Raw genomic sequence first — 57,671 nt, 5'->3', positions numbered from 1 at the left:
GCTTTATGTTCTTTAAGAACGCGGAGATATTTAAAATCAAAATCTTCTGGTCCTTGTACAGGAAGTCCAGCTTCCATATTTGTTTTAATGTATTTTAAATTGTCTTCTGTAATAATTTCGCCAGGAATAAAAATAGGTATTCCAGGTGGATAGACCATAATAAATTCAGCAATAATTCGACCATTTGATTGATTAAATGGAACTAGTTCTGTTTCTGTATAAAAAGCATCTCGAGGAGGCAACGCAAGCACAGGTATATTCGGCAGCATCACTTGAACATGAACTTTCTCTGCTAGAGTATGATATTCCTTTGACAGATCCTCAAGGGCATGAATAAGCAAATCAGCTTCTCTTTCACTATCGCCAGGTGTGATAATGCAAAGAATATTGTATAAGTCCGAAAGCTCAACTTCGATATTATAATGCTTTCGCAGCCACTTCTCTACATCAAAACCAGATAAACCAAGGTCCTTTACAGAAATAATTAACTTCGTTGGGTCATAATCATAGGCAGCCTTCGTTTTTAATACTTCTTCTCCAATACAATACAAATGCTCAATACGGTTAATTCTCTCGCGTATAGATTGTGCTAAAGATATGGTTCGATCTAATAATGCTTTCCCTTCAGTCGCTAATCGTTTTCTAGCTACATCTAATGAAGCTAATAATAAATAAGATGTAGAGGTTGTAGTAAGCATACTAAGGATAGTCTGAACTCGTTTATAGGAAACAAGATTTCCTTTTACATTTAATATGGAGCTTTGAGTCAAGGATCCACCTAGCTTATGGACACTTGTAGCTGCCATATCTGCACCTGCCTGCATTGCGGATAATGGCAGATTATCATGGAAATGAATGTGAACTCCATGAGCTTCGTCCACGAGTACAGGAACATGATAAGAATGTGCGATTTCAACAATTCTCTGTAAATCAGCTGATATCCCAAAATAAGTAGGGTTGATAACAAGTACACCTTTTGCATCTGGATTTTGATCAAGCGCTTTTGCAACTGACTCTGGTGTTATCCCATGTGATATCCCAAGTTCTTTGTCGATCTCAGGATGAATGAAAATTGGAACAGCTCCAGAGAACACAATAGCAGACGTAATGGATTTATGAACATTTCGAGGAACAATAATTTTATCCCCTGGTCCACAAACGGTCATAATCATTGCCATAATCGCACCACTTGTTCCTTGAACAGAGAAGAATGTATGATCAGCTCCGAACGCTTTAGCAGCTAGATCCTGTGCTTCTTTTATTATTCCTTTAGGCTGATGAAGATCGTCTAATGGACCAATATTTATTAAATCAATGGATAAAGCGTTCGCGCCAATAAATTCTTTAAATTCAGGATCAATACCAGTACCTTTTTTATGACCAGGAATATGGAATTGAACAGGATTTTTCTTTGCGTGTTCGAGTAAACCATGAAATAATGGAGTTTGATATTGGGACAACTTTAACTAACACCTCTTTATCTATTGTAATAATTTTTAAAAAATAGGAATGAAGTTCATTTTTTTATAAAAATAGAGACTAAATTTTGGGAAAAAACAAACGCTATTTGCATCGTGAAAATAAAAAAAGTCATAAAACAAAAGAATTATAGCATTAATGAAATTCTTTGAAAAGAAATATTTTTTCGATCAAATATTGTGATATTTGTTGCTCCGATATATCTTTTTCTCATAATTTTTTCATGATTTTTGTATTAGTTTCTGAAATAGAAAGGATATTAACCGTTAAAGATCGAAATAAGTTAACAAGTTAGGAAGGCAAGGATATACGACAATAATAAGGTATCTTATTCCTTGGAATTTATTTCTTGGTGGACTAGTAAGATACTTTAAGTACATTGGATATAAAATAACAACAAGATTGTATAAAACAAAAGGGTGAAGGTAATGGAATATCAATATCCAATTGATCCAGATTGGACAACAGAAGAAATTATTGATGTTATTAAATTTTTTGAGTTTATTGAAAAAGCCTATGAGAAAGGGGTTGAAAGAGAACCATTTTTAAAAACTTATAGGCGTTTTAAAGAAATTGTCCCTGGTAAAGCTGACGAAAAGAAAATATGTGGGGAATTTGAAGAGATTAGTGGGTACTCTTCCTATCGCGCAGTCAAAAAGCTTAAAGAAGATTCAGGCATAAATATTATAAAAATGCCCTAAAAGTAACGTTAGGTCTCCTTTTTTACATGGAGGAGACCTAATCATTAAAATTCAAGGAATTGTTTGTACAAAATTATGATATACATGTATTAATAAACTAGTTTATATAATGGAATTAAAGTTTTAAAAACATAATCAATTTTTTCATAAAAATCTTGTTTAGACATATTTATTGCTTCTTCTCTAGGAATTTGATATCCGCATAAAATTTCCGCTTTTTTTACATCTTGTAATCGAAGAAACATGCTGGATAAGTCATTTTTTGAAAGTTTGTCATGCTTTACTGCATCTGGCTTCATATGATCAATTGACCAATCAAATTCATTTGGAATTTGCTTATACACACGATTTAAGTTAGAATGTAGTTTTTTTCCATAATCACTTTTATTTGTTACTTCATAAATAATAGCAAACCAAATGAAAACATGGCTTCCCCATAACCCAATTTGAAAATGGGGTAGCATTTTGTAACCTCTGGGATTACTTGCAAAAGAAACCCAAGTATCCTTAGGCGGGTTGATCGTTCTACGTGCATGCCTTGCAACATGAGCATACATCTCGTTTCCTGTGAGTGAAGATAGGCTTGGAGAAAAATGTCTTCCTAACTCTTCAAGCTTAGGTCGTATGGTTGTTTTCAACGCTTCCATACGTGCTTCTAACCCATCTATTTGAAAAACATTAAAATCATTTTCAGTGAAAAAAGAATTTGTCATACTGTCCTCCTTAAGTCTTTGTCGAATATTTTAACATATTTCGACATAATCCAAAAACGACTTGCACGAAGAGTGGAAAAAATTGAATAATAGGTTAAAGCACAAATTAGTTGCATCGAAAGGAAATTCCTCATAATATAAAAGTAAAAATAATCAGAAAATTATTTAGACTAATGGAAGGGGTGTACTGTCAATGAAACAACTAATGAATTCAATTAAAAAGAATGCAGTTGAAAGAGAGAGAACAGCTGTACTTCGCTTGGAGATGGATTATGAGTTAGCTACATTATTTGAAGCTATGGGAGAAAATAATGAGGATAAGAAGATGGCGAGTAAACAAAAATTAGAAAAGATACGACAGGAGCTTCTTAGACTGAAAGCACTCTAAACCAACCGTAAAAAAGGAGATTTTTAGGTATTATGTTTTTATGCAGCTTGAATAATAATTAGTTAAAACGAACTTCTGTTGAATAAAGGGGTTCGTTTATTATTTTGGTAGCAATTATAAATTGTATTATTGAAAAAAATATACGATCTACCTTTTCAAAAAATCTCCATTTGGGAATGCTAAAACTTGATCGCACTTTCTATTTCCATTAAGCTAAGATTAATGAAAAAATAAATAGGGATCATAATGTATGTATGCATATACATCCTTAAATAAGCTGGAGAGGATGATACGTTTGTCTGACTGGAAAAATATTGATACATATGCGAAAAAGTGGATTCGTGAAGCAGGGGAAGAAATTAAAAAATCTTTTTCTAAAACTTTACATATTCAAACGAAATCTAATCGTAATGACCTTGTAACAGAAATTGATAAAGAAACTGAGCAATTTTTTATAAAAAAAATAAAAGAACATTTTCCAACACATAAAATCTTAGGCGAAGAAGGCTTTGGCGATGAGGTTCATGATCTTTCGGGTATTGTGTGGATTGTTGATCCTATTGATGGAACAATGAATTTTATTCATCAGCAAAGAAATTTTGCTATCTCGATAGGCATTTATGAAGAAGGAGTTGGGAAAATAGGGTTGATTTATGACGTTGTTCATAATGAGCTTTATCATGCTATTAAAGGATACGGCGCTTATATGAATGATCAAGCATTTTCTCCTCTTGAGGAAGTAAAATTAAGTGAAGCCATTATTAGTTTAAATGCGACATGGGTGACGGAAAACAGGAGAATTGATTCGAATATTTTAGCTCCTTTGGTTAAGGAAGCACGCGGGACAAGATCATTTGGCTCAGCGGCGCTCGAGCTTGCTTATATTGCTGCTGGTCGATTAGATGCTTATATCACTATGAGATTATCGCCTTGGGATTTTGCTGCTGGAAAAATATTAGTTGAGGAGCTTGGTGGCGTTGTAACAACATTAAAAGGAGAGCCATTAAACTTACTTAGCCAAAACTCAATATTTATTTCAAAGCCAGGTCTTCATCAAGAAATTATGGATCAATATTTAAAGAATGCAAAATTTTAAAAAGTATAGCATCTAGATAAACTATACGGGAAAACTAGATGATGCCACAAATCAAGCACCCTGATAAGACAGTAAGAAGTATTTACCTCTTTATTGTCATACCAAGGGTGCCTTGTGCTTTTCTTATTTTCCTTGTTCTCTCATTTTCTTTTTTGTTTTAAAGCCATATCCCATTATAAAAACGGTTGCGAAAATACAAAAAAGAATTCCTAATACACTTTTTTCGCTAATCGCGATTCCAATTCCCATAATACATACGGTCGTCAATAATGCAAATAATAAAAAAACCCATTTAATCTGCTTCATGTCAAACCCTCATTTTCTGTTATTTTTATCCATCATTATAAGTGATCTTAGTCTTAATATTAATTTTACATAAAATGATTTTATGTTTCTACTCTCAATGTGCTATAATAAATCAGTTATAATCGTTATTTAATCAATAAGGTGATAAATTAGGTAGGAGTGAACTTTTTTGAAATTAAGAGAAGATATCCGTAATATTGCGATCATTGCTCACGTTGATCATGGGAAAACGACGCTGGTTGATCAATTGTTAAAACAATCTGGTACTTTTCGTTCTAATGAACATGTTGAAGAACGAGCGATGGATTCGAATGATTTAGAAAGAGAACGTGGTATTACCATTTTAGCGAAAAATACAGCCATTCAATATAAAGATAAGCGAATCAATATTCTTGATACACCAGGACATGCGGATTTTGGTGGAGAAGTAGAACGTATTATGAAAATGGTTGATGGTGTTTTATTAGTTGTTGATGCATATGAAGGGTGTATGCCGCAAACTCGTTTTGTATTAAAAAAAGCATTAGAACAAAATCTTACACCAATTGTTGTCGTTAATAAAATTGACCGTGACTTTGCACGTCCTGAGGAAGTTATTGATGAAGTATTGGATTTATTTATTGAATTAGATGCAAATGAAGAGCAATTAGATTTCCCGGTTATCTATGCATCTGCCATCAATGGAACTGCAAGTGTAGACCCGCATAAACAAGATGAAAACATGCAATCACTTTATGATGCAATCGTTGAACACATACCCGCACCAGTTGATAATCGAGAAGAGCCGTTACAATTCCAAATTGCTCTATTAGATTATAATGACTATGTTGGAAGAATCGGGATTGGCCGAGTGTTTCGAGGGAAAATTCATGTAGGTCAACAAGTTGCACTAATGAAGCTAGATGGTACGGTTAAGTCTTTTAGAGTAACGAAAATTTTTGGCTTTTTCGGCTTAAAACGTGAAGAAATTCAAGAAGCAAATGCTGGTGATTTAATTGCTGTTTCAGGAATGGAAGATATCAATGTCGGAGAAACAGTATGTCCAATTGATCATCAGGATGCTTTGCCTGTATTAAGAATTGACGAGCCAACGCTACAAATGACTTTTCTTGTTAATAATAGTCCATTTGCTGGACGTGAAGGGAAGTACCTTACTTCAAGAAAAATTGAAGAAAGGCTTCGAGCGCAATTAGAAACAGATGTAAGTTTAAGAGTAGAAAATACTGACTCCCCAGATGCATGGACTGTTTCAGGTCGTGGAGAGCTTCATTTGTCTATTTTAATTGAAAATATGCGTCGTGAAGGCTACGAGCTTCAAGTTTCTAAGCCAGAAGTTATTGTAAGAGAAGTTGATGGTGTTCGTTGTGAACCAGTTGAGCGTGTGCAAATTGATGTACCAGAAGAGCATACTGGTGCTGTAATGGAATCGATTGGAGCACGAAAAGGTGAAATGCTTGATATGATCAATAATGGTAATGGTCAGGTTCGATTAATTTTTAATGTACCTGCTAGAGGCCTTATTGGTTATACAACAGAGTTTTTAACTTTAACACGCGGTTACGGCATTATTAATCATACATTTGATAGCTACCAGCCAATGCAACAAGGTCAAGTTGGGGGAAGGCGTCAAGGTGTGCTTGTTTCAATGGAAACTGGTAAAGCGTCTACTTATGGTATTATGCAAGTCGAAGATCGTGGGGTAATATTTGTAGAATCTGGTACTGAAATATATGAAGGTATGATTGTTGGTGAGCATAATCGTGATAATGACATTACCGTTAATATTACAAAAGTAAAGCAAGCTACCAACGTACGTTCTGCAACAAAGGATCAAACTACTACAATGAAAAAGCCTAGAATCATGACATTAGAGGAGTCTTTAGAATATTTAAATGAAGATGAATATTGCGAGGTTACTCCTGAGTCAATTCGATTACGTAAAAAAATTCTAGATAAGAATGAACGTGAAAGAGTAGCAAAGAAAAAGAAATATGCAGAACAAAACTAAGTTCTAATCAGATTACCCAATAATGCTTTGCATGATTGGGTAATTTTGTTTTTTGATAGGGGAGTTTTAGCTTTTTTATAAAGTACGCAGGTTTATAGCTTCAGGCGCCATTGGCTCTATGGTCTAGCAAACTGTCCGAGAAGGTAAAGAACATTTTTCCTAGCAAGTTGACTTTACTCTTGCTGTTGATAGTCGATGCTTTGCACGAAGATTCTTATTGATGAAATTCTTATGGAGAGGATTGGAGGATCGAAGAAGAATGGATGTTAATGACCGCCTTTCTTTTTTTGCTTCTTTATACGAAGTACACGAACATCCTTTACTTGGGATGTGGCTCCTTTATTTCACCATCATTCTGTTGTGCATTATCGTTTTCAAATTAGGCTTTGCTCGAAAGCTACCTGTTATAAAATCAGCAGTCATATATGTATTTCTTATATTAGGATGTACGGTATTAACCTTTTTTGGCGTTTTCCTACCGATTGCAGAAGGATTAGTAGTTGCAGCAATCATATTAATCATCTATAAAATACGGCTGCATGCTGAAAGAAAACGAAATCATTCTGCTTAGGTTTTTTGTTTAAATTCAATAGAAAAAATATGAAAAAGAGACCACCCATGAATTGTTGTGAAACATCTCATTAGGGTTTGGTCTCTTTTTTTTTTTGACTGTAAATAAAATATAAAATTTTAGAAGGCAGACTGCTGTCTAGCTATAGCGCCTAACCCTAGTGAAAAATAACCGTTTGTCTCTAAAAGTAAAAAGCACTTTTCGAGTCAAATGAACATTTTTCTTCAGAGCTGATCAAGGCGCTTCCGCTTTCTTATTTTTAGTTCATTTCATTATTACTAATTTTGACTATATTAGAATGCTTTTGGTTATCTTTCTTTTTTGTTTTTTCTGTAATCCTATTATCACATTCCTTACACATATATGTGTGAATTGGTCGATTTCGAAGTCGCTTTGCTTGGAAGGAATGGTCATCGATCGATTCAATTTTATCACATAACACACATTTTACTTTCATCATTTGCACCTCATTCCTTCATATACTTGAAGTATAGATGGGTATTAGTTTTATTATAATATAATTTTTCAAAAGGATCGAATTTGATTTCTTATAGTGATTGTTTCCTTTTTGAGTTGGATATGTAGGGAATTCAATCTTAAAACATCATACATTCAGGATGTATGTGTGAAATAGTTGAAAGAAGTGGAGGGAAATAATATGATAATAAAATAAGGAGGGTTGTATATGGCAAATCTTGTTGAACCAAAATTAGTAAAACCTTTATTTGATGTATTACAAAGCGAACGTTTTGTAACGATTGCGACAATTGATCATGAAACAGGAGGACCCAATGTTAGTTCCATTTCATGGGTGTTAGCTAAAGATGAATCAACAATTTATTTTGCAGTTGATAACCGTTCAAGAATATTGCAGAACTTGTTACAAAATAAACAAATGGTTATAAATGTTATTGCAAATGAGTCTACATATTCAATTAGTGGAAAGGCTTCTATAAAAATAAACAAAATGGAGAATATTCCATTAAAGCTTGCGTTAATTGAACTCGTAATAAATGAGGTTCGTGATGTAATGTTCTATGGATCAAAAATTATTATAGAACCTCAATATGATAAAACATACGATAAGGTGGCCGCAGCCCGATTAGATAAACAAGTGATGGATGAAATGAGAAATGCGTAATCAATTTTTTATTCAAAAGCTTCGTTAAATAGTACTGTTGATAATAGCTATTCTTAAAATAAAAACAGGCACCTTTTAAGATGCCTAGCGAATTTTAGTATTCATTTCTAATTCAATAGCAGTTAATCTTTATAATGGTTTGATTGTTTTTCTTGTTTTTCTTCTAATGATTGTTTTTCAGAACCTTCAAGCTTATTTTTTGGTTTTTCAACAGCATTCTTTGGTTTTGGGTCGATCATATCTGCTGGAATTTCTGGCATCAATCGACCAGTAATGTCAGACAGTTCATTAACGATCCCTTGAATAGGCTTACCGTTTTGAATATCCTCTGATATTTCTTTTAGCCTTGCATTTACATCTGGATCAGCAATTACGACGGCACGAGCGCCGTGAGGATCTTTTTTTAAGCTTTCTGCAACCGAATACTTAATAGATCCAACTTCGGATCGATCAATATTTCGATCTACATCGATTCCAACAATAGCAAATTTCCCTAGTACAACTGCTGTAGCATCGTTTACATTAGGAATACTAGTGGCTAAATTAACTAAATGTTTTGAAATTTTTTGGCCGGTTTCTCTATCAACTTCCTGAATGGAACTATTTTTAACAGTTATTAAATTTTCTTTTTTTGGTTCTGTTGCTTTATTATTTGCTACACAGCCTGTGATAATCATAAGTACGCTTGTAAGTACAAATATTGTTTTCATTTTTTACCACCTCGAAGGATCTATTGTTCTTATTTGTAATATTTTGGTTCTTTTTATGGATAATTATTTTTAATGAAAATTGCACGAAACGTTATTCAATCACTGAACATATACTAGTATTAGCTAAATGGTGAAATGTATTGATGTTTGTTATTATGCAATTGTTCTTCTATCTTTATTCGAAAAAACATATATTTTACCAAAGTTCTATCCGCATAAGTAGGATGGCAGCAAAATATTACGACGCAAGAGGAGCAGGGGGCATCTGATTGAGTAAAATATACGTGTTAGATACCAATGTCTTGTTACAAGATCCATATTCAATCTTTTCTTTCGAAGACAATGAAGTTGTTATTCCAGCTGTAGTATTAGAAGAAGTGGATTCCAAAAAGCGATATATGGACGAGATCGGAAGAAATGCAAGACAAGTATCAAGATTAATCGACAATCTAAGAGAGGCGGGAAAATTGCATGAAAAAATCCCTCTTGAAAATGGCGGTACAATTCGAATTGAATTAAACCATCGATCATTCTTGCAGCTTCAAGATATTTTTGTCGAAAAAACAAATGATAATCGAATACTTGCAGTTGCAAAGAATCTTTCCATAGAGGAAGCTGCGAAAGAATATGGAAAACCAGTAATTTTAGTAAGTAAGGACACACTTGTTAGGGTAAAAGCAGATGCGATTGGGTTAATTTCAGAAGACTTTTTAAGTGATCGAGTTGTTGAAGATGAACTTTTATATACAGGTTTTATGGAGATACATGTAAGCCTTGATATACTTGATCAATTTTATGAAAAGGGTCAATTAATGATATCTGAAATTGCGCAAAAAACTTTTTATCCAAATCAATTTATTATATTAAAGGATGTTTTAGGCTCATCTTCTTCCGCTATTGGTATGATTGATCAAAGTGGATTGAAAATAAAAAAAATGGTTTTTGATCATGAACATATATGGGGGATTCGTCCGAGAAATGTTCAGCAAACGATGGCTATTGAATTATTGCTCCGTAAAGACTTACCTTTAGTAACGTTAGTCGGGAAAGCAGGAACAGGAAAAACATTGCTGGCCTTAGCTTCTGGACTTATGCAAACAGAGGATTATGGAGATTATAAAAAATTACTTGTAGCTAGACCTATTGTACCAGTTGGAAAGGATCTTGGTTTCCTGCCTGGTGAAAAGGAAGAAAAGCTGCGTCCTTGGATGCAACCGATTTTTGATAATTTAGAATATTTATTCAATACAAAAAAACCAGGCGAGATCGAAGCTATTTTAGCGGGAATGGGCTCCATTGAGGTTGAAGCATTGTCTTATATAAGAGGGAGAAGTATCCCTGATCAATTTATTATTATTGACGAAGCACAAAACTTAACAAAACATGAAGTAAAAACGATTTTAACTCGTGTTGGGGAAGGCAGTAAAATTGTATTAATGGGAGATCCAGAACAAATTGATCACCCATATTTAGATGCTTATAACAATGGACTTTCTTATGTTGTTGAACGTTTTAAAGATCAAATGATAGCAGGTCATGTAAAGCTGGTAAAAGGAGAAAGATCTGGGCTTGCACAATTAGCAGCTGACCTATTGTAAAATTAAATTAGTAAAGGAAGGGGTCATGGATTTTTTTCACATGGCCCCTCTTTTTTTGCTTTAAGAACAAAATTGGATTCTATTAGATTAATCCTAAACATATTCATAGTACTAACTAAAAAAAGAGCTTTCATAAAAAAAGGTGTTTATTGGGAAATAAACGAACTTTTTGATAGTTCTTGCTTTTTTGCAAGCTTGAGTTTACAATTTATGAATAGGGACAATCGCTCGGAAACGGGGGGAGATCAATTTTGAATTTTGAAGTGATCATTGATCATAAAGAAAAGGCATATGCTCTTTTAAAAGCTGATGCAAAAAAAATCCTAAAATTAATAAAGGTTCAAATGGACAACTTAACTATGCCTCAATGTCCTTTATATGAAGAAGTATTAGATACCCAAATGTTCGGATTATCAAGAGAAATAGATTTTGCTGTACGACTTGGTTTAATTGAAGAAAAAGACGGTAAGGCTATTTTAGATGAACTTGAGATAGAGCTTTCAATCCTACATGAGGCTTCGATAAGAAAATAGAAGTGAAAACTCAAACAACTTCTTAATTGTTTGAGTTTTTTTTGCAAAAAAACTTATATTTGTCCTAGTGTTTCAAATTATTCGTCCTAAATAATGTGTATATTTATAAGTTTTATTACATATTTGAGCGGAACTTTTTTTATAAATATGCTATATTAAAAAGAGTTTTTCTTCTTATTCAAATGCAGGAGATTCTTCACTATAGTAGAATAAGTAATACAACTTCGAAATATAGGAGAAGAGGATGGATGTTAAAAAAAATCTTAAAATCATATGACTACTCATTAATTATTGTTACCGTATTATTGGTTATTTTTGGACTCATTATGATCTATAGTGCAAGTATGGTTACAGCCGTTCAGCGATATGATAAAGCTAGTAATTTTTTTTATGAGAAACAAAAAATCAATATTATTCTTGCTGGCTTCACTTTTATTCTAACAGCATTATTCCCATATAAAGCATTTCAAAGCAATAAGTTTTTAATTCCTATGGTTTTTATTTCAATCGTTGGTCTTGGAAGTATTTTTTTGTTTGGTCATGAAGCAGGGAATGCACAAAGCTGGTTTAAATTAGGTTTAAGGAATATTCAGCCATCGGAATTTGTGAAACTCTGTGTTATTATTTATCTTGCAGCTGTTTATGCCAAAAAGCAATCTTACATTAATGAATTTAATAAAGGAGTAGCACCGCCTCTTGTTTACTTGGGGTTGGTTTGCTTGCTTATCGTTATTCAACCTGACTTTGGGACAGCAGCGATAATTTTTGCCATAGCTGTTTCCATCATCTTTTCCTCTGGTATGAGCTATAGAAATATTGGAAAGCTATGTTTAATTGGCTTAGTATTTCTCCTTCTGCTAATGGTTGGTTTGAAGGGTAAAATATTTTCAGATAATCAAATGGATCGTATTGAAGCATTTAAAGACCCTTTTCAATATGAACAAACAATTGGGTATCACATGTCTAACTCCTATATCGCTCTCGGTGCTGGCGGCATAAAAGGTTTAGGTCTAGGTCAAAGTATTCAAAAGTTAGGTTACTTACCTGAATCTCATACTGATTTTATTATGGCGGTTGTCGCAGAAGAGTTAGGTGTTTTTGGAGTTTGCTTTGTTCTGCTTGGATTAGGATATATTGTCTTAAGAGGGCTTTATGTAGGAATGAGATGTAAAGATCCTTTTGGAAGCTTATTAGCCATAGGGATCTCAAGTATGATTGGGATTCAATCCTTTATAAATTTAGGAGGAGTTTCAGGGGTCATTCCTTTAACAGGGGTTCCGCTGCCTTTTATTAGCTATGGGGGGTCTTCCTTACTTCAGCTGGCCATTTCAATGGGGATATTAGTAAATGTATCAATGTTTGTTCAGTATGAGGAAAAGTACAAAGCAAAAGAGGAACAGCAAAATCCAGTTCAAAAACAAAAGGTTTATCATAATGTTTTTCAACATCGTAATTAGGGTAAATCAGTAAGAGAATAAATAAACAGTTCTTTTTAACAAAGATTTTTATGAGCTCTTGATCTATTTATGGTGAAGTTTATTTCATTATTTTAGGTTAATTACACATAATAAAATACATAATAGACGAGGTGTTTCTTTTGAGTAGACGCATCAATAAAGTATTAGTAGCAAATAGAGGAGAAATAGCAATTCGTGTGTTTCGAGCATGTACTGAATTGGACATTAAAACAGTAGCTATTTATTCAAAAGAGGATTCTGGATCCTATCATCGATACAAAGCTGATGAAGCTTACATTGTTGGGAAAGGAAAAAAACCGATTGACGCCTATTTAGATATTGATGGAATTATCGATATTGCAAAAGCAAGCGGTGTGGATGCGATCCATCCAGGGTATGGATTTTTATCTGAAAATATTTTATTTGCTAAACGTTGTGAAGATGAAGGAATTATCTTTATTGGACCTAAATCTGAGCACTTAAATATGTTTGGAGATAAAGTAAAAGCAAGAACTCAAGCAGAACTTGCAAAAATCCCAGTCATTCCAGGCAGTGATGGGCCAATAGATAGCGTAGAAGATGTAATTCAATTTGGAACAACTCATGGTTTCCCGATTATCATTAAAGCTTCTCTTGGCGGTGGCGGTAGAGGAATGAGGATTGTCCGCAGCCTTGAGGAAGTAAATGAGGCATATGATCGTGCTAAGTCAGAAGCGAAGGCTGCTTTTGGAAATGATGAGGTTTATGTTGAAAAATTTATTGAAAATCCAAAGCATATCGAAGTTCAAATTCTTGCTGACCAACATGGGAACGTTGTTCATCTATATGAGAGAGACTGTTCCGTTCAGCGTCGTCATCAAAAGGTTGTAGAAGTTGCACCTTGTGTTTCAATCACTGATGAATTACGTGAGCGTATCTGTGCTGCAGCAGTTCATTTAATGAAAAACGTAGATTATATTAATGCTGGTACAGTTGAATTCTTATTATCTGGGAATGAATTTTATTTCATTGAAGTAAACCCAAGGGTACAGGTTGAGCATACGATCACTGAAATGGTAACAGGAATTGATATCGTACAAACGCAAATTCTTGTTGCTGAAGGTCACAATCTTCATGGCGATGAGATTTTGATTCCTGAGCAAAAGGATATTCAATTAAATGGATATGCGATTCAGTCAAGGGTAACAACAGAGGATCCATTAAATAACTTTATGCCGGATACAGGAAAAATCATGGCGTATCGTTCTGGTGGAGGATTTGGGGTCCGTCTAGATGCAGGAAATGGTTTCCAAGGATCTGTTATTACACCATATTATGACTCTTTGCTTGTTAAGCTTTCTACTTGGGCGTTAACTTTTGAGCATGCAGCAGCTAAAATGAGTCGGAATTTAAAAGAATTTCGTATTCGTGGTATAAAAACGAACATTCCGTTCCTTGAAAATGTTGTTAAACATAAAAGCTTCTTAAATGGTGAATATAACACAGCCTTTATTGATACTACACCTGAACTATTTATTTTTCCTGTAAGTAAGGACAGAGGAACAAAAATGTTAAATTATATTGGGAATGTTACAGTTAATGGATTCCCAGGAATAGATAAAAAGAAAAGACCTGTCTTTTCAAATCCAAGAATTCCAAAAATCAGCAGTGATTTAGAATATAAAGATGGAACAAAACAAATTCTAGATCAGTTTGGAGCAGATGGGCTTGTTGATTGGGTAAAGTACAAAAAAGAAGTTTTATTAACAGATACAACTTTCCGCGATGCCCATCAATCCTTACTAGCAACAAGAATTAGAACAAATGATTTGACACATATTGCTGAGCCTTCAGCTAAGCTATTGCCGGATCTATTTTCTTTTGAGATGTGGGGAGGAGCTACCTTTGATGTAGCCTATCGTTTCCTAAAAGAAGATCCATGGGATCGTTTAATTACCTTAAGAAAACAAATTCCTAATGTTCTATTCCAGATGCTGCTTCGAGCATCAAATGCGGTAGGTTATAAAAACTATCCAGACAATGTGATTCGTGAATTTGTAGAGAAATCTGCACATGCAGGGATTGATGTATTCAGAATTTTTGACAGTTTGAACTGGGTTAAAGGAATGGAAGTAGCGATTGATGCTGTAAGACAATCAGGGAAAATTGCAGAAGCTTCTATTTGTTATACAGGAGATTTTACAAATCCAAGCAGATCAAAGTATGATCTTGCCTATTATAAAAATATTGCCAAGGAATTAGAGCAGCAAGGTGCCCACATTCTTGGTATTAAAGATATGGCCGGTTTGTTAAAACCACAAGCAGCCTATCAATTAATTTCAGAATTGAAAGAAACAGTTAATATCCCAATTCATCTCCATACTCATGATACAAGCGGCAATGGTGTAATTACGTATGCGAAAGCTATTGAAGCTGGTGTTGATATTGTAGATGTGGCCTTAAGTACAATGGCTGGATTAACATCGCAGCCAAGTGCAAGCACTCTTTATTATGCATTGGAAGGTGCAGATAGAAAGCCTACAGTGAATGTAAAAGCCCTTGAAGAGTTGTCTCATTATTGGGAGGATGTTCGCAAATATTATCAGGATTTTGAGAGTGGAATGGTTGCTCCTCATACTGAGATTTATCAGCATGAAATGCCGGGTGGTCAATATAGTAATCTTCAACAACAAGCAAAAGCTGTTGGTTTAGGCGATCAATGGGATGAAGTAAAAGAGATGTATGCGCGAGTGAATCAAATGTTTGGCGATATCGTAAAAGTTACACCTTCTTCAAAAGTAGTTGGAGATATGGCCCTATACATGGTTCAAAATGAATTAACAGAAGAAGATGTAATCCAAAAAGGAGCTTCTTTAGATTTTCCAGATTCCGTTGTTGAGCTATTTGAAGGGTATTTGGGACAACCTTATGGAGGATTCCCGAAAGAACTTCAAAAAGTGATCCTAAAAGGGAAAAAGCCAATTGAAGTCCGACCTGGTGAACTGTTAGAGGATATAGACTTTAATGAAATAACAGAGCAGCTTTCTAAAGAGCTTGGCAGACAGGTAACAGACTTTGATGCGATTGCATATGCTTTATATCCAAAAGTATTCATGGAATATGTAAAAACAGCTGATTTATACGGTAATATCTCTGTATTAGATACACCTACTTTCCTATATGGTATGCGTCTAGGGGAAGAAATTGAAGTTGAAATTGAAACTGGAAAAACATTAATTGTTAAGCTATTGTCCATTGGACAATCACAACCCGATGGAACGAGAGTTATTTATTTTGAATTAAACGGTCAGCCTCGTGAAGTAGTCATTAAAGATGAAAGTATTAAATCAACAGTTGTTTCTAAAATTAAAGCAGATCCAAGTAATCAAAACCATATTGCTGCTTCTATGCCAGGAACAGTTATTAAAGTACTTGTAGAAAAAGGCGAGAAAGTGGCGCAAGGTGATCACTTAATGATTACAGAAGCAATGAAAATGGAAACAACCGTACAAGCTCCCTTCTCTGGTATTGTAAAGGATATTTTTGTTTCAAACGGAGAAGCTATTCAAACTGGCGATTTATTAATCGAGCTATCAAAATAAGCACTATCCTGTAAATAATAAATAAGCGTCTAAAGGATTGTCTACCTTTAGGCGCTTATTTTTTTACTACAGCTAAGGAAACGACTCATGTTAAAAAGGAGCATTTCTAAAAGTATTTTCTTTATGCTTTTTAGCATGAAAAAAAGTGCTTGATTTTTTGTTCCTGTTAAGGAAATTATAAATTGGTTGGCTGTGGGTAATTTTGAAAGTTAATTATCGACGTCCAGCTCCGACGTACAGGACGTACTAGTGCCGATGAAGACATAAGGCCGTGGCGTTCTTAATCGGCCAGCGCCTATCGACTATCAAACTTCAGGCCTTCTCCCTACGATAAGTCAACAATCGATTCGCTGTCGCTCATCGTGTATCCTTTATCTCAGTCGAAGTCCCTCCAGTTTGTACGTCGATGATCAAGGCGCTTACGCTTTTGTTCCTAGAAACAAGTAAAATAAAATAGCTAAGCAATCCGAACAAGCAAGAAATAAAAAATGCATGGAATAAAGCAATATATAAATTAAGTTGGCTATAAATCATAAGGGCACCTGCTATAACCTGTAGAGAGGCTAGAATAAAAGCAATAATCCAGCCGATATATATCACTTTCTGATATTTGTAGTGTTTAATGGCAAGAAAAGTTGCGTATCCAATCCAAAGATAGAGGGAACCAGCAGCACCTCGGTGACCCATTTGAACCCATTCCAGAAAATGAATGGGGAGAGAGAAGCTACTATTGTCACAAAGTGGCCAATCTTTGCAAACTAAGCTAGCATGAGCATGGCGGACAAGCGCGCCTGAATAAACCACTATATAACTAAAGAGTGAAATTGAGACGATGTGAAAGGTCATTCTGCGATCAATCGAAATTTTTTCTGTATTAAATTTCTCATCAACCTCAAATATAAGTAATGTAAGAAGTAAAACGGTGGAGAATGAAATGAGAGAAATACCAAAATGAAGAGCTAAAATAAAATCGGATTGTCCCCAAAGTACAGCTGCGGCGCCAATAAGACCTTGAATGACAATAAAACTAAAAGAAATGACACATAAAAATTTTGTTTCACGAATGTGACCCAATTTTATCCAAGAACAAATGCAGAGGATTAGGACCAAAATCCCGACAGAACCAGAAACAATGCGGTGTGATAATTCAATAATTAGTTCGATGCTCCACTCTCCGCTGCAAAGAGGCCAAGAGCGTCCACAGCCCATTCCTGATCCAGTCTTCGTGACTAATGCTCCGCCAATTAACGTAAGTAACATCCCAATGGATGTTATGACAGAAAACCATTTAAGAAATCGGTACAATACCTTCACCTTCTTATCTAGTATTTCATCATTTGTGTCTCGATATATTAGCTTTTATAATATTATCAGAACGTATATTTTACTATTGTTTAGCTCCGACGTACAAGGACGTACTAGTGCCGATGAAGACATAAGGCCGTGGCGTACTTAATCGGTCAGCGCCTATCGACTATCAAACTTCAGGTCTTCTCCCTACGATAAGACAACATCGAAACGCTTGCGCTCATCGTGTTTCCTTTATCACGTTTTAACGGGCAGTAAGATGTGACTTAAAAAAATGTACAGTAGATAATAAACTGTCCGTAAAAACCTGATCGGCTCAGGCTAACCATCAGGGAAAGAACACCCTGATGGAAGGTTCGCCTTATCTCAGTCGAAGCCTCTCCAGTTTGTTACGTCGATGATCAAGGCGCTTGCGCTTTTCTTATAAGAAAACACTTTCATTATCTATCATATAAGATCTCAACAGAAAAAACACTTTTAAGTATAGCAAAGTGATTATTAATAATTTTTTGTTTAGTCACGAGTTGATCACAATATTTTCGAAAAAAGTTCACAAAAACGAAAAAAAATATGTTTTAATAGACAAAGGAAAATGTCTAACAATAAATAGTTATTCATACCATTCAGATGTTCTAATCGTAGAATGATGGTTTTTTGTTTAAACACATTCATCATTAAAGAATAGATCGAGCTTTTTTGTCATATTGGTTAAAGGAGGAAACAGGATGTCTAATTCAAGAACTGTTGCTGATCCAGCATTAAATAAGAATTCCCAAAACATAGATGAAACACCGAAAGCAACAGTGTGGAAGGACTTTTTATCACTTATTAAAATAGGGATAGTCAACTCAAATTTAATTACGATTTTTACAGGAATTTGGCTTGCATTGCATTTTTCAGGCTTAAGCTTTCTTAATCATTTAGATACAATATTTTTTACGCTAGTTGGATCATCACTGATTATTGCAGGATCATGCAGCTTGAATAACTACATTGATCGAGATATTGATGCCATTATGGAGAGGACAAAGGATCGACCGACTGTAACAGGAAGATTTAACCCGGTTAAAGTAGCTATATTAAGTTTTTCTTTTCTCTTAATTGGCACGATTTTCTTAATGCTCACAACAGTAACAGCAGCTGTTATCGGTATTTTAGGAGTATTTAGTTATATTGTCCTCTATACAAAATGGTCTAAGCGTCAGTATGTTTCAAATACAGTTGTCGGCAGTATTTCGGGAGCTGTCCCGCCATTAATTGGCTGGGCAGCTGTTGATCCTAATTTGGATATGATGGCATGGGCATTATTCCTTATTATGTTCGTTTGGCAGCCTCCTCATTTCTATGCTTTAGCAATGAGAAGGGTAAATGAATATAGATCTGCTGGAATTCCAATGCTTCCGGTAGTAAAAGGCTTTCAAACAACGAAAAAGCATATTATAATTTGGGTATTAGCATTATTGCCACTTCCATTTTTATTAACCGAGCTTGGTGTGCCATTTCTAATTTTAGCTACTATTTTAAATGTCGGATGGCTTTTAACTGGATTTTATGCAAGGAAATATAAAGATGATATTAAATGGGCTACTATCATGTTTCTTTATTCACTTCAATATTTAACCATATTATTTGTAGCTATGGTCATTGTTACACTCATCTAAGTCCACCTCATCTCGTCATCTAAATAATTAACTCATTCTTTGTTTGAATGAGTTAATTATTTTATTAGCAATTAACAAACCTTTTCAATGTATCTCCTAATATTTTGAAATTTTTCATAGTATGATAAATTGAGTAGTGAGAGGAGTTTGATTTCGTGTGAAAAGGCTTACAAAAGTCAGTAATATCCCCTTCTTTCTTCTTTTTAGTATGATTCTTATTCTCTCAGGATGTGGAAAGCCTTTCTTATCAACGCTGGAACCAGCAGGTGAGGTTGCAAGAACGCAGTATCATTTAATGTTTTTAAGCACAGTGATCATGGTCGGAGTTATTGCAGCTGTGACTTTTATTTTCATTCTTGTTTTAATCAAATTTCGAAGAAAAAATGACGCCATTCCAAAGCAAATTGAAGGCAGCCATACACTTGAAGTCCTTTGGACTGTTATTCCAATTTTACTTCTTGTTATCTTAGCCATCCCAACTGTTACTTCAACTTTTAAACTTGCAGATACTTCAAATATGGATAAAAAGAATAATGAAGGAAAACGGGATGCACTCGTTGTTCATGTACGAGCTAATCTCTTTTGGTGGGAGTTTGAATACCCTGATCAAGGAATTGTCACAAGTCAGGAATTAGTCGTTCCAACAGGTGAAAAAATTTATTTCCAATTAAAAGCGTCAGATGTCAAACACTCTTTTTGGATCCCAGCTGTAGGGGGCAAAATGGATACAAACACCGATGGAGTTAATTCGTTTTGGTTAAGCTTTGACCCTGAAAAATCAGAAGAAGCTGGGAATTTATTTTTCGGGAAATGTGCTGAGTTATGTGGCCCATCACATGCATTAATGGACTTTAAAGTGAAGACCATGCCACGTGAACAATTTAATCAATGGATCGCTTCAATGCAAAAGGTGAAAGAACCTACAGTAGCTCAAACGGATTCAGCAAAGCAGGGTCAAGAAATATTTAATAAAAGCTGTATTGGCTGTCATGCGGTTACACCTATGAATTCTACTCCTGAAGCTGCTAGGTTAGCACCTAATTTGACCGATTTTGGAGATCGTTCAACCATTGCAGGAGTACTCCCGCATACTGAAGAAGATTTAAAAAATTGGTTAAGGAATCCCGAACAATATAAACCAGGCAACAAAATGTCTGGTGCTTATCCTCAGTTAAATGAACAAGAGTTAAATGCTTTAACAGATTACTTAATGGAATTAAAGGTACAAAACTAGTTTGAAGATAGGAGCATCTAATAGATAGCTCTGAAAAGCTAGTAATCAACTAGTATGAAACCTTTCCATGGATAGTATCGTTCATATTTCTGTTAAGGGAGGTATTTTTGTGAGGTCCTACTTACAAAAAAATGGGTTTATATCGTTTATTTGGACATATTTAACGACCGTTGATCATAAAAAAATTGCCATACTTTATCTAGTATCGGGAGGATTCTTTTTTATTCTTGGTGGGCTTGAAGCGATGTTTATTCGTATCCAGCTTATTAAACCGGACAATGATTTTGTGAGCGCTGGTTTGTATAATGAAATCTTAACGATGCATGGAACAACGATGATTTTTTTAGCAGCCATGCCTCTCATATTTGCCTTTATGAACGCTATTGTACCGTTGCAAATCGGTGCTCGTGATGTAGCTTTTCCTTTCTTAAATTCTCTTGGCTTTTGGCTATTTTTCTTCGGTGGAATTTTTCTTAATTTATCATGGCTATTAGGAGGAGCGCCGGACGCTGGATGGACGTCATATGCCTCGTTATCATTGGCATCTAAAGGGCACGGAATTGATTTTTATGCTTTGGGTCTGCAAATCTCAGGGGCTGGAACATTAATGGGGGGTATTAATTTTCTTGTCACCATTATCAATATGCGGGCACCTGGTATGACTTATATGAGAATGCCGTTGTTTACATGGACATCCTTTGTTACTTCTGCGTTAATATTATTTGCTTTTCCAGCTTTAACTGTTGGTTTATTTCTATTGATTTTTGATCGTATGTTTGGATCAAATTTCTTTGTCGTTGCAAATGGTGGGAATACAATTATTTGGGAGCATCTTTTTTGGATATTTGGACATCCAGAAGTGTATATATTAATTCTTCCAGCATTCGGAATTTTTTCTGAAATTTTTGCAACTTTTTCGAGGAAACGGCTTTTTGGATATTCCTCAATGGTTTTTGCTACCGTATTAATCGGATTCTTAGGGTTTATGGTGTGGGTGCATCATATGTTTACAACTGGATTAGGTCCAATAGCAAATGCTATTTTTGCTGTCGCTACGATGGCAATTGCTGTTCCAACAGGCATAAAGATTTTTAACTGGCTTTTTACGATGTGGGGAGGAAGTATTATCTTTACTACTCCAATGCTATATGCAGTTGCCTTTATCCCATCCTTTGTTGCAGGGGGAGTAACAGGGATCATGAATGCAACAGCTTCAGCTGACTATCAATATCATGATAGTTATTTCGTTGTCGCTCATTTTCATTATGTTATTGTTGGAGGCGTCGTTTTGGCACTGCTTGCAGCAACACATTTCTACTGGCCAAAAATATTCGGTACGATGCTTGATGAAAAATTAGGGAAAATCACCTTCTGGCTATTTCTTATTGGCTTTCACCTCACCTTTTTCATTCAGCATTTTTTAGGTCTTATGGGAATGCCAAGAAGAGTATTTACTTATTTAGCAAACCAAGGCTGGGAAACTGGAAACCTAATAAGTTCAGTTGGTGCGTTTTTTATGGCAATAGCTGTTTTTATTTTGCTTATTAATATTGTAAACACATCGATAAAAAACAAAAAAGTTGGGAACGATCCATGGGAGGATGGAAGGACATTAGAATGGTCAATTGCTTCACCTCCGCCATTCTATAATTTTAAACAAACTCCTCTTATTCTCGGTTTAGACGCCTATTGGATGGAAAAAAGGAAGGGAAATATAGAAATGACACCAGCAGAACCAATTGGTGATATTCATATGCCAAATTCCTCTTTTGTTCCTTTTATTATTTCCTTTGGCCTCTTTGTAGCTGCTTTTGGTGCTATGTATCATCGAGCTGAACCATGGGGGATTTTCGCTCTAATCATTGGAATGCTCATTACACTTGGTTCTATGTTCTTTAGATCAATCCTGGATGACCTTGGATATCATATTCATAAAGAGGATCTAGAACTTGATGAGAAGGAGGGGAAGCTGTAATGCATGAAGAAAAAATGACGATTGAGACTTGGCCCGCTTCGCCAGAGACGGCAACGCTTGAAGGAAGAAATAAGTTCCTTGGTTTCTGGCTGTTTTTAGGAGGAGAAACCGTTTTGTTTGCGTCTCTCTTTGCTACTTATCTTGCTTTAAAGGATAAAGTACCGGGTTCTAATCATGCACTTGCTAACGATTTATTTGAGCTTCCTCTCGTTTTTATTGCAACGATGCTTTTATTGACGAGTTCTTTAACAAGTGTATATGCCATGTATCATATGAAGAATTTTCAATTTTTTAAGATGCAGCTCTGGCTTTTTATAACGGTTTTATTAGGAGGCGGATTTCTAGCTTTGGAGGTGTATGAATTTAATCATTATGTACATGAATTTCATCACACCTTTACGAGCAGTGCGTTTGGTTCCGCCTTTTATACTCTTGTCGGATTTCATGGAGCCCATGTGGCATTTGGGCTCTTATGGATCTTAACCCTTGTCATTCGGAATACAAAAAGAGGTTTGAATTTATACAATGCCCCAAAATTTTATATTGCTAGTTTGTATTGGCATTTTATTGATGTCGTTTGGGTATTTATTTTTACAGTGGTTTATTTACTAGGGAAGGTGGCATAAGGCCGATGGGAAAATATTCTCATTTAAAAAAACAACCTATTGATATTGTTTATCGGCGCAAAAAAAGTGCTTTAGAAATGAAACAACAGGTTATCACCTTTGGCTTGATGATTTTTTTAACGATAGTTGCGTTTATGGCTGTGGCTTACGATGAGTTTTCAGGAAGGTTTGTTGCCCCTTTTATTATTCTATTAGCAGTCGTTCAAGTCATTTATCAGCTTTATTATTTTATGCATATGAAGCATAAGGGACATGAAGCTCCAGCCTTGTTTATTTATTCGGGATTATTAGTAGGCTTTATTACAATTCTCACTTTTTTAACCATCGTCTGGCTTTGAAGTAGGTGATATAGATGTGGGATAAAATTCAAATGTTTGGTTTTACCGCGTTATGGAGTCCTTATTTCTTATTAACGCTTCTATTGATTCTTGCTTTGTATTTTTTTCTCCTATTAAAAAAAAGAAATGGGTGGGGGGATTCAAATAGAAATAAACAAGCAATTTTTTTTACGCTTGCACTTCTTCTTTTGTATATTGTAAAAGGGTCACCTTTAGATTTAATGAGCCATGTTCTCTTTTATGCTCATATGAGCCAAATGGCATTGTTGTTCTTACTTATCCCACCATTACTAATTTGGGGTCTACCAAATTGGATGTGGCGAAAAATTTTATCCATTAAATTGATCGGCTATCCTTTTTTATTTTTTACAAAACCGATATTAGCAGTCATTCTATTTAACGTTTTTTTTTCCTTTTATCATATCCCTCTTATCTTTGATATTGTCAAAATGAACATGTGGGCTCATACTGCGGCAACAGCCTTTCTCTTTTTGTTAGCTGTGTTTATGTGGTGGCCTCTTGTCCATCCATTAGAAGAACTGGGTGGATTAAGCGGAATAAAAAAAGTTGCTTATATATTTGCTGATGGAGTCTTATTAACACCAGCCTGTGCATTAATTATTTTCGCCGATACACCTTTATATGCAACGTATTCAAATCCTAATATTTGGGCTGAAGCAATGAGTCTTTGTGTTCCACATTCTACTTTAGCTACACTCGAACTAAGCGGCCCAGAAATGTTTAGTTCTTTGTCCCCTTTGTTTGATCAGCAAATTGGTGGAGTTTTGATGAAAATTATACAAGAAGTTATTTACGGTTGTATGTTAGGAAGGGTTTTCTTCCGCTGGTATAAAGACGAGCAGAAGGAAACGGCTGATGACCAAAGAAATAAGCAAGCCGCTTTAACGATTAAGTAATATAATTGAATGTTAGTCTAATATTGATAAATTTTTTCTACTCCTCTACAATAATCTTTGATAAGTTTAATTGCAGCTGTGATATTATGCACATGCAAAAATGATTATAGAGAGGATCTATGATATGAATGTTGATTTACCAATTCTTCCAACGATAAGTACGCTCTTTATTGTTTTAAGTGCAATAATGGTTGCAATAGGTTGGTATCAAATTAGCCAAAGAAAGATGGATGCACACAAAAAATCCATGCTTTTAGCAGCGGTATTTGCTGTTATCTTTTTTCTAATTTATGCTAGCCGTACCGTATTTATTGGTAATACTGCTTTCGGTGGACCTGAAAATATTAAAATTTATTATACAATATTTTTAATTTTCCACATTACGTTAGCGACAGTCGGTGCTGTTTTTGGCATCCTAAATTTAGTAACGGGGTTTAAGGGTCAGTTTAGCAGGCATCGTAAGTTAGGTCCTATTACGAGCTTTATCTGGTTTTTTACAGCTATTACTGGGGTAGCTGTTTATTTACTACTCTACGTATTCTACCATGGAGGAGAGACAACCTCTGTTATAAAAGCTATATTAGGATTTTAATACACTAATCAAAGAGAGGAAGCTGAAAAAAAGTGCCATGCACTTTATTTTCAGCTTCCTTTTTTTGCGCTTTTGTTCCGACCTTTATATTGCATATTCAGTTACTTCTTTTTCAATTATAGACAGAATTCTCTCACATTGATCAATTAAGGATGATGGAAAATTTTCACCATCACCATATTCAAGTCCATGTGGATAATAGTGCTTTGCAAGCAAAGGGGAGAGCAGTTGAATAACTGCTTTATTAGCTCCGATATCACCCTTTGTTGAGTAACCTTGAATTCTTAAATAATATACCCCATCATTTCTTTCAAATTTTCGGTCATAGGTCACTCTTTCATAATCCCATTGTCCTTCGCGTACAAGACCATTCGCAAGCATCGTTTCATCTAACTGATTCAAATCTGCTTTTAATTCTTGGATTCCAGAATGATGAAATTTCACTATCATCTCTCCTCGTATATAATGATCTTAATTTTTATAATAGTCGAAAAATAAAGCGTTTGCAACTGGAGGTTCACCCTTTACATAATCAATATTTACATATTTTTAGTCATTAAGGAAAACATAAATGACTGTAAAGTAACATAATTTTGTCTATTAAAAGTAAAAAGGAGAAAACTTATGGAAACAATAAAAGACATTATGACTGACGAAATTGAATGTTGTACCTTGCTTGATAATATTTTTGAAGTAGCTGTCAAAATGAAGGACCTTAATGTAGGTGCCATTCCCATTGTTGATAACGAAAGAATTGTCGGTATGATTACGGATAGAGATATTGTAATACGCTGTATTGCTGAAAAGCATCCAGCATCTTCAAAGGTTGAATCAATTATGAGTAATCAACTGATTACTGTAACAGCAGATACTGCTGTACAGGAAGCAGCTAAGCTTATGGCTGAAAATCAAATAAGAAGATTGCCTGTAGTAGAAAATGAAAAACTCATTGGGATGGTTTCTCTTGGTGATTTTGCTACTCATCAATTAACGGATAGGCAAGCAGGGGAGACACTTACTGAAATTTCACAACATAATCAAGAATTACACCATTAATCAAATAATACGAGGTTTACAGTTTATTTAGAACGAAATAAGAAACTCATTGGGTTGTGAAAAGTGCACCCTTTGAGTTTTTTATCTTGTAAAATATTTAAAAGACTTTTTGATTAGTGATTGAATATTAACAAGAAAATTGATAAATAAGTAAGAATACTCTTATATCTCTTCTAAAAGTAAAGTTTAAATACTATCATATTTAAGTATGATCATCATATAATGGTAGATAAGATAATAGAAAGGAGGTCGAACTTCTGTTTACTGTTCTTCGTATAATCGTTCTAGCTGTTATCTTCTTAGGAATCGGAATATATTTTAGTAATACGAATAAAGAAGATAAAGGCATTCTTATAAATCAAGATGATTCTCCTCAAGAAGTCAATGATTCACTTCAAGGAGACAATAAGCAAGCTTCAACTAAATTAATAATTCCATCTAGCGGGATTGCATCGTTTATTGGCAAAAGTACGGAAGCACTGATTGAATCTTACGGTAAGCCAGAAAGAGTAGATCCTACTTATTACGGATTTGATTGGTGGATCTATCATAAAAACGAAAACAATTATTTTCAAATTGGCGTCAATCAAGATAAGGTTGTGTCAGTTTTTGCAATAGGAAAAAATGTTGATGTTGCCCCATTTAAAATTGGCCAGCCAGTTGGAGATATATATACGTATACTCCAATTGAAGCAACAATTAGCCTTGAATATGAAAAAAGTAAATATCGATTTGAATTATCAGAAGAAGATATTAATAATCGACCACTTATTCAAATCGGGGATGTATTTATCCAACTATATATTGATAAATTTACTGGTACATTATCAAGTGCAAGATTTATGGATGCATCAACTTTGTTGAAGATTCGACCTTATGAATTAGTGTATCGGGGAGAGTTAATAAAAACGGAACCTTTATCAAATGAAGAAGAAGAAAAAATTGATAGAGGGAATGAAAAGCAAATTTTTGATTTAACAAATATTATGCGATTACGTTATGATTTAAATCCATTAGTTTGGGATGAAAAAACAGCACAAGTTGCTTTAGCCCATAGCATGGATATGTATAATACGAAAGAATTTTCCCATACGTCTAAAAAATACGGCGAATTGTCGGATCGTTTAAAAGCTGGAGACATAATATTTCAAAAAGCAGGTGAAAATATTGCAGCCAATTATATCGATGCCCCGGCAGTAGTCGAAGGTTGGCTTAATAGCAAGGGGCATCGTGAAAGTTTGTTAAATAAGGATTTCACTCATATTGGTGTAGGTGTGTATAAAAAATACGATACACAAAATTTTATTGAAAAGAGATAATTTTTAGTTTGAAAAAAGACGTGTAAAGTATAGATGGAATTAAAGGAACCAACTCACCAAATAGCATAAAATTTATATACTATCATAGTTGATTGTATTCGGTGAGGTGAATAGAGAGTGGCAAATAATAATCTTCATCCATCTGTTGAAAAATTTAAAGTCTTTGTAAGGGAAAACCCTAAAATCATACAAGAAGTGAGAAGAGGACGTAAAAATTGGCAAGAGCTCTATGAAGATTGGTTTTTACTTGGAGAAGAGGATCCAAAATGGGATGAATATCGTTCTGCTAAAAATGGGGAGACAGCTTCTGTGTCATCTTCAAAGAAAACGGATTGGATGAGTTATGTAACAAATACGGTTAAAAATATTGATCCTAACCAAATGCAAGAATATATTCATCATGCTAGTCAAGCCCTTGCAGCTATTCAAGGAGTTATTACACAATTTCAAGGTAGGGGAAATGCTGGTATTGTAAAACCTGGTCAGCAAAAGCCAGCTAGTCCCTTCGTATTCAAAAAAGATTAAGTGGAGATGTGGCTGGCTATGAGAAAAGAAATATACGAATATATCGTGCAACGAAAAGATTTACGACAGTTTATAAGAGAACAGCCTCATTGGTATCGAAAACTAGCGAGAAATCCAGGTGAAATTCAATTTCTAGAAATAGCTGCGTTGCACTATCATAAGAAAACCATACCAGATCGTGTAGAGAAATTTTCAAATGGTGTGCAAATGGCTTCAGTCATGGTGAATATGTTTCAAGCTATGAATGTAAAAGACTAATTAAGAGCTTTCTCCCTTTGATATGCTCCCAATAAAGTGGACAGATAAAATAATAAAAATCTGTTTACTTTATTGAGGGCTTTTTCTATGGCAAAAAAAGAGTAGAATCCATTCGAATGGTAAACAATATTTTCAAATCTACAATTTAGTGAAAACATGAATAGGATTTTTACTTTGAGGTGATATAAATTGAAGAATAAATATTTTTTTTCACTGTTTTTTGTCTTATTGGTTATTACAGGGTGCCGAAAGGATTTGCCAGAGCCTGAGACGAAGGTAAATGTCATGCATAGAAATACTAATTCTATTCCTGTTTTACTCAATATCCAACAACAAACGACTCCTTTTGTCGTACAATATGAAGTAAGAGGAAAGAATGTTTTTGTAGAATGTTTTCTAAGAGATGTTTCCTTTCGAAGCAATAGCAATAAAAAGAATGGGAAGATTCATTTGTTTATTGATGGGGAAAAGAAGGATGAGATTAGAAGTGCAGCTTTTATTATCAAAGGGTTATCTAAAGGAAAGCATCTTATTGAATTAAATATTGTAAAGCCCGATAATAAACCTTATCAGTTAAGAAAAAAATTTTCTGTCGTAATTGAATAACTCATAAAGTTTAGCCATTTATCATTCAATCATGATAAAATATGAATTGGAGGTGGGCTACAAATGCTTGCTACATTAGAAAGAATACTGATTCTAGATAAAGCTGATGAATTAGCAGCCATGATTTTAGAATCTGATGTTGTGGAAAATTACCGTGATCGTTTAAATATACTTAAGACCAATCAAGAATCTCAAGCTAAAATCTCTTTATTCATGTCATTGAAAGAACAATATGAAGATGTTCAAAGATTCGGGAAATATCATCCTGATTATAAATTTGTCATGAAACAGGTTAGAGAAGTGAAGAGATCCATGGACCTTGATGAGAACGTAGCAGCATTTCGAAAAGCTGAAAACCAGCTGCAGCAGCTATTAGATGAAATAAGCGTGATGATCGGCCATTCAGTATCACAAAACGTAAAAGTACCAACTGGGAATCCGTTTTTTGATGGACTATCAAGTTGTGGTGGAGGATGTGGCTCTGGGGGAGCCTGCAGTTGTTCTGCATGAGTTTGAGCAGATTGAGGACATGGCTTACTCCTAAATGAGAAATAGTAAAAGAATTAGATTAAAGGGGAATCGTGCATGTTAGGTCGTAGACAAGGAATAATTGTTTGGATACATTCTCTCAAACAAGCAAAAATGCTTCGGAAATTTGGAAATGTTCATTATGTTTCAAAACGGCTGAAATATGTTGTACTATATTGCAGTCAAGACGAGGTTGAAGAAACAATTGAAAAGCTAAACACTTATTCTTTCGTTAAATTAGTAGAGCCATCCTTTAAACCGTTTTTAAAGATTGAGTTTGAAAACTCAAAGCCAGACAAAGCAAAAGAGTATGATTATAAAATGGGCATTTGAAAAGAGAGAGGAGCAGCTAATCCTCTCTTTTTATCATGGCGCGTAAAAATTTATTTGCAAAATTAAGATCGTATACGAGAGGAAGCTTCATGAAAAAAGTATGGTTAGTTAGTTGGATAATCTCGATCTTAGCCATTGGACTAATGTTTCTGAGATGGGATCTTTTTATAATTAAAAAAGAACCTACAGAAAATAATTTTGAAGAAATCCAACAGCAAATTATGATAGAAACAAAAAATGATGGACTTCACATTACTCAAAAGTGGATAGGACTTACAATTGGGGAACAATATAAAATGATTATCCCTAAAAACAGTAGCCTAATTGATACAGATAATAAAAATCAGATAAGCAAAATAACGAAAATAGAAGCTCCTTTTTTAACAGCTACTAATACGGAAATGAGTATTCAATATCTTGTTGAACATCAGGATCAATCTTCAGCTTTTTTACTAAATGATTGGATTCCACAATTGGCAAGCACTACTATCACGAAAACGACAATTGAAATTGCTGATTCTATACGAAGAAAGGGAACATGGATCACCGGAATTCCATTAATCAGCTATCAAAAAATGAATTATATTGATTATTATGTATTTGAAGGATCCATTGCATATCCTTCTTTGTATTGGCAATCTAAGTCGCTTAATCGTATCAAAGGTTCAGCTGATCTTACCTATTATGACGAAATGAAGAGGGATATAAATGAATTAACATTTCCTTCTATGCAACTTATTCCAGAATTCCCTTTTAAGACCATTATTATGACGGATCAAGTAAACGAAACAGAAGGCAATGGTTTATTGGTGGTTTCTAATACAATACAACTGAAGGATTTAGAGAATAAAATCATAACATCCTTTTATAAGCAAAGATTTAAGAGAGCAGAAAAGCCATGGTTATTAGATAGTTTAGTAGCTCTTACTACCAATCAAAATGGAGCTACAACGAAAGGGCAACAAATCGCTAAAGAGTTACTTGATGGTCTTACTAAAAGCGAAATTCAATTGTTTATACAAAATATTAATAAAGATATGATTCCGATTACACCTAAACTCTTAGATAAGAGACTGGGTGAAACAAAAGGATTACATACTCGTTTTTTTCAATTAAATAGTCAAAATGAGCAAAGTTGGAGTCGACTATACTTTTTGGACTCAAGAAAAATGATCATCAATCAAAAGCTTCAAAAAGGAATAAACATTATAAAAGAAGACGATCAAGATTTGTATCCAGTCGTACAAACTTTAGAATCATTAGGCTATGAACTTCAGTTAAAAGAGGATGATTTATTTATTACAAATCATAAGGATGAGCATTATCAATTCTTTTTAAATAAGCATATTTTTTATTATAATAATGAGGCTTATGGATTGCTAGAAAATCCCTATATGATGATTGATGAAAAGATTTATACGACGAAAAAATGGCTGCAATCCTTATTTAACGTTTCAATTGAAGAACAGAAAGATGAAGTAAGATTAAGTTTGTAAGAAAAGTGGCCAATTAAGGGCACCACGTCCTGCGGCAAAATCGGCACTAGTACATCCTGTACGTCGGAGTTAGACACCATTCGTACTTTCGAAAACATATCACTTCTTAACTGATAAAAAAAACCCCTGCAGGATTTCCAGCAGGGTCCTTCTATATCCTTTTTAGGATAGAAGGCAAAGGGAGAGGAGAAACCGGAGGAAGAACTTATGGGGAAACGTAAGTCTTCTCCGCGGTTGGCAACAACATCCTCGAATAGATGTTGTTACTAACATTATTTCCATATTCATTTTCGTTATACCCTATACAGGATAATTTTTTCAAAGTCCTTTGTTGGTAGACGTTATTGTAGTAAGTGTTGGCTGGAGATTTCAATTATGTTAGGATAGGAAAGGATAACACGAGTTTAAAGGTGAATGATGTGGTGATAAGATGAGAGTTGTTTCTGGAACTTATAAGGGATTGTCATTAAAAGGGGTGCCAGGTACTTCTACAAGACCTACAACAGATAAAGTGAAAGAAGCCATATTTAATATGATTGGTCCTTTCTTTGATGGTGGAATCGGACTGGATTTATTTGCGGGGAGCGGGGGACTTGGAATTGAAGCGTTAAGCAGAGGAGTTTCCAAGGTTATTTTTGTTGACCGTGACATGAAAGCGATTCAAACGATTCGAGAAAATATAAAAGTATGCAATTTAGAAGATCAAGTTGAAATTTATCGAAACGATGCTGATCGAGCCATTAAAGCCATTATTAAGAGAAAACTAGTATTTGATTATATTTTTTTAGATCCTCCTTATAAAAAACAACAGCTGCAAAAGCTGCTCAACACTATTAATGATGAGAAACTGCTTCAACTAGAAGGGGTCATTGTCTGTGAGCACAGTTCAGATGTAGAATTACCTGAAAAAGTAGGTAAGCTAACCCGAATAAAACAAGAAAAATATGGAATTATCTCGATTTCAATTTATTTTCATGGATTGGAAGAATAAGGAGGATAATCATGAGTAGCATTGCCGTTTGTCCAGGAACCTTTGATCCGATTACATATGGACATTTAGACATTATTAAAAGAGGAGCAAAAGTTTTCGATCAGGTCTATGTTGTTGCCTTAAATAATTCCTCTAAAAATCCTTTATTTTCTATTGAAGAAAGAACAAGCTTGATTAAAGATGTTACGAAAGATATTCCGAATGTCATTGTGGATTCATTTCAAGGCTTACTTGTAGATTACGCAAAAAGTGTAAATGCAAGAGCTATTATACGTGGGCTTCGGGCTGTATCAGATTTTGAATATGAGCTGCAAATTACTTCTATGAATAGAGTGTTAAATGAGGAAATTGAAACATTTTTTATTATGACAAATAACCAATATTCTTTTTTAAGCTCAAGCATTGTGAAAGAGGTTTCCAGATTTAATGGGAATATTTCAGAGTTAGTTCCTCCTGAGGTCGAAAAAGCTTTGAAAAATAAATTTATGGAGTAATTTTTAGAGTAAATGGTACTAATGATTTTAGTACCATTTACTCTGTTTTAATCTATTCATGTATATAAGAATATAGACAAATAAAGATGTTATTGTTAGGATGGGGCCAAATTCAAGCATCGTGCGGTACAGCTCTGTAAGATGGCCTTCTTGATAATTTGATGTAGCTGGAATAGTAAGGGAAGATGGCGTACTTTTGTAAAAATATACATAAAAGGGTTTCCAAAAAATAAAAACATACAAACTTGCGATGAATGCATGGATGATTCTTGCAAAGAAAAAAGGCTTGAAATTAATATCCGTTTGCGAAAGGATACTTGCAACCTGTGCTTGAACGCTAAACCCACAAAAGGCAAGAATGAAGCTTGTTATAATGGTTTGGTGCATTAAAGGTACATTTTGTAATTGACTTGTCATTTGACTCCCGAGAGTAATTTCAATTAAACCAGCAATTAATGGTGTGCTTAATTCTGATGGAAAATGCAGAATTCCTAAGGTTATTTCTAGAAATGAAGCTAAAAGACCCGTAATATACATTTGATAGAGCAGCTTGTTAATGACTGAAAATAAAATGATAAATCCACCTATCATTAACAAAGTTTGAATTGAAGACGTAACAGCATCTCCAAGGATTTTTCCAAGTGGCCGTTGATCCTTTATTCTCGTTTCATGCATAGCAGAAAAGGCAGTTCGCATGGAGGATTTCATTTTATTAAATCCTCTTTCTTTTCTTATTCCTTGATCTTCTCCATGCTTATAGAATCGCATAATTAGCCCTACAGTAAAATTTCCTAAGTAATGACTAGCTGCTAAAATTATGCCCAAGGTTATATTTTGAAAAAAACTATAAGAAACGACCGCAAAAATAAAAAGAGGATTTGAGGAATTCGTAAAGGAGACAAGTCTTTCTGCTTCTGTTTTCGTAAGCTGACCCTCTTGCCTTAATCTTGCAGTAAGCTTTGCACCTGTAGGGTAACCTGATGCCATCCCCATTGCCCATACAAATCCACCTACTCCAGGTACTCTAAACAGAGGTCTCATTAATGGCTCTAGCAATACACCGATAAAACGGACAACACCAAATCCGATCATAAGCTCCGAAAATATAAAAAAAGGCAGGAGAGATGGAAATACAATCTCCCACCACATATGTAGACCTCTTGTTGAAGCTTGTACGGACTCCTTTGGAAATGAAAGCAGAGATCCAGCCATAATCGTTACTGACAATGCTAATACAATCGTTTTAATTTTTGATCCAAACAATTGCGGAATCCTCCCTAAACAGGCTGACTTGCTGTGCAAATGGAGCCTATCATGTTAAAATAAATAAATTGAAAAATTTACCTAAGCTTAGCCTTGTCCTATATCTCAATATACTCATAGAATGGCAAATTAGACCATAAGAAAAAAGAAAGTCATCAAGCAATGGAAGGAGCCGCTTTCGTAATGAGTAAAAAAATATATGTTCGTTCCTTCTTTATCGTAGCGATAATCGTTATGGTTAGTTCTTTTTATTCCTTACCTTACTATGTATCGAAGCCAGGCATAGCAAAAGAGCTTCACCCTATTATTGAGGTGAAAAATGGTACTGAAGAGAAAGGGAGTTTTATGCTGACAACTGTCAGAATGGGAAAAGCAAATATTTATTCCTATTTGATAGCTAAATGGAGCAAGTTTCAAGAGCTTTATCCTGTAAACGCGATTAGAAGTAAGGATGAGACCGATAAGGAATATAATATTAGACAGCTGCAATTAATGTCATCATCCAAAACTGCTGCGATTGAAGTAGCTTATAAGAACGCTGGGCTGCCTTTTAAATATGAATATAAAGGTGTATATGTGTTAAATGTTATACCGAATATGCCAGCTGAAAATAAATTAGATGCTGCAGATCGTGTTTTCGAAATGGATGGAAAACCAATACAATCTTCAGATGATTTTCTAGAACTGATAAAAGAAAAGAAGGCTGGAGAACATGTTGCGCTTACTTATGAAAGAGAGAATAAAGTAAAAAACGTGGACCTCACATTAAAAGCTTTCCCTTCAGATAACAAAAAGGTTGGGGTAGGAATTGTCCTCGTTGATGATAAAAAAATATTGGTCGATCCAGAAGTGAAAATTCAGACTAGTAATATTGGCGGGCCTTCAGCAGGTTTTATGTTCTCGTTGGAAATATACAATCAGCTTGTTAAAGAAGATTTAACGAAAGGATATAAAATTGCAGGTACAGGTACCATTACCTCTGATGGAACAGTTGGGAGAATTGGAGGAATTGAACAGAAAATTGTTGCAGCTGATCGAGCAGGTGCCGATATTTTTCTAGCTCCAAATGAAAACGGCGCGAAGGATTCTAATTATGTTGCGGCTGTTAAAACAGCCAAGGAAATTGATTCAAAAATGAAGATTGTTCCAATCAATCAATTTGACGAGGCAATTCAATATTTAGAAGACTTAAAAATGAAAAATAAATAAGAAAAGCGGAAGCGCCTTGGTCAGCCCTGAAGAAAAATGTTCTAAAGGCTCAAAAAGTGTTTTTTACTTTTAGAGACATTAGGTTATTTTTCACAAGGGCTAGGCGCTAGAGCTAGACATGCAAGAAAAGCGGAAGCGCCTTGGTCAGCCCTGAAGAAAAATGTTCTAAAGGCTCAAAAAGTGTTTTTTACTTTTAGAGACATTAGGTTATTTTTCACAAGGGCTAGGCGCTAGAGCTAGACACCAGTCGGATTTCTAAAAACTTATACTTTCTTCACCAGTAAAAATGCTAGGCTTTCCTTAATAAATAAGGATGATGCCTAGCACATTTTTTTAAGTATTATTTGGAATAGGCGAAAGCATTATAGGCGGCTGCTTATATTCTTGTTCTAGCAAAGCCTGTCTATATGGATCTGAAATGCCAAATGAATAAATTCTTGAAGCTTTGATATCAAGATTTATTTGTGAATTTTTAAAAGAAGACAGCTTAGATACAATTGGTATTGTAAGTTGTTTCTTTCTTTTTTTTAAGTATTGCCTTCCTTGAGGAGTCATTCCTAATAGACGCAAATAGGTTGCAGTCTGAGTATTTTCTTTCATCTCTGTTTTAGAAGTATTAGTTAAAATATGGATACAAGCTCGTTGAAGCCGCGTCCAAGTATAACGTTTTGTTTTAATTAAAGTCATGAAATGGTGAAATGATTGTGCTTGAACGGCAGCTGTCATCATCCTATTTTCAATGCCTTCTTCGATTTCATAAATGTTTTTCAGTTCTGTTGCTGATGTATGTAATAATCGGTATTTTAAAAATGGCCAATAGTTTTCCCAATGGTGTAAAGCCCCAAATTGATCTTTATATTTTATTAATAAGTGATATGTGTAAGAAGGAATATAAGGTTTGACTTCAGAAAAACGCCTTTTTTCCTCCAACAAAACATTACGAATGCTTGTTGCGCTTGCGATAGAACTAGTTGAAAGCTGTTGATCATGAAATTGGGCAGTTCTTCTTTTCATTGTTAATAGCTGGATGTTTAACTTTTGGTCCGAAGCAGCCTTTATATATTGAAAGCCTAAAATATTATTTGGTTTCGTAAGATCAACAAATTGGTCCGATGAACATAATTCACGATAAGCCATCGAGGCAGCCTGGGGATAACTTACGCCTGTTTTTATAAACTCTTGTATCTTTAGCTGATATTCTTTATGATGATCTTGAAGAAAATCAAGAGTACAGAGGAAATTTTCTATTTCTCCGGATTCACTGCCAAAGCATAATGCATGGCATTGCAAAGCTGAAAGGATTGATACAGCACCTTGAGCAAAAGTGTCAGCCTTTTGGGTGGCATAAGCATATGGTAATTCAAAAACGAGATCAGCTCCACCGAGCAATGCCATTTCAGTTCTGCTCCATTTAGAAACAAGAGCAGGCTCTCCGCGTTGAAGAAAGGGGCCGCTCATCAGAGCAATCACAATTTCTGCATTAGATAATTTTCGAGCTTGTTCTATATGATAAACATGTCCATGGTGAAATGGATTGTATTCGACAATAATTCCTACTGCCTTCATAATAATCATCTCCTATAATATGTTCTGCTTCTGAAGTATGGAAAGAAGGTTTAGCGGATACAAATAAAGTGTAAACGGGTATTAACAGAACAAAATAATGCAGTATTTACTACGATAGAAAAAGAGAGTTTGTTTTTATATTACTGTAAAGAAAAAATATTGACAAATAAAGTTACTATAGATATAATTACTTTTGTTGCCTTGGGGTGATTCGTATGAAATGGACATTAGGTCAATTACAAAAATATCGAAGCAAGGATTTCCCTATTGATGAAATGGTTAATGTGGAAGAGATTAAGAAAGTAGATCCTTCTATTAGAGACGTTTCACCAATGCATGTTACAGGTTGGGCAGATATTGACTCAACCAAAGTGACTTTTCATTTAAAAATAAATGGTCAACTGGTTCTTCCTTGCTCTCGTACATTAGTTGATGTGGGTTTTCCAATCAATGTCGAAACAACTGAAACGTTCCTTTTAAAAGATTTCTCAAATGAAATCGAAGAGGATATTCATCAAGTAAAAGGTGACGTGATTGACATTATGCCAATCATTGAAGAAATCATCTTACTTGAAGTACCTATTCAAGTATTCTGTGAAGACAGCAGTGAGGAAGGAGCTCCACAGTCGGGGAAAGACTGGGAGGTTATCCGAGAGAAAACTGTAGAGGATAAAGTAGATCCTCGTCTCGCAGGACTTGCCAAATTTTTTGAAACAGATCATCATTCTTCCGAATAAATAATCGGCAGAAAAAAAAGAAGCACTTGAAGAATCCAGCATAATCTGGCCTTCATATCTTTCTTAATTCTCTTTAAGGAGGTGGGAAGAATGGCTGTACCTTTTAGAAGAACATCTAAAACTGCGAAAAGAAAACGCCGTACTCATTTTAAATTGCAAGTTCCTGGTATGGTAGAATGCCCAAACTGTGGTGAGCTAAAAATCACTCATCGCGTATGTAAAGCTTGCGGAACATACAAAGGAAAAGAAGTTGTTAAAAACTAATTTTTCTTTTTGATTAAAGCACAAGAACAAATGTTCTTGTGCTTTTGTCATGTTTGTAAGCAAAATTGTTTGCTTTTTCTTTATCTAGCTTTTATCCCTAAATTTAGGCGCCTGCCGACGTACAGGACGTACTAGTGCTGATGAAGACATATTGACGTGGCGTCTTTAATCTTCCGCTTTTCTTAATTGTCTAGCTCCAGAGCCTAGCCCTTGTGAAAAATAACCTACTGTCTCTAAAAGCAAAAAGCACTTTTTGATCCAGCAGAACATTTTTCTTCAGGGCTGTTCAAGGCGCTTCCACTTTTCTTTTGACATTCTATGTTTTCTAGTAGATGCATATGTATGAATAAAGAACTTTAGGAGGGGTTGCTATGTCATCAACACGCCAGGATGCTTGGTCTCAAGATGAAGATATTCTTCTTGCAGAAGTTGTACTCCGCTATATACGAGACGGTGGTACTCAGCTAGAAGCTTTTGAAAAAGTAGGAAAACAGCTTTCTAGAACAGCTGCTGCGTGCGGATTTCGCTGGAATTCATTTGTAAGAAAACAATATAAGTCTGGAATTGAACTAGCGAAAAAACAGCGGAAGCAAGAGAAGCAACAAGTAGCTTATTCTGTTAAAAAAGTCGAAGATGATTTGTTGGAAGAGTTAAAAGATTCTTCTCTTAATGAGAATAGAGATTTTGAAGAGGTAATCGCTTTTTTAAGAGAGATCTATCTAAAGGGCAAGAAAACATCAGTACAACAAAATAAAATAAGCCTTTATGATGAAAAGATCCACGATTTAGAAAAGAAAACCTTTTACCTTGCAGCTGAGAATGAAAAATTAAAAAAAGAATTGCGTATGATTGAGGAGGATTACAAAGCATTAATTGAAATAATGGAAAGAGCAAGGAAAATGGTTGTTTTAAAAGAAGAGGATAGACAACAAAAGATTAAATTTCAAATGGATAAAAACGGGAACTTGGAAAGAATTCAAAAATAGAAAAAATGGTGAATGATAACATAGAATATAAGCTGTTGTAGTCATTCACCTTATATATATTAAGAAATGTTCTTCATTTCATTTGCTGGATGCCAAATAAGAAGATTACTATTTGTAGATTTTGTTTCATCGGTGATAGAAGAAAAATTCAATTTCTCCCAAAAGTGATTTGAATTTAAGATAGGCTTTGTCACAATAGGCAAGTTAAAGCTTTTGGCGAAGCTTACTAAGGCCGTTCCATAGCCCTTTCCTTGATATTCGGCTAATACTTCAAGCTTTAATAGTTCCAAATACGTTTGGCTATTATTAAAATAGTAATCAAAATGGGTGTCTATAAAATATAAGCTCATTCTAGCTACTAGTTGGTTGCCAAAATAAATTCCGTAAAAGGGCGAATCGCTATTATTTTCAATAATATTAGCCTCTAAATCCTCTTGCATAGATAGCTCTTTTTGGCCGTATGCTTTAAATTTCTTGAATTGTGCTAATGTTTTATAATTTACTTTAAGCCTTTCAACAAAATATTCCATCTCCATCTTCCTTCCTCTTATTTAATTAATAATAATAAATTTAGGCAGATCGAATATTAAGACAAGGTTCAACGATGTATGCGCTTTCTTTACTATATTATATATCATAGTGTGATAAAATGCTGTATTTTCGTACAAAATCTCGATACACTTAACTTATATTTGTTTAGCGAATGATTTCGTTGGGTTAAGTAATAATATCCACTAAATTTGATTAGTGAATCTTTCCTCGCTATGGAATAAAGAAGATGCTGTTAATAATTACAAAAAAATGAAGGGGCAATATATGAAAATTGGTATAATTGGTGGAGGAGCTATTGGCTTGCTTTACGCTTTTAATTTAAGTTTTCAGCATGAAGTCTGTCTTTATGTCCGTACTAAGCAGCAAGCTAATATAATAGCATCAGAAGGAATTTTTTGTGAAAGAAATGGACAAAAGAAACAGCGATTTGTGAAGGTAGAAGAATTTAAGAAAACAGTGCTCGATGATGATTTTACGATTGTAACCGTTAAACAATATCAGCTTGAGAAATTGATTCCTCAACTTCATCAAGCAAAAACGATCCTATTTCTACAAAATGGAATGAGTCATTTAAAATGGTTAGATCATTTACTTGCGGAAAATATCTTTTTAGGAGTTTCAGAGCACGGCTCATTAAAAATCAATGATAATCACATCATACATACAGGAATTGGTATAACAAGAGTTGCTATATTTAAAGGGGAAATCACTCCTGATGTTAAACGATCCTTTATAAATAGTGTAGAAGACTTTCCGATCAAAATTGAATCGAATTATTACAATATGATGATCAAGAAATTAGTTGTGAACGTAATGATAAATCCTCTTACAGCTATTTTACAGATTCATAATGGAGAATTATTAACAAATCCGCATTTTAAAACTCTTTTTGATGCTCTATTTGCAGAAGTTCAAATGGTATTAAGCTTGAAGCATGAAGTAGATCTATATCCATATGTTATGGAGATTTGTAAAAGGACGGCTTTAAATAAATCATCAATGTTAAAGGACGTTGAGGAAGGAAGACCGACGGAGGTTGATGCCATTTTAGGTTATATCATTAAACAGGCAGAAGAGAGACAAATAAATGCTCCGATCATCAAATCTTTGTATCATTTAATCAAAGGGAAGGAGTTAGCAAAAAGGGGGATATAAAGTGTTATCAGTTCTGTCAGCTTTTGTAGCAACAATTGTAACGGTGCCCATACTTGGCTATTTATTCATTTTTATTGTTTGTAAGCAAGTGACAAAAAATCATCGCTTATCTGTAAAAGTTTCAGTTGATGCCACTACGATTCTATTTATTATTTCGGTACATTTTCTCATCGTAGCCATATGGAATAAATCCTTTTTATGGCTTATTATTTTATTTATGTTAACCATTGCGATTATAATGGTAATTATTCATTGGAAGGTTAAGCATGAAATTAATTTCCCTCAAGTATTTCGAGGGATTTGGAGGATTAACTTTATTGTTTTCTTTACCGCTTATGTGATTCTACTGTTTTATGGACTGATTTATCGTATTACAATCTTGCTTGCACAAACATAAGCAATGTATAAGCAAAGTTTTTTTCATTTAAGATTGTTCAATGATATACTTTTTTTAGTGAATCAGAATTTATATCTGAAGTTAGATTACTGTCTAGCTCCAGCACCCTATCGACTAGAAGTGCTTCCCTCACCTCGTCTACGATAAGTCAACATCGAATCGCTACGCTCTTCGTGTTTCCTTTATCTCACTCGATTCAGTCTAGCACTTTACGTCGATGACCAGGGGACTTGCGCTTTTCTTATTAAAATCGTCTTATAGAAAGGAAGTACATAGATGGAGATGGTGAGTCTCTCACTGCCGGCAACGAACCGGTTTGCTACAAATTATTTAGAACAAACCGCTGAAATACAGCGTTATTTTCATTATTCTTATCAAAAGCCTTCTGATTTTAAAAAGAGACTGCTTGAAATAAGGAACCGTTCGTTTATGCGAAATGAGCTTGCTGGTTTTATTGAACAGTATATGGCAAAATTCCCAACATCAAATGAGGTCACTAGCTCTATTAAGAAACTTACAAATGATGATTGTGTCGTCGTTATTGGAGGTCAGCAAGCGGGGATTTTAACAGGTCCGTTGTACACGATCCATAAAATTATCTCTATTATTCACTTGGCAAAACAAAAAGAAGATGAGTTAGGGATCCCTGTTGTCCCAGTATTTTGGATAGCTGGTGAAGATCATGATTATCAAGAAATAAATCATATTTATTTAGAAAAAAATCATAAAATGGAAAAGATCATTTACCCTGAAAAAATAATGGATAAGAAAATGTCCTCGGATATTCCATTAGATAAAGAAGTCTGTTTGGATTGGCTAAAAAATATTTTAGAGCACCTTGGTGAAACAGAATATACAAAGGATTTGCTAGCCTTTTTCCAATTAGCTATTCAACGCTCAACTTCATTTGTGGACTTTTTTGCTTACGTGATTATGGAGCTTTTTAAGGACCAAGGTTTATTAATAGTCGATTCAGGTGACCCTGAACTTCGCAGCTTGGAAAAAGAGATCCTTTTAAAACAAATAAAATCCTATCAAATCGTAACAGATTGTGTAAAGAAGCAACAAGCTGAATTAGGGAAAGATGGATTCGTAAATGTGATTGAGATTAGCGAACATGCCTGTAATCTTTTTTATTATGATGAAGTAGGTAAGGAGAGAGTTCTTCTTTTATTTGATAAAGATAAACAATCTTTTGTGGGGAAGAGTGGGAATATTGAATTTTCATTTGAGGATTTACTTTTTATAGCAGAAAATCATCCTGAAAAATTAAGCAATAATGTGGTAACCAGACCCATTACACAAGAATGGTTATTCCCAACCTTAGCTTTTATAGGAGGGCCAGGTGAAATTGCTTATTGGGCAGAATTGAAAAAAGCATTTGAAGCTATGGATATGAAGATGCCTCCGATTGTACCCCGATTAAATATAACCTTATTAGAACGCTCTATAGATACAGATTTGAATGAGCTAGATATATCCCTTGAACATGTACTCCGCTTAGGAGTCGGTAAGGAACTAGAACAGTTTTTGCGATCTGTCTCAAATAAACAAGTCGATGAGCTGTTAAAACAAGCAAAATCTGACCTCATGGAGCAGTACCAAATGATTGAGGAGCTGCTAATGAATGAAGATAGAGGAATTCTTCCGCTGCTTATGAAAAATAAATCTTTAATTGCTGGTCAAATTGATTTTATTAAAGGAAAAATAGAAGATTCAGTCAAACGAAAACATGAAGTGACCATGAACAAGTATAAAAGGGTTGAAAATTCATTAAAGCCAATCGGTTCTCCACAAGAAAGATTATGGAACTCCCTTTACTTTATGAATAAATATGGGATGCATTTTGTCCACGAACTTTTAAAGCTTGAGTATGCTTTTGATGGAAAGCATTATGTTGTTAAAATATGAACTGGAAAGAAACCTTACCTTTAAGCGGTAAGGTTTTTTGCTTTGTCTTTTGATACTGAAAATATTTTAATAAACTAAATTTTATTTTTTGGAAGGAATTTAGGTAATTTGAGAGAATTTTTAAATTCATGTGGAGGAAAGTGGGACATTGTGGTACATTGGTGTTAGGAAGTGGGGGAAGTCAGCATGTTCATGGGTGAATACCGTCATAACATTGATCAAAAGGGCCGTTTAATTGTGCCAGCTAAGTTTCGTGAAAACTTAGGTGATACTTTTATTCTTACACGCGGTTTAGATCAATGCTTATTTGGTTATCCGATGAACGAATGGAGCATGATAGAAGAAAAGCTAAAAACGCTTCCACTCACGAAAAAAGATGCGCGTGCTTTTACCCGATTCTTCTTTTCAGGGGCAACTGAATGCGAGATCGATAAGCAAGGCAGAATCAATATCGTCTCGCCATTGCAGCAATATGCAAAGCTTGATAAAGAATGCGTTATTTTAGGTGTATCGAATCGAATTGAAATTTGGAGCAAAGATCTTTGGGAAGAGTATTTTGCAGATTCAGAGGATTCTTTTGCTGAGATTGCAGAAAATATGATTGGATTTGATATTTAAAAATGAACTTGGTCATTAAAGTTAGAAAGGTGTACAAGCATGTTTAATCATACAACTGTGTTATTACATGAAGCGGTAGATGGCTTGAAAATCAATCCTGATGGCATTTATGTAGATTGTACTCTCGGTGGAGCGGGACATTCTGAATTGATTTTGTCAAAACTATCAGGAAATGGAAGATTATTTGCCTTTGATCAGGACGAAACGGCTATAGCAAATGCCAAGAGCCGATTATCTCAGTATCAAGATCAATTAACCATTATTAAAAGTAATTTTATTCATCTTAGGGAAGAGCTTGCTGAGCTTGGAATTCAAGAAGTAGATGGCGTTTTATATGATTTAGGTGTCTCCTCTCCTCAGCTTGATACTCCAGAAAGAGGATTTAGCTATCATCACGATGCCCCCCTTGATATGCGGATGGATTCAGATGCTGCGTTAAGTGCATATGATGTTGTCAATCATTGGAGCTATGAAGATTTGGTGAAAATATTTTATCGATATGGGGAAGAGAAATTCTCTAAACAAATTGCAAGGAAAATAGAAGCAGCAAGATCGGTTTCACCGATTGAAACAACTGGTCAGCTTGTTGAGTTAATTAAGGAAGCTATTCCTGCTCCTGCAAGGAGAAAGGGAGGGCATCCTGCAAAAAGAATTTTTCAATCCATCAGAATTGCGGTGAATGATGAATTAGGAGTTTTTGAAAAATCCCTTCAGCAAGCAATTGAAATAATAAAGCCTGGCGGTCGAATTAGTGTGATTACGTTTCATTCTCTAGAGGATCGAATTTGTAAATCAGTTTTTAAAAAAGAGAGTGAGATACCTAATTTGCCACATGGACTTCCAGTTATTCCAGAGGAATATCAACCAAAACTAAAGCTTATTACGAGAAAGCCTATCCTTCCTTCAGAAGTAGAGCTGGAACAAAATAACCGTGCTAGATCAGCAAAATTAAGAATAGCAGAAAAACAGTGAACTTGTTTAAGCAAGGTGAAACTTTGGGGAAACAGGTGGATACTCTACTCTACCTAATTGGAAAATCCCACCTCCGCTTTGATTAGAGGTGGGGATCTTAACCCTTTAAAATAAAAAATAGAATAACAGGAGGGACCTGTATGAGTAACTTAGCCAATAAAATTCAACAAGTTCAGCACGAACAGCAACAGACTATTATTTCACCTAAGCGAAAGAAATCACAAAAATCGTGGCTGTCTCCTGGAGAAAAAATATTAGGAATGCTATTCTGTGTTTTGGTCTTTGTGGGAGCTATTCATATTATTTCTAATCAATCTGCCATTTATGAAGTCAATAAAGATATTAAAAATATGAGCTCAAGTATTCAGGAACAGAAAAAAACAAATGAAGATTTAACTACGCAAGTAAGTGATTTAAGCAATTATGATCGTGTTCGAAAGATTGCAGAGAAACTAGGGCTTACGTTAGATGAAAATAATGTTAAGGTAGTGCAAAGATAATGATTCGAAAACAGCCAAATATCAATTATGGAGCAGCGATATTATTTGTAATATTTTGCCTGCTCTTTTTTGTCTTAGTTTATCGCTTTGTTTCCATACAAGCTACAGGAGAAGCTGCAGGGAAAGTATTAGCAGCAAAGGCAGAAAAAAAATACTTGCAACAAAATAAGATCGAAGCAAAACGTGGAACGATTTACGATCGAAATGGAGAAGTCATTGCTGAGGATACAAGTTCATTTAGACTGATTGCGATTTTAGACAAAAAAATGACGACGAATCCTAAAAAGCCGCAGCATGTTGTAGATCCTCAAGAAACGGCTGAAAAGCTTTCGAAGTATATTGAGATGGATCAATCGGATATTTATAACCGTTTAAAGAAAAAAGAAGCATTCCAAGTAGAGTTTGGGAGTGCAGGAAAAGATTTATCTACCGAAACGATGAAGAAAATCGAAGCGTTAAAGCTTCCTGGAATCACTTTTATTCGAGAGGCAAAGCGCTATTATCCGAATGGGGTTTTTGCATCGCATTTGGTCGGCTATGTTGACAATCAAGAGGAAGATCGTCCCAAAACAAAAGTAAGTGGAAAGCTTGGCATTGAACAGGAGTTAAATAAAGAATTAACAGGAAAAGATGGAACAGTACAATTTGAAAAGGATTTATGGGGCTATATTCTTCCAGACAGTAAAGAAAAAATAAAGCCAGCCCAAAATGGAGATAAAGTTTTCTTAACGATTGATAAAAAAATTCAAACCTTTTTAGAGGATTCATTAAATAAAGCAGCTAAGGAATATTCTCCAGCAAAAATGATCGCTATCGTAGCTGATCCGAAAACTGGCGCGATATTGGCCATGGCTCAAAGACCAACCTTCGACCCGGATACAAAAAAAGGCATTAATCAAACGTGGCATAATTTAGCGATAGAGGATTCCTATGAGCCAGGTTCAACAATGAAGGTGTTCACTTTAGCTGCAGCTGTAAATGAGGGGGTATTTAACCCAACTGAAACATACCAGTCAGGAAGTTATCAGGTTACAAAAAATTCCAAGTCTATTCATGATCACAATTACGTCGGCTGGGATACGATCAGTTATTTAGAAGGGTTGCAGCGATCATCAAATGTGGCCTTTTCAAAAATAGCCAATGAAAAATTAGGATTCGAGAGATTCCGTGATTATTTAACGAGATTTGGTTTTGATCGGCCTACAGGCATTGATTTACCAAGAGAAACAGCTGGGAAAATTGCCTTTCAATATCCAATTGAAAAGATCACAACAGCCTACGGTCAAGGGACAGCAATAACACCTATTGAACAAATTCAAGCTGTATCAGCCATTGCTAATGAAGGAAAAATGGTTAAACCTTATGTGATCGATAAAATCCTTGATTCAAATACAGGGGATGTCATTAAGGAAACGAAACCAGAAGTAACGGGAACCCCTATTTCTGCTGAGACAGCAAAAACAGTAAGAGATTATTTAGAAACTGTCATTACTTCACCAAAAGGAACAGGGTATGAAAAATATAATATTGATGGCTACTCTGTTGCAGGGAAAACAGGAACAGCATCAATCCCTAATCCAAAAGGTGGTGGATATTTGGATGGTCCTACGAATTATGTGTTTTCATTTCTGGGAATGGCTCCGAAGGATGATCCACAACTAGTGATGTATGTTGCCGTTCAACAGCCAAAGTTTGAAGGACATTATGGACTAGGTGCCATTCCTGTATCCAATATTTTCAAGACTGTCATGAAAAATAGCCTTCAATACTTAAATATTAAACCAGTCATGGAAAAAGCGTTAACGAAGAATACAATCCCAAACGTATCGGGTCTTTCTGTTCAAGATGCTGAAGCAGAGCTATCAAAATTAGGTTTTCAAGTAAGTGTTATTGGAAATGGAGGAAACATCATAAGTCAGCAGCCAAAGGTCGATGAGATTGCTCTTCAAGGAGAAAAAGTCGTCCTGAAAACGGATGGCGATTCAACTGCACCAAATATGATTGGCTGGTCGTTAAGAGATGTGATGAAGGTTGCAAAGGTTACAAATATGAAACTAAATACGGTTGGCAGCGGTTATGCAGTGAAGCAAAATGTAGATGAAGGGGCTAAACTCACGGAAGGCGACTTCTTAATCGTAGAATTCAAAAGTCCTCTTGATCAGTTACAGGAAGCTTCTAATAAAGATAAAAAAGATAAAGAAGATAAAAAAGAAAATCAAAACGAAAATAAAAAAGAAGAGGAAAACCATCCTGTAAAAGATTAGTTGTGTTTTTTAAGGTAGACTGATGTCTAGCTTCAGCGCTTAGCCCTTGTGAAAAATAACCTTTTGCCTCTAAAAGTAAAAAGCGCTTTTTGAGTCAAAAGAACATTTTTCTTCAGGGCTGATCAAAGCGCCTCTGACGTACAGGAAGTACTAGTGCCGATGTTGCCACAGAACGTGGCGCTCTTAATCGGCCGCTTTTCTGGTCTATCTATTAGGGTACAAGCATATATTTGAACGAGCCATTACGTAAAAAGGAGGTTCGTTCGTATATGCGTGTTTCTCATGCGATGATTAGAAAACGGCTTACGATTGCGTTGTTAGCGGGAATATTTATTTTTTTGATTATTGTTTTACGATTGGGCTATGTCCAATTTTTTTTAGGAGATAAATTGTCCGAAGGGGCTAAGCTTTTGTGGGGAAGAGAAATTCCGTTTGAACCGAAAAGAGGAGAAATTGTAGATCGGAATGGCGTACCATTAGCAACGAATGTCAGTGCTCCTACCGTTTATGCAGTTCCAAGGCAAATAAAGAATCCAGAAGAAGCGGCTAGTAAGCTTGCATCTGTTTTAGATATGTCAAAAGATAAAGCTTATACATTGTTAACAAAAAAGGAAATGAACGTGAAAATTCCTGAGGGAAGAAAAATTTCTCATGAGAAGGCAAAAGAAGTAAGGGCTTTAGACATTGAAGGTATATATATTGGCGAAGACTCAAAAAGATCCTACCCATTTGGAAATTATCTGGCACATGTTCTCGGGTTTGCAGGAATTGATAATCAAGGCTTAACGGGACTCGAGCTTGAGTATGACAAAGAGCTTAAAGGGAAGAAAGGATCGGTGCAATATTATGCAAACGCTAAAGGTGGTCGATTGACTGACATGGCTGACGACTATCTTGCACCTGTAAATGGACTTGATTTAAAGCTAACCATTGATACAAAAATCCAAACGATCATAGAAAGAGAATTAGACAATGCGGAGGCAGCCTATAGCCCAGATGGCATGATCGCGATTGCCATGAATCCAAATACGGGAGAAGTATTAGGGATGTCTAGCAGACCGGGCTTTGACCCGGCGAACTTTCGTAACGTGTCTCCCGAAATTTATAATAGAAACCTCCCCATTTGGAGTGCATATGAGCCGGGATCAACCTTTAAAATCATTACTCTGGCTGCGGCATTAGAAGAAGGGAAAGTAAATTTAAAGGGAGATCATTTTTACGACCCTGGCTATATCAATGTTGGCGGTGCTAGACTGCGTTGCTGGAAAAGAGGGGGGCACGGCTCTCAATCGTTTCTGCAGGTGGTTCAAAATTCTTGCAACCCAGGCTTTGTTGCACTAGGTCAAAAACTAGGTAAAGAAACATTATTTAAATATATAAAAGATTTTGGATTTGGAGAGAAAACTGGGATTGATCTTCAAGGAGAAGGAAAAGGGATATTGTTCAATCTTGATCGAGTTGGACCAGTAGAACAAGCAACAACGGCATTTGGGCAGGGGGTAGCTGTAACTCCGATTCAACAGGTGGCTGCCATATCAGCTGCAGTTAATGGCGGAACCTTGTATACGCCTTATGTGGCTGAAGAATTGATCAATCCTGATACTGGTGAAATTGTTATGAAAAAAACGCCAGTTGCAAAAAGAAAAGTCATTTCGAAAGAGACTTCTGAACAAATTCGAATGGCACTAGAGAGTGTTGTTGCTCAAGGGACTGGTGTAAATGCATTTGTTGATGGGTATCGAGTTGGCGGAAAGACCGGAACAGCTCAAAAAGCAAAGAATGGAAGATATTTAGAAAATAATCATATTGTATCCTTTATTGGCTTTGCTCCAGCTGATGATCCTCAAATTGTCGTTTATGTAGCGGTTGATAATCCTAAGGGCACGGTTCAATTTGGAGGAAGGGTCGCAGCGCCAATTGTTGGGAATATCATCGGTGATAGTCTTCGGACAATGGGAGTAAAACCTAGAAAGGATCAAATTGAAAAGAAGCGAAGCTGGAATGACACGCCGATGATTGAGGTTCCAGACCTTGTTGGAATAACGAAAAGGGAACTTGGAGAACTAATGGTTAACTTGAGGATCGATGCAAGCGGCAGCGGTGATATGGTAATAAAGCAATCTCCAGAGCCTGGGGTAAAGCTAAAGCAAGGTTCAACAATCAGACTTTATTTTGCAAATAACACGGAAGAAATGGCTAAAAATCCATAGATATTTTTTGAAACCAAATGGCTAATATAGACATTATCATGTAAAATAGATACGCTATGTTTTTTAAAAGGTAAGCGTATAAGTTGTTGGTGTCTAGCTCCGACGTACAGGATGTACAAGTACCGACGTTGCCACAGGACGTGGCGCCTTTAGTCGGCCGCTTTTCGAATTTCCTTTAGGCAAGGATAATTTATGGTTTAACGGTGACAAGCATAGTCTTTAGACATGCCTGTCACCTTATCTATGAGAGGAATGGAAAAAATGAGATTACATACATTGCTTTATCATTTACAGCCCTATATAAAGCCAGATATTGGAGATGTTGAGATTACATCCGTTGAAAACGATAATCGGAAGGTTCAAAAGGGAAGCCTATTTATTTGTATTAAAGGCTATACAGTTGATGGACATGATTTTGCAGAAGCAGCATGTAATCAAGGGGCAGCAGCTGTGATTGCAGAACGAAGCTTGTCACTTGACGTGCCAGTATTCATTGTAAAGGATACAAAAAGGGCTCTTGCCATATTGGCAGACGCCTTCTATCATCATCCAAGTCAACAGATGCATTTAATTGGGGTGACAGGAACGAATGGCAAAACGACAACCACCCACATTATTGAAAAAATTTTATCTGAAGCAGGTCAAAATACAGGTTTAATTGGTACGATGTATACAAAAATAGCAGGGCAACAATTTGAAACAAAAAACACAACACCAGAAAGCTTAACCCTGCAAAAAACGTTTAGTCAAATGCTTGATCATCAAGTGGATTCAGCTGTTATGGAGGTTTCTTCACATGCATTAGTAGAAGGACGAGTTCAAGGCTGTGATTTCAATGTAGCTGTCTTTACAAATTTAACCCAAGACCATCTTGACTACCATCACACGATGGAAGAATATCGAAATGCAAAAGGATTACTATTTTCCCAGTTGGGTAATGTCTTTGTAGAAGGAAAGCCCAAATATTCAATCTTAAATGGAGATGATCAAGCAAGTAAAGAGTACATAAAGATGACTGCATCACATGTCCTCACGTATGGAATCGATCATGATGCTGATTTTCTAGCGCATAATATTCGTATGTCAGCTTCCGGTACAGATTTTGGCCTAGTTAGTCCTTTTGGGAATTATCAACTTTCAATCGGTTTAATTGGGAAATTTAGCATCTATAATGTGCTAGCCAGCATTGCTGCTTCTGTTGTATCTGGAGTCAAAATGGAACAGGTAATTTCCTCTATAGAAACCATAAAAGGGGTAGCTGGACGTTTTGAAACGGTCGATGCGGGACAAAATTTTTCCGTTATCGTTGATTATTCTCATACACCGGATAGCTTGGAAAATGCCTTAACGACTGTCCAGCAATTTGCAAAAAAACGAATATTTGTCGTAGTGGGTTGTGGAGGAGATCGCGATCGATCAAAGCGGCCTAAAATGGCTAAAATTGCTTGTGATCATGCTACAGACCCAATTTTTACGTCAGATAACCCGCGCAGTGAAGATCCAGAAGCGATTATTCACGAAATGGAAGAAGGGGTTAAAGGGAAGTCTTATGTTACAATAACAGATAGAAAAAAAGCTATTTTTTATGCTGTTCAGCAGGCGAATGAAGGTGATGTTATTTTAATTGCAGGAAAAGGGCATGAGACTTATCAGCAAATCGGTAAGGAGATTCATTATTTTGATGATCGTGTTGTAGCTAAAGAGGCAATCGAGGAGAATGAAAATGGGATTCATTTATAAAGAGGTTGTCGATTTTTTTCAGCATACGAAAGGAATTAAGGATCCCGGGCTGGAATTCCAAACAGTTTCTGCTTTTGCACATATTCATCAAAATAAAGGGCTTTTTGTCCCTGTGTATAAAGATTCTGGAGAATTAATGAAAGCGATTGAAAATGGCGCTTTGGCCGCTGTATGGAAGGAAGGAGAGTCAATTCCTTCATATACGCCAAATGATTTTCCGATTCTTTATTCGAATGATCTATTGAAAGGCATTGAATATATGATTACAAATTTACAAGAAAAAGCAGATTGGATTTTTTTTGAAGCAAGAAAATTAAACGATATTTGGATGAAAAAGGATGTATCAGAAATGATAGTAGCATTGCAGCAAGAGATAGACGTACGTGGAAAGGAAGGCACGAAATAAAATGATGGAGCAAGTGATTTTTTTCACCATTATTGTTGGATTTTTGATTACCGTTTTATTATCACCTGTCTTTATTCCTTTCTTAAGAAGATTAAAATTTGGACAAAGTATTCGTGAGGAAGGACCAAAATCACACCAGAAAAAGTCTGGAACACCAACAATGGGAGGATTGGTTATCCTTTTATCAATCGTGGTGACAACGTTAGTGATGACGGGAAAATATGCGGAACCTACAGTTAAAACCTATTTATTATTATTTGTTACACTTGGATTTGGTTTATTAGGATTTTTAGATGATTTTATCAAAATTGTATTGAAAAGGAATCTGGGATTAACGTCTAAACAAAAAATGGCCGGACAAATTATTATTTCCATCATTTTTTATATTATTTTAAGACAAAATGAATTCTCAACGACAATCAGTCTTCCTTTAACAAATATTTCTTTTGATTTAGGCTGGTTTTTTGTTGTCTTTATTATCTTCTGGTTAGTGGGCTTCTCTAACGCAGTCAATTTAACAGATGGCTTAGATGGGCTTGTTTCTGGTACAGCAGCGATCGCTTTTGGTGCTTTTGCTATTCTTGCTTGGTATCAATCTCAATTTGAAATAGCGATATTTTCCGTTGCAGTTGTCGGAGCAGTACTGGGATTTCTTGTTTTTAACGCACATCCAGCAAAGGTGTTTATGGGTGACACTGGCTCATTGGCTCTTGGTGGAGCTATTGCAACGATTGCTATTTTAACAAAGCTTGAAATACTGCTTATTATGATCGGTGGAGTGTTTGTCATTGAAACCTTGTCGGTTATTTTACAGGTGATTTCATTCAAAACTACAGGGAAAAGAATATTTCGGATGAGCCCCCTTCATCATCACTATGAACTTGCAGGGTGGTCTGAATGGAGAGTTGTTGTAACATTTTGGAGTGTCGGTTTATTATTTGCGATTCTAGGAATCTATATCGAGGTGTGGTTGTAATTGAAACAAATCAATAAGTATCTTCATAAGAAAATATTAGTTTTAGGTTTAGCTAAAAGCGGAATTAGTGCAGCAGCATTATTGCATAAACTAGGGGCTTTTGTAACGGTGAATGATAAAAAGCCGTTATCGGAAAATCCAGAGGCACAAGGCTTGCTTGAACAAGGGATTACGGTCATTTGTGGAGATCATCCAATCGAGCTTTTAGATGAAGGCTTTCAATTGATTGTAAAAAATCCAGGGATTCCTTATTACAATCCAATGATTTTAGAAGCAATAAAAAAAGGGATTCCTATTATCACTGAAGTAGAGCTTGCTTATGAAATTTCAGAGGCGCCTTTTATCGGAATAACAGGATCAAACGGTAAAACGACTACAACGACGTTACTATTTGAAATGCTTCAAAAAGGAAGAAAATCTCCTTTGATTGCAGGAAATATCGGAACAGTTGCATCCAATGTAGCTCAAAAAGCCACTTTCGAAAATACGATCGTCATTGAGCTTTCTTCATTTCAATTGATGGGGATTCAAACCTTTGCGCCGAAAATCGCGATTATCACAAATATTTATGATGCTCATTTGGATTATCATGGTACCCGAGAAGAGTATGTAAAAGCAAAGGCTGGAATAACGAAAAATCAATCAGAGAATGATTATTTAATCGTAAATGCAGATCAAGAGGATGTCATTTCTATCGCTCAACATAGCCGTGCTCAAATGATTCCTTTTTCGACAAAAAGAGTACTCGATCGTGGAGCGTATGTACAAGATGGATGGGTAATGTTTAATGGAGAAAAGATAATGGAAGCAAAGGATATTAGCTTACCAGGGGCGCACAACCTTGAGAATGTGTTAGCAAGTGTTGCAGCAGCTAAGCTTTCAGGGGTAGAACATTCAGCAATGAAACAAGTGCTAACAACTTTTCATGGGGTCAAACATAGATTGCAGTTCGTTGCAGAAATTGAAGGTCGTAAATTTTATAATGATTCAAAAGCTACAAATATCTTAGCTACAACAAATGCCCTTGCAGCCTTTACTAAGCCAACCATTCTTTTAGCAGGCGGTTTAGATCGAGGCAATGAATTTGATGCACTTGTCCCGGCCTTTAAACATGTAAAAGCATTGATTACGTTTGGAGAAACGGCCTATAAATTAGAAAAGGCTGCTAAGCTTGCGGGAATAAAAAACATTCTTCATGTCGATAATGTTGAAAAAGCAGTCCCTCAAGCCTATCAGCTTTCAGATTCAGGTGATGTAATACTTTTATCTCCTGCATGTGCAAGCTGGGATCAATATAAATCTTTTGAGGTAAGAGGAGACATTTTTATGGATGCGGTGCATAAGCTTAAATAGAGCTTGTCTCTAAAAGAGAGGTATAATAGATTCAACATTCATCTCTTTTGCAAGCTCTAATTTGCTGCAATAGAGGTGTATGTTCGTGCAGACAAAAAAAACGACTCCAGATTATATTTTATTATTGACTACATTTACGCTGCTTACCATTGGGCTAATTATGGTTTATAGTGCAAGTGCTGTCTGGGCGGAGTATAAATTTAATGATTCTTTTTTCTTTGCAAAAAGACAGATTCTTTTTGCAGGAGTTGGAATTGTTGCGATGTTCGTTATCATGAATATTGATTATTGGACGTTTAAGAAGTGGTCAAAGGTTATCATAATCATCTGTTTTGTTCTCTTAATCCTTGTTTTAATCCCAGGAATAGGGAATGTCCGAAATGGTTCAAGAAGCTGGATTGGAGTTGGGGCTTTTTCCATTCAGCCTTCCGAGTTTATGAAGCTTGCGATGATAGCTTTTTTAGCGAAGTTCCTTTCTGAAAAGCAAAAGGATATTCCTTCTTTTAAAAAAGGGTTATTGCCATCCTTAGGAATTGTTTTTCTAGCTTTTGGGATGATTATGCTTCAGCCGGATTTAGGTACTGGAACGGTGATGGTAGGCACGAGCATTGTCATGATTTTTATAGCAGGGGCGCGTATTAGTCACTTTATTTGGTTAGGTCTGCTTGGGCTAGGAGGCTTTATCGGGTTAGTATTATCAGCTCCATATCGTATTAAACGAATTACATCCTTTTTAGACCCTTGGGAAGATCCGTTAGGCAGTGGTTTTCAAATCATCCAATCTCTTTACGCGATTGGACCTGGCGGTTTATTTGGATTAGGTCTTGGACAAAGCAGACAAAAATTCTTTTATTTGCCAGAGCCGCAAACAGATTTTATTTTTGCTATATTGTCAGAGGAGCTTGGATTTATCGGTGGTTCTTTTATCCTGCTTCTCTTCTCTCTATTACTGTGGAGAGGAATTCGCGTTGCTCTAGGAGCCCCAGACCTTTATGGAAGCTTTTTAGCAGTTGGAATTGTTGCGATGGTTTCTATCCAAGTGATGATTAATATTGGAGTTGTGACGCAGCTTATGCCAGTGACTGGTATTACCTTGCCATTTTTAAGCTATGGTGGTTCATCCTTAACTCTAATGCTCATGGCAATAGGTGTTTTGTTAAATATAAGTCGCCACTCAAGGTATTAGATCCTATACTTACAAGCACAACTAAAAACAATGAACAAGTGTGCGACCAAACAGATGTGTCAGGAGCTCGAATTAAGAAAAGTCTGATGCTTCTTCGGTCGCTCTCTCTATTTATCCAGCATTAACAGGCAGTGACCCTGCTAATTGAAGTTTCACTTTAATACAAAAAACAGGCTTGTCAATAGAATTTAGATTAAATAGCATGAATAAGATTAAAGTTGAATCGCATTCATTACATTTTGTTAACAATCTAGTAATCATGTCTTAAAAATAATAAGACTATAGTAGAATAGGGGAGCACTTTTAAAAGCAGTTCTCTTGTACACGATCAATAATGAGGTGGAAAGATGAAGGTTGTCGTAAGTGGTGGAGGAACTGGGGGACATATATATCCAGCCTTAGCTTTAATTCGTGAAATTCAAAAGAAATCAAAAGATACAGAATTTTTATATATAGGAACAAATGCAGGACTTGAGAGTAAAATTGTTCCGAGAGAAAACATTGCTTTTAAGTCCATTCATATAACAGGTTTTAAAAGAAAGCTCTCAGTTGAAAATATAAAAACTGTGCTTCGCTTCATACGTGGAGTTCGTGATAGTAAAAGAATTTTAAAAGAATTTAACGCAGATATCGTGATTGGTACTGGTGGATATGTATGTGGTCCAGTTGTGTATGCAGCTTCTAAGCTTGGTATTCCAACTATTATTCATGAACAAAATAGTGTGCCTGGTTTAACGAATAAATTCTTAAGCAAGTATGTAGATCGTATTGCTATTTGCTTTGAAGAAGCAAAGCAATTCTTCCCGGCATCAAAAGTCGTCTTAACTGGGAATCCAAGAGCTTCTGAGGTTCAAAATCAAGATGGAGTCAAAGGCAGACTTTCAGCTGGTTTAAAATTAAAGAAAAAAACAGTGCTAATTGTTGGCGGGAGCCGTGGTGCAAGACCTATTAATGATGCAGTTATTAAATCATTAGTGGAATTTGGTCAAAAGCCTTATCAGGTTTTATACGTTACGGGAGAAGTGCATTATGAGATGGTTCAAAAAGAGGTCCAAATCATTGGAAATCCAGATAATGTTTTGATTAAACCATTTATTCATAATATGCCTGAAGTTCTCGCTGGAGTTGACCTTGTTGTGGCGCGAGCTGGAGCAACAACGCTTGCTGAACTTACTTCTTTAGGAGTTCCAAGTATTCTTATTCCAAGTCCTTATGTGACAAATAATCACCAAGAAAAAAATGCTAGGGCTCTTAGTGACCATGGGGCTGCAATTTTGATAAAAGAACAAGATTTGACAGAGGATCGATTCGTTCGTGAAATTGATCAAATATTACTCAATGAATCTAAACTTGAAAGCATGAAGAAAAAGGCAATCGAGCTGGGTATACCGGATGCAGCTTTAAAGCTTTTTCATTTAATGGAAGAGGTGTCAAATAAAAGCTAGTTGCCAAGAATGAGAGAGTTACATAACATGAAACCAACCCACACTTTTGAGGTGGAAAGGAAGGTCAAGTATTTTAATATGAATGAATTATTATCGGAATTAAGAGAATTAAATGTTGGTGTTGTGAAGATCGATGAGCCTTTATCGCATCATACGACGATCAAAATAGGTGGTCCTGCTGATGTATTTATCATTCCTTCTTCTATTGAACAGCTTGAAAAAACGATGAACGTGATAAGAAAATATAAAGTCAATTGGAGAGTTATAGGCAGAGGCTCTAATTTGCTTGTTTCAGATAATGGGATTGAAGGAGTTGTCATTAAGCTAGGCACAGGACTTGATCATATGACGATTGGTGAATCAAAGGTACAAGTTGGTGCTGGTTATTCATTAGTGCGTTTAGCCATGACAATAAGTCGAAAAGGATTGTCAGGATTAGAATTTGCAAGTGGGATTCCTGGTTCAGTCGGTGGTGCTGTTTATATGAATGCAGGTGCGCATGGATCGGATATTTCAAACATTTTAGAAAAGGCTTACGTATTATTTGAAGATGGAACAATGGAATGGCTAACAAATGAACAAATGGAGTTTTCCTATCGTACTTCTTGTTTACAGAAAAAACGTCCAGGGGTCGTGGTTGAAGCGGTCTTTCAATTGTCTGAAGGGGATAAGGAAAGTATTGTTCAGGAAATGCAAAAAAACAAAGATTATCGAAAAGAAACACAACCTTACCATTATCCTTGTGCCGGAAGTATATTTAGAAATCCATTGCCTTTTTATGCTGGGCAGCTAATTGAAGAATGCCAGTTAAAAGGATATATCATTGGTGGAGCTAAAATATCTGAAATGCATGGCAACTTTATCGTCAATAATGGGAATGCTAAGGCAGCGGATGTTTTAGAGCTGATTCAATTCGTAAAAGATACCATTTATCGACAGAAACAAATAAAAATGGAAACTGAAGTAGAAATTATTGGCCGGAAGTAGCAGGGAATTTTCCTTACTTCTCCAAATTTTTATGGTATAATTACACATTATTAACCAAACCGTAATATTTTTATTAACAAAAAGCATGATTGTGATATAGTGATTAATTTTACTATTTCTGCCTTCTTGAGAGGTGAATTAAATGGAGAAGGGGAAAATTGTTTCAATTGAAGATAGGATACCGAAGCTTAAGCAGCAAAGAAGAAGAAAAGCAAACAGGCGTCTCATCACGCTTTTATTTTTATTTTTTTCATTAATTGTTGGTGTGATTTATTTTCAGTCTCCTTTAAGCCGTGTAAAACAAATAGTCGTTCAAGGCAATGAGGTATATCCACCTGAAAAAATTATTGAAATAAGCAAGATTAATAAGAAAACTAATATTTGGAAAATAAATGAAGGGAATATTGAACAAAGATTAAAAAAACTTCCTGAAAT

The 57,671-nt window shown here is 35.3% G+C and carries 57 protein-coding genes (2 of these 57 cut by a window edge); 47 read left to right on the top strand and 10 right to left on the bottom strand.

The window, feature by feature from the left end; translation table 11 throughout:
* Positions 1-1,460 carry the 5' portion of an aminotransferase class I/II-fold pyridoxal phosphate-dependent enzyme gene (locus FDO66_RS05035; protein ID WP_141431331.1) on the bottom strand. 10 nt of this gene lie to the left of the window's left edge, so 1,460 of the gene's 1,470 nt are visible here — the first part of the coding sequence; the start codon lies at positions 1,458-1,460; its stop codon lies off the left edge, out of view.
* Positions 1,461-1,907: 447 nt separating this feature from the next.
* Here FDO66_RS05035 and FDO66_RS05030 point away from each other — a divergent pair, with 447 nt between their 5' ends.
* Complete coding sequence (locus FDO66_RS05030; RefSeq protein ID WP_141431330.1) at positions 1,908-2,180, top strand: UPF0223 family protein; 273 nt, start codon at positions 1,908-1,910, stop codon at positions 2,178-2,180.
* An 89-nt stretch (positions 2,181-2,269) separates the two neighbouring features.
* Here FDO66_RS05030 and FDO66_RS05025 read toward each other — a convergent pair whose 3' ends face one another.
* Positions 2,270-2,893, bottom strand: a complete 624-nt coding sequence (locus tag FDO66_RS05025) for a YktB family protein (RefSeq protein ID WP_141431329.1) — start codon at positions 2,891-2,893, stop codon at positions 2,270-2,272.
* 193 nt (positions 2,894-3,086) lie between these two features.
* On the opposite strand from FDO66_RS05025, the gene FDO66_RS05020 reads away from it, so the two are divergent.
* Positions 3,087-3,281: a hypothetical protein gene (locus FDO66_RS05020; RefSeq protein WP_141431328.1), complete on the top strand. Its 195-nt coding sequence runs from the start codon at positions 3,087-3,089 to the stop codon at positions 3,279-3,281.
* A 295-nt stretch (positions 3,282-3,576) separates the two neighbouring features.
* On the top strand, positions 3,577-4,377 hold the full coding sequence (locus FDO66_RS05015) for an inositol monophosphatase family protein (protein ID WP_141431327.1): 801 nt from the start codon (positions 3,577-3,579) through the stop codon (positions 4,375-4,377).
* 123 nt (positions 4,378-4,500) lie between these two features.
* Here the strand turns inward: FDO66_RS05015 and FDO66_RS05010 are convergent, their stop codons facing one another.
* Complete coding sequence (locus FDO66_RS05010) at positions 4,501-4,683, bottom strand: YlaF family protein (RefSeq protein WP_141431326.1); 183 nt, start codon at positions 4,681-4,683, stop codon at positions 4,501-4,503.
* Between the two features lie 169 nt (positions 4,684-4,852).
* Here FDO66_RS05010 and typA point away from each other — a divergent pair, with 169 nt between their 5' ends.
* Positions 4,853-6,691 carry a translational GTPase TypA gene (typA, locus tag FDO66_RS05005; protein ID WP_141431325.1) on the top strand — a complete coding sequence of 613 codons (1,839 nt, stop codon included), beginning with the start codon at positions 4,853-4,855 and terminating at the stop codon, positions 6,689-6,691.
* 259 nt (positions 6,692-6,950) lie between these two features.
* Positions 6,951-7,262, top strand: coding sequence for a YlaH-like family protein (locus tag FDO66_RS05000; RefSeq protein ID WP_141431324.1), 312 nt, complete (start codon positions 6,951-6,953; stop codon positions 7,260-7,262).
* 259 nt (positions 7,263-7,521) lie between these two features.
* Here FDO66_RS05000 and FDO66_RS04995 read toward each other — a convergent pair whose 3' ends face one another.
* Positions 7,522-7,722 carry a YlaI family protein gene (locus FDO66_RS04995; protein ID WP_258535578.1) on the bottom strand — a complete coding sequence of 67 codons (201 nt, stop codon included), beginning with the start codon at positions 7,720-7,722 and terminating at the stop codon, positions 7,522-7,524.
* A gap of 225 nt (positions 7,723-7,947) precedes the next feature.
* On the opposite strand from FDO66_RS04995, the gene FDO66_RS04990 reads away from it, so the two are divergent.
* The gene (locus FDO66_RS04990; protein WP_141431323.1) at positions 7,948-8,403 is read left to right on the top strand and encodes a pyridoxamine 5'-phosphate oxidase family protein; all 456 of its coding nucleotides are present in this window, start codon (positions 7,948-7,950) and stop codon (positions 8,401-8,403) included.
* A gap of 122 nt (positions 8,404-8,525) precedes the next feature.
* Here FDO66_RS04990 and FDO66_RS04985 read toward each other — a convergent pair whose 3' ends face one another.
* The gene (locus tag FDO66_RS04985; RefSeq protein WP_141431322.1) at positions 8,526-9,113 is read right to left on the bottom strand and encodes a YhcN/YlaJ family sporulation lipoprotein; all 588 of its coding nucleotides are present in this window, start codon (positions 9,111-9,113) and stop codon (positions 8,526-8,528) included.
* 269 nt (positions 9,114-9,382) lie between these two features.
* Here FDO66_RS04985 and FDO66_RS04980 point away from each other — a divergent pair, with 269 nt between their 5' ends.
* From FDO66_RS04980 to pyc, 4 genes are all read left to right on the top strand, one after another.
* Positions 9,383-10,711, top strand: coding sequence for a PhoH family protein (locus FDO66_RS04980; RefSeq protein WP_141431321.1), 1,329 nt, complete (start codon positions 9,383-9,385; stop codon positions 10,709-10,711).
* A gap of 251 nt (positions 10,712-10,962) precedes the next feature.
* Entirely contained in the window at positions 10,963-11,244 is a 282-nt protein-coding gene (locus FDO66_RS04975; RefSeq protein ID WP_141431320.1) for an Fpa/YlaN family protein, read from the top strand.
* Positions 11,245-11,492: 248 nt separating this feature from the next.
* Positions 11,493-12,701, top strand: coding sequence for an FtsW/RodA/SpoVE family cell cycle protein (locus tag FDO66_RS04970; protein WP_141431319.1), 1,209 nt, complete (start codon positions 11,493-11,495; stop codon positions 12,699-12,701).
* A gap of 140 nt (positions 12,702-12,841) precedes the next feature.
* A complete protein-coding gene (gene pyc, locus FDO66_RS04965) occupies positions 12,842-16,282 on the top strand; it encodes a pyruvate carboxylase (RefSeq protein ID WP_141431318.1) in 3,441 nt (1,146 codons plus the stop codon).
* Between the two features lie 357 nt (positions 16,283-16,639).
* Here pyc and FDO66_RS04960 read toward each other — a convergent pair whose 3' ends face one another.
* The gene (locus FDO66_RS04960; protein ID WP_141431317.1) at positions 16,640-17,587 is read right to left on the bottom strand and encodes a COX15/CtaA family protein; all 948 of its coding nucleotides are present in this window, start codon (positions 17,585-17,587) and stop codon (positions 16,640-16,642) included.
* A gap of 728 nt (positions 17,588-18,315) precedes the next feature.
* Here FDO66_RS04960 and cyoE point away from each other — a divergent pair.
* The 7 genes from cyoE (at position 18,316) to FDO66_RS04925 (ending at position 24,933) form a co-directional block, all read left to right on the top strand.
* Positions 18,316-19,251, top strand: a complete 936-nt coding sequence (gene cyoE, locus FDO66_RS04955) for a heme o synthase (RefSeq protein ID WP_141431316.1) — start codon at positions 18,316-18,318, stop codon at positions 19,249-19,251.
* Positions 19,252-19,408: 157 nt separating this feature from the next.
* The gene (gene coxB, locus FDO66_RS04950) at positions 19,409-20,485 is read left to right on the top strand and encodes a cytochrome c oxidase subunit II (protein WP_395939748.1); all 1,077 of its coding nucleotides are present in this window, start codon (positions 19,409-19,411) and stop codon (positions 20,483-20,485) included.
* Positions 20,486-20,594: 109 nt separating this feature from the next.
* Positions 20,595-22,460: a cytochrome c oxidase subunit I gene (gene ctaD, locus FDO66_RS04945; RefSeq protein ID WP_141431315.1), complete on the top strand. Its 1,866-nt coding sequence runs from the start codon at positions 20,595-20,597 to the stop codon at positions 22,458-22,460.
* Positions 22,460-23,086 carry a cytochrome (ubi)quinol oxidase subunit III gene (locus FDO66_RS04940; protein WP_141431314.1) on the top strand — a complete coding sequence of 209 codons (627 nt, stop codon included), beginning with the start codon at positions 22,460-22,462 and terminating at the stop codon, positions 23,084-23,086. Before ctaD ends, FDO66_RS04940 begins: the two co-directional genes overlap by 1 nt.
* Before the next feature lie 5 nt (positions 23,087-23,091).
* Positions 23,092-23,424, top strand: coding sequence for a cytochrome c oxidase subunit IVB (gene ctaF, locus FDO66_RS04935; RefSeq protein ID WP_141431313.1), 333 nt, complete (start codon positions 23,092-23,094; stop codon positions 23,422-23,424).
* A 14-nt stretch (positions 23,425-23,438) separates the two neighbouring features.
* Complete coding sequence (gene ctaG / locus FDO66_RS04930; RefSeq protein WP_141431312.1) at positions 23,439-24,341, top strand: cytochrome c oxidase assembly factor CtaG; 903 nt, start codon at positions 23,439-23,441, stop codon at positions 24,339-24,341.
* A gap of 124 nt (positions 24,342-24,465) precedes the next feature.
* Entirely contained in the window at positions 24,466-24,933 is a 468-nt protein-coding gene (locus FDO66_RS04925) for a DUF420 domain-containing protein (RefSeq protein WP_141431311.1), read from the top strand.
* Positions 24,934-25,017: 84 nt separating this feature from the next.
* Here FDO66_RS04925 and FDO66_RS04920 read toward each other — a convergent pair whose 3' ends face one another.
* Positions 25,018-25,377 (bottom strand): YugN family protein, encoded by a 360-nt coding sequence (locus FDO66_RS04920; RefSeq protein ID WP_141431310.1) that lies wholly within the window; start codon positions 25,375-25,377, stop codon positions 25,018-25,020.
* Between the two features lie 180 nt (positions 25,378-25,557).
* Between FDO66_RS04920 and FDO66_RS04915 the strand changes: the two genes are divergently transcribed.
* From FDO66_RS04915 to coaD, 10 genes are all read left to right on the top strand, one after another.
* On the top strand, positions 25,558-25,989 hold the full coding sequence (locus tag FDO66_RS04915; RefSeq protein ID WP_141431309.1) for a CBS domain-containing protein: 432 nt from the start codon (positions 25,558-25,560) through the stop codon (positions 25,987-25,989).
* Between the two features lie 257 nt (positions 25,990-26,246).
* Positions 26,247-27,308, top strand: coding sequence for a CAP domain-containing protein (locus FDO66_RS04910; protein WP_309475261.1), 1,062 nt, complete (start codon positions 26,247-26,249; stop codon positions 27,306-27,308).
* A 117-nt stretch (positions 27,309-27,425) separates the two neighbouring features.
* A complete protein-coding gene (locus FDO66_RS04905) occupies positions 27,426-27,833 on the top strand; it encodes a YlbD family protein (RefSeq protein WP_141431307.1) in 408 nt (135 codons plus the stop codon).
* Positions 27,834-27,851: 18 nt separating this feature from the next.
* Positions 27,852-28,091, top strand: coding sequence for a YlbE-like family protein (locus FDO66_RS04900; protein ID WP_141431306.1), 240 nt, complete (start codon positions 27,852-27,854; stop codon positions 28,089-28,091).
* 189 nt (positions 28,092-28,280) lie between these two features.
* A complete protein-coding gene (locus FDO66_RS04895) occupies positions 28,281-28,697 on the top strand; it encodes a hypothetical protein (protein ID WP_258535577.1) in 417 nt (138 codons plus the stop codon).
* Between the two features lie 63 nt (positions 28,698-28,760).
* Positions 28,761-29,207 carry a YlbF/YmcA family competence regulator gene (locus FDO66_RS04890; protein WP_141431305.1) on the top strand — a complete coding sequence of 149 codons (447 nt, stop codon included), beginning with the start codon at positions 28,761-28,763 and terminating at the stop codon, positions 29,205-29,207.
* A gap of 75 nt (positions 29,208-29,282) precedes the next feature.
* A complete protein-coding gene (locus FDO66_RS04885) occupies positions 29,283-29,558 on the top strand; it encodes a YlbG family protein (RefSeq protein ID WP_141431304.1) in 276 nt (91 codons plus the stop codon).
* 89 nt (positions 29,559-29,647) lie between these two features.
* Positions 29,648-31,054: a hypothetical protein gene (locus tag FDO66_RS04880; protein ID WP_141431303.1), complete on the top strand. Its 1,407-nt coding sequence runs from the start codon at positions 29,648-29,650 to the stop codon at positions 31,052-31,054.
* 430 nt (positions 31,055-31,484) lie between these two features.
* A complete protein-coding gene (rsmD, locus tag FDO66_RS04875; protein WP_141431302.1) occupies positions 31,485-32,045 on the top strand; it encodes a 16S rRNA (guanine(966)-N(2))-methyltransferase RsmD in 561 nt (186 codons plus the stop codon).
* A gap of 11 nt (positions 32,046-32,056) precedes the next feature.
* A complete protein-coding gene (gene coaD / locus FDO66_RS04870) occupies positions 32,057-32,539 on the top strand; it encodes a pantetheine-phosphate adenylyltransferase (protein WP_141431301.1) in 483 nt (160 codons plus the stop codon).
* 27 nt (positions 32,540-32,566) lie between these two features.
* Here coaD and ylbJ read toward each other — a convergent pair whose 3' ends face one another.
* Positions 32,567-33,802, bottom strand: coding sequence for a sporulation integral membrane protein YlbJ (ylbJ, locus tag FDO66_RS04865; protein WP_141431300.1), 1,236 nt, complete (start codon positions 33,800-33,802; stop codon positions 32,567-32,569).
* Positions 33,803-33,985: 183 nt separating this feature from the next.
* On the opposite strand from ylbJ, the gene FDO66_RS04860 reads away from it, so the two are divergent.
* Entirely contained in the window at positions 33,986-35,011 is a 1,026-nt protein-coding gene (locus tag FDO66_RS04860; RefSeq protein ID WP_141431299.1) for a SepM family pheromone-processing serine protease, read from the top strand.
* Between the two features lie 333 nt (positions 35,012-35,344).
* Here FDO66_RS04860 and FDO66_RS04855 read toward each other — a convergent pair whose 3' ends face one another.
* Positions 35,345-36,577: a nucleotidyltransferase gene (locus tag FDO66_RS04855; protein WP_141431298.1), complete on the bottom strand. Its 1,233-nt coding sequence runs from the start codon at positions 36,575-36,577 to the stop codon at positions 35,345-35,347.
* 215 nt (positions 36,578-36,792) lie between these two features.
* On the opposite strand from FDO66_RS04855, the gene FDO66_RS04850 reads away from it, so the two are divergent.
* The 3 genes from FDO66_RS04850 to FDO66_RS04840 all read left to right on the top strand — a co-directional run bounded on the left by FDO66_RS04850 (position 36,793) and on the right by FDO66_RS04840 (position 38,564).
* A complete protein-coding gene (locus FDO66_RS04850; RefSeq protein WP_141431297.1) occupies positions 36,793-37,314 on the top strand; it encodes a YceD family protein in 522 nt (173 codons plus the stop codon).
* A 90-nt stretch (positions 37,315-37,404) separates the two neighbouring features.
* Positions 37,405-37,578 (top strand): 50S ribosomal protein L32, encoded by a 174-nt coding sequence (gene rpmF, locus FDO66_RS04845; RefSeq protein ID WP_141431296.1) that lies wholly within the window; start codon positions 37,405-37,407, stop codon positions 37,576-37,578.
* A 371-nt stretch (positions 37,579-37,949) separates the two neighbouring features.
* Positions 37,950-38,564, top strand: a complete 615-nt coding sequence (locus FDO66_RS04840) for an RsfA family transcriptional regulator (RefSeq protein WP_141431295.1) — start codon at positions 37,950-37,952, stop codon at positions 38,562-38,564.
* Between the two features lie 59 nt (positions 38,565-38,623).
* Here FDO66_RS04840 and FDO66_RS04835 read toward each other — a convergent pair whose 3' ends face one another.
* Positions 38,624-39,094 (bottom strand): N-acetyltransferase, encoded by a 471-nt coding sequence (locus tag FDO66_RS04835; protein WP_141431400.1) that lies wholly within the window; start codon positions 39,092-39,094, stop codon positions 38,624-38,626.
* Positions 39,095-39,380: 286 nt separating this feature from the next.
* On the opposite strand from FDO66_RS04835, the gene FDO66_RS04830 reads away from it, so the two are divergent.
* The 16 genes from FDO66_RS04830 to FDO66_RS04755 form a co-directional block, all read left to right on the top strand.
* Positions 39,381-40,271, top strand: a complete 891-nt coding sequence (locus FDO66_RS04830; protein ID WP_181444448.1) for a 2-dehydropantoate 2-reductase — start codon at positions 39,381-39,383, stop codon at positions 40,269-40,271.
* Position 40,272: 1 nt separating this feature from the next.
* Entirely contained in the window at positions 40,273-40,668 is a 396-nt protein-coding gene (locus FDO66_RS04825; protein WP_141431293.1) for a DUF3397 domain-containing protein, read from the top strand.
* Positions 40,669-40,944: 276 nt separating this feature from the next.
* Complete coding sequence (gene bshC, locus FDO66_RS04820; RefSeq protein WP_141431292.1) at positions 40,945-42,579, top strand: bacillithiol biosynthesis cysteine-adding enzyme BshC; 1,635 nt, start codon at positions 40,945-40,947, stop codon at positions 42,577-42,579.
* Between the two features lie 186 nt (positions 42,580-42,765).
* Entirely contained in the window at positions 42,766-43,197 is a 432-nt protein-coding gene (gene mraZ / locus FDO66_RS04815; RefSeq protein WP_141431291.1) for a division/cell wall cluster transcriptional repressor MraZ, read from the top strand.
* Positions 43,198-43,236: 39 nt separating this feature from the next.
* Entirely contained in the window at positions 43,237-44,169 is a 933-nt protein-coding gene (rsmH, locus tag FDO66_RS04810) for a 16S rRNA (cytosine(1402)-N(4))-methyltransferase RsmH (RefSeq protein ID WP_141431290.1), read from the top strand.
* Positions 44,170-44,309: 140 nt separating this feature from the next.
* The gene (gene ftsL / locus FDO66_RS04805) at positions 44,310-44,669 is read left to right on the top strand and encodes a cell division protein FtsL (RefSeq protein WP_141431289.1); all 360 of its coding nucleotides are present in this window, start codon (positions 44,310-44,312) and stop codon (positions 44,667-44,669) included.
* Entirely contained in the window at positions 44,669-46,933 is a 2,265-nt protein-coding gene (locus tag FDO66_RS04800; RefSeq protein WP_141431288.1) for a penicillin-binding protein, read from the top strand. The genes ftsL and FDO66_RS04800 overlap by 1 nt, the downstream gene beginning before the upstream one ends.
* A gap of 269 nt (positions 46,934-47,202) precedes the next feature.
* Positions 47,203-49,143, top strand: a complete 1,941-nt coding sequence (locus FDO66_RS04795; protein ID WP_141431287.1) for a stage V sporulation protein D — start codon at positions 47,203-47,205, stop codon at positions 49,141-49,143.
* A 261-nt stretch (positions 49,144-49,404) separates the two neighbouring features.
* Positions 49,405-50,883: a UDP-N-acetylmuramoyl-L-alanyl-D-glutamate--2,6-diaminopimelate ligase gene (locus FDO66_RS04790; protein WP_141431286.1), complete on the top strand. Its 1,479-nt coding sequence runs from the start codon at positions 49,405-49,407 to the stop codon at positions 50,881-50,883.
* Positions 50,867-51,289, top strand: a complete 423-nt coding sequence (locus tag FDO66_RS04785; RefSeq protein WP_141431285.1) for a hypothetical protein — start codon at positions 50,867-50,869, stop codon at positions 51,287-51,289. Before FDO66_RS04790 ends, FDO66_RS04785 begins: the two co-directional genes overlap by 17 nt.
* Position 51,290: 1 nt before the next feature.
* Positions 51,291-52,265, top strand: coding sequence for a phospho-N-acetylmuramoyl-pentapeptide-transferase (gene mraY / locus FDO66_RS04780; protein WP_141431399.1), 975 nt, complete (start codon positions 51,291-51,293; stop codon positions 52,263-52,265).
* Positions 52,266-53,618, top strand: coding sequence for a UDP-N-acetylmuramoyl-L-alanine--D-glutamate ligase (murD, locus tag FDO66_RS04775; RefSeq protein ID WP_141431284.1), 1,353 nt, complete (start codon positions 52,266-52,268; stop codon positions 53,616-53,618).
* A gap of 85 nt (positions 53,619-53,703) precedes the next feature.
* The gene (gene spoVE, locus FDO66_RS04770) at positions 53,704-54,804 is read left to right on the top strand and encodes a stage V sporulation protein E (RefSeq protein ID WP_141431283.1); all 1,101 of its coding nucleotides are present in this window, start codon (positions 53,704-53,706) and stop codon (positions 54,802-54,804) included.
* A gap of 347 nt (positions 54,805-55,151) precedes the next feature.
* On the top strand, positions 55,152-56,249 hold the full coding sequence (murG, locus tag FDO66_RS04765) for an undecaprenyldiphospho-muramoylpentapeptide beta-N-acetylglucosaminyltransferase (RefSeq protein WP_141431282.1): 1,098 nt from the start codon (positions 55,152-55,154) through the stop codon (positions 56,247-56,249).
* Between the two features lie 78 nt (positions 56,250-56,327).
* Positions 56,328-57,236, top strand: a complete 909-nt coding sequence (gene murB / locus FDO66_RS04760; protein ID WP_141431281.1) for a UDP-N-acetylmuramate dehydrogenase — start codon at positions 56,328-56,330, stop codon at positions 57,234-57,236.
* A 142-nt stretch (positions 57,237-57,378) separates the two neighbouring features.
* Positions 57,379-57,671 carry the 5' portion of a cell division protein FtsQ/DivIB gene (locus FDO66_RS04755; protein ID WP_141431280.1) on the top strand. 493 nt of this gene lie beyond the right edge of the window, so only the first 293 of its 786 coding nucleotides appear in the window; the start codon lies at positions 57,379-57,381; its stop codon lies off the right edge, out of view.

This window comes from Bacillus sp. 03113 (genome assembly GCF_006546985.1).
Taxonomy (GTDB): Bacteria; Bacillota; Bacilli; order Bacillales; family Cytobacillaceae; genus VATK01.
This window is presented reverse-complemented; position numbering and strand designations above follow the sequence as displayed.

Excerpts from the sequence above, each read along its gene's own strand:
- FDO66_RS05030 (WP_141431330.1), top strand. The coding sequence starts at position 1,908 with ATGGAATATCAATATCCAATTGATCCAGATTGGACAACAGAAGAAATT.
- FDO66_RS05025 (WP_141431329.1), bottom strand. The coding sequence starts at position 2,893 with ATGACAAATTCTTTTTTCACTGAAAATGATTTTAATGTTTTTCAAATA.
- FDO66_RS05020 (WP_141431328.1), top strand. The coding sequence starts at position 3,087 with ATGAAACAACTAATGAATTCAATTAAAAAGAATGCAGTTGAAAGAGAG.
- FDO66_RS05010 (WP_141431326.1), bottom strand. The coding sequence starts at position 4,683 with ATGAAGCAGATTAAATGGGTTTTTTTATTATTTGCATTATTGACGACC.
- FDO66_RS05000 (WP_141431324.1), top strand. The coding sequence starts at position 6,951 with ATGGATGTTAATGACCGCCTTTCTTTTTTTGCTTCTTTATACGAAGTA.
- FDO66_RS04995 (WP_258535578.1), bottom strand. The coding sequence starts at position 7,722 with ATGATGAAAGTAAAATGTGTGTTATGTGATAAAATTGAATCGATCGAT.
- FDO66_RS04990 (WP_141431323.1), top strand. The coding sequence starts at position 7,948 with ATGGCAAATCTTGTTGAACCAAAATTAGTAAAACCTTTATTTGATGTA.
- FDO66_RS04985 (WP_141431322.1), bottom strand. The coding sequence starts at position 9,113 with ATGAAAACAATATTTGTACTTACAAGCGTACTTATGATTATCACAGGC.
- FDO66_RS04970 (WP_141431319.1), top strand. The coding sequence starts at position 11,493 with ATGTTAAAAAAAATCTTAAAATCATATGACTACTCATTAATTATTGTT.
- cyoE (WP_141431316.1), top strand. The coding sequence starts at position 18,316 with ATGTCTAATTCAAGAACTGTTGCTGATCCAGCATTAAATAAGAATTCC.
- FDO66_RS04940 (WP_141431314.1), top strand. The coding sequence starts at position 22,460 with ATGCATGAAGAAAAAATGACGATTGAGACTTGGCCCGCTTCGCCAGAG.
- ctaF (WP_141431313.1), top strand. The coding sequence starts at position 23,092 with ATGGGAAAATATTCTCATTTAAAAAAACAACCTATTGATATTGTTTAT.
- ctaG (WP_141431312.1), top strand. The coding sequence starts at position 23,439 with ATGTGGGATAAAATTCAAATGTTTGGTTTTACCGCGTTATGGAGTCCT.
- FDO66_RS04925 (WP_141431311.1), top strand. The coding sequence starts at position 24,466 with ATGAATGTTGATTTACCAATTCTTCCAACGATAAGTACGCTCTTTATT.
- FDO66_RS04915 (WP_141431309.1), top strand. The coding sequence starts at position 25,558 with ATGGAAACAATAAAAGACATTATGACTGACGAAATTGAATGTTGTACC.
- FDO66_RS04900 (WP_141431306.1), top strand. The coding sequence starts at position 27,852 with ATGAGAAAAGAAATATACGAATATATCGTGCAACGAAAAGATTTACGA.
- FDO66_RS04890 (WP_141431305.1), top strand. The coding sequence starts at position 28,761 with ATGCTTGCTACATTAGAAAGAATACTGATTCTAGATAAAGCTGATGAA.
- FDO66_RS04885 (WP_141431304.1), top strand. The coding sequence starts at position 29,283 with ATGTTAGGTCGTAGACAAGGAATAATTGTTTGGATACATTCTCTCAAA.
- FDO66_RS04880 (WP_141431303.1), top strand. The coding sequence starts at position 29,648 with ATGAAAAAAGTATGGTTAGTTAGTTGGATAATCTCGATCTTAGCCATT.
- rsmD (WP_141431302.1), top strand. The coding sequence starts at position 31,485 with ATGAGAGTTGTTTCTGGAACTTATAAGGGATTGTCATTAAAAGGGGTG.
- coaD (WP_141431301.1), top strand. The coding sequence starts at position 32,057 with ATGAGTAGCATTGCCGTTTGTCCAGGAACCTTTGATCCGATTACATAT.
- FDO66_RS04860 (WP_141431299.1), top strand. The coding sequence starts at position 33,986 with ATGAGTAAAAAAATATATGTTCGTTCCTTCTTTATCGTAGCGATAATC.
- FDO66_RS04855 (WP_141431298.1), bottom strand. The coding sequence starts at position 36,577 with ATGAAGGCAGTAGGAATTATTGTCGAATACAATCCATTTCACCATGGA.
- FDO66_RS04850 (WP_141431297.1), top strand. The coding sequence starts at position 36,793 with ATGAAATGGACATTAGGTCAATTACAAAAATATCGAAGCAAGGATTTC.
- rpmF (WP_141431296.1), top strand. The coding sequence starts at position 37,405 with ATGGCTGTACCTTTTAGAAGAACATCTAAAACTGCGAAAAGAAAACGC.
- FDO66_RS04840 (WP_141431295.1), top strand. The coding sequence starts at position 37,950 with ATGTCATCAACACGCCAGGATGCTTGGTCTCAAGATGAAGATATTCTT.
- FDO66_RS04835 (WP_141431400.1), bottom strand. The coding sequence starts at position 39,094 with ATGGAATATTTTGTTGAAAGGCTTAAAGTAAATTATAAAACATTAGCA.
- FDO66_RS04830 (WP_181444448.1), top strand. The coding sequence starts at position 39,381 with ATGAAAATTGGTATAATTGGTGGAGGAGCTATTGGCTTGCTTTACGCT.
- bshC (WP_141431292.1), top strand. The coding sequence starts at position 40,945 with ATGGAGATGGTGAGTCTCTCACTGCCGGCAACGAACCGGTTTGCTACA.
- mraZ (WP_141431291.1), top strand. The coding sequence starts at position 42,766 with ATGTTCATGGGTGAATACCGTCATAACATTGATCAAAAGGGCCGTTTA.
- rsmH (WP_141431290.1), top strand. The coding sequence starts at position 43,237 with ATGTTTAATCATACAACTGTGTTATTACATGAAGCGGTAGATGGCTTG.
- ftsL (WP_141431289.1), top strand. The coding sequence starts at position 44,310 with ATGAGTAACTTAGCCAATAAAATTCAACAAGTTCAGCACGAACAGCAA.
- FDO66_RS04800 (WP_141431288.1), top strand. The coding sequence starts at position 44,669 with ATGATTCGAAAACAGCCAAATATCAATTATGGAGCAGCGATATTATTT.
- FDO66_RS04795 (WP_141431287.1), top strand. The coding sequence starts at position 47,203 with ATGCGTGTTTCTCATGCGATGATTAGAAAACGGCTTACGATTGCGTTG.
- FDO66_RS04790 (WP_141431286.1), top strand. The coding sequence starts at position 49,405 with ATGAGATTACATACATTGCTTTATCATTTACAGCCCTATATAAAGCCA.
- FDO66_RS04785 (WP_141431285.1), top strand. The coding sequence starts at position 50,867 with ATGGGATTCATTTATAAAGAGGTTGTCGATTTTTTTCAGCATACGAAA.
- mraY (WP_141431399.1), top strand. The coding sequence starts at position 51,291 with ATGATGGAGCAAGTGATTTTTTTCACCATTATTGTTGGATTTTTGATT.
- murG (WP_141431282.1), top strand. The coding sequence starts at position 55,152 with ATGAAGGTTGTCGTAAGTGGTGGAGGAACTGGGGGACATATATATCCA.
- murB (WP_141431281.1), top strand. The coding sequence starts at position 56,328 with ATGAATGAATTATTATCGGAATTAAGAGAATTAAATGTTGGTGTTGTG.